The organism is Robertmurraya kyonggiensis, assembly GCF_005116465.1.
Lineage (GTDB): Bacteria > Bacillota > Bacilli > Bacillales > Cytobacillaceae > Robertmurraya > Robertmurraya kyonggiensis.
This window is the reverse complement of the sequence record NZ_SWBM01000001.1, coordinates 1,268,298-1,324,581: the sequence shown is the minus strand read 5'-3', so window position 1 is coordinate 1,324,581 and position 56,284 is coordinate 1,268,298. Positions and strand designations below refer to the sequence as shown.

Genomic DNA, 56,284 nt, shown 5'->3' with positions numbered 1-56,284 from the left:
TATTCTACTAAGATAATATTCTGTCAAAACGTTATTCCAATGGACTCATCCGTTTTATATAATTAGCAATAATTGGAGTAGGAAATTTTCTCTAAAAATACATATTAAAGGGGTTTGGAATATGGCTAAAGAAGGATCTTTCTCTATTAATGTGAATCGTGTAGAAAAAACAGTTGATCTTGTAATAGTGGGTACATTTACTCCTGAGCAAGTACAAGAATTTGTTTCTGATTATACTACAAAAGCAAAAAGTATCAATGCAAGTGAATTTACTTTGAATGCTGATTCAACGGACATGGATGTTCTTACACAGGAAATGGTGCCAGCTTTAGAAAATACCATTCGGATGTATCAACAAACTGGATTTGAAAAACTGGTTGTTTCGATTAAGAAAAACCCAATTCTTAAAATGCAGTTAAATAGAATCTTTAAGAACACTGGCTTCACAAATGCAGAAGTAAAAGAAATCTAAACTTAAACTTGCTCTCTTTAGCGCTTTGCTAAAGCTGAGACACTATTAATATTGGAAACAAGGCTCAAGCAGTCTTGTTTTTTTTCAATAGAAAAGGAGTTAGTCATCATGGTAAATATTAAAATTAAAGAAATCGCGATCTATCATCCAGAACATGTCATCCATAATGAGTTCTTTATCGACCACTTCAAAAATAAAGGGCGCGATTCTACGAATTTCATACAAAATATTTTAGGGCGAGAAAATCGCTATGTGATTAATGATAACAATGAATCAAGTCTCACGATGGCTTATGAAGCTTCGAAACTTGTTTTAGAAAAAGCAAGTCTATCAGGTCAAGAATTAGATATCATCATGTTCTCCTCGCAAACACCTGAATACTTAGCGACATCGAATGCTATTCAACTACACGCTATGCTCCAAGCGGGTCATCAAACGCAAGTGTTGGATACGAATGCGAACTGTGCAGGAATGCTCGTAGCAATCGATTATGCATCCCGCTATATGATGTCAAACCCTCATGTCCAAACTGCACTTGTGGTTGGTTCTGATTACAATACACTTATGAGCAATCCGGAAGAAGAAATTACATATGCGAACTTTGGTGATGCTGCGTGTGCTGTTATTTTAGAAAAGACAGAAGAAGATACAGGTTTTATGGATTCCATTTACTTTACTGATTCTGTTACGAGCACGAATACAAACTTCCCTCGTCATGGGTTATCAGGTGCAATTAAGGAAAAACAAGATCAATCGATGCAATGGATTCCGTTTGATGGAAGTATCGCAATGCCTCCTACCTACGAAATGTTTGAAACGATTTTATCAAGAAATAATTATACGATGCGAGATTTAAATGCTTATTGCTTCTCTCAGTTTTCGATCGCTAATATTAAAACTATTCAAGAACACTATGGTTTAGATGAAAATAAGATTATGTATGTAGGTGACCGCTATGGTTACACAGGAACAACGAGTCCATTAATGGCTTTTTATGACGGGATTGAAACAGGTAGAATTAAACGCGGCGATACGGTTCTCTTCTGGACCATTGGTGGCGGTTATCAGCTTGTTGCGATGTTATTAAAATACTAAGCACATCCTTTAAAAGTGCTTTTCCCTTTCGATAACTGTATACTGATTATTGGAGGTGGACAACATGCGAGAAGAAGAAAAAATTCGTCTTACTTCATTTTCAACGAAAGCTGGTTGAGGCTGTAAAATTGGTCCTGAGGACCTGGCGCAGGTTCTGCGTCTTTTACCAAAGCACGACCCTACCCCTGAGTTACTTGTCGGTCACGAAACGAGTGACGATGCTGGGGTTTATAAATTAACTGAAGACATTGCCCTTGTACAAACCCTTGATTACTTCACTCCGATTGTGGATGATCCATATATGTTTGGACAGATTGCTGCGGCGAACGCTTTAAGTGATGTCTATGCAATGGGTGGAACACCAAAAACAGTCCTGAATATTGTTGGCTACCCTGTGAAAAAACTTGGTCCAGATATTCTTTCTGAGATTTTACGTGGAGCAAGTGACAAAGTTGTCGAATCTGGAGCGGTAACCATCGGTGGTCATTCTATCGATGACCAGGAACCGAAGTTCGGGCTTTCCGTGACAGGTATTGTACATCCTGAACGTATTTGGAAAAATGTTGGCGCCCAGCCTGGTGACTTGCTGGTCTTAACGAAACCAATTGGTGTCGGCATTATGACAACTGGTATTAAGCGTGAAGCTGTTACCGTGGAACAAGAGAAAATCGTGACAGATGTGATGGTGAGCTTGAATAAGATGGCTGCTGAACCTCTACATCAATTTTCTCCACATGCTGTAACAGATGTAACTGGCTTTGGCCTTTTAGGTCACGGGAGTGAAATGGCAACTGGAAGTAATGTGACTTTAGAAATTTCATTATCTGCTGTTCCGATTTTAGAAGGTACACTAGAGCTAGCGAAGCAAGGTGTCGTCCCTGGTGGCTCAAAATCTAATCATAAATGGTTAGAAAATGATGTTCATTATGAGGATATTTCATTAGAAGAACAGCTCATTTTGTGTGATTCGATTACTTCTGGTGGACTTTTAGTAGCATTACCTGAAGAGGAAGCCCGTCAATATGTAACGGCTCTACATGAAGCGGGTCTCGAAGTGGCTACGATTATTGGAAGAGTAACCGAGAAAAAAGAAAAGCTTATCTATGTGAATCGATAAAGAAATGAAAGGACATTACGTGTTAAATGTAATGTCCTTTTTACTCTTCTGCATCGACTTTGTCAAACATGGCCTAAAAATAAAAAGTACTCTTTTAACTCCGCTTCTGAGATACTGAATCGCTCAGTTAAATCGTTCGTTCGTAAAACAAACTCTTTTACACCAATAAACTCTGACTCAGCAACTAGGTAAAAGCGAGTTCCCTTCTTTTTCCCTTTAAAAGCTTTTTTCAATTTGTATTTCTTCATGGTTAAACCTCAGCTGTCTATTTAATACCAAATTCTAACCGATACAGAAAATATTGCAACTCTTTAAGGCAGAAATTAACGCTTACCCCTTATAGGAATAAGTCACTGATCCCTTTATATCCAATCGGATTCTAAAAAGCCCACCTGAATATGGATACTTTTGAAGTTGTTCCTTTCTAAGATATCAACCCAGTATAATGATTGGTTCTTGTGATTCCAAGCAGGGCTCTCGCCTAAGGTCGCTCGTATATTTAGAACTAATTCTATCGATTTAGCCAAGCTAACCACCTCTTGAAAGCTTTCGTTAAATCCCTTTTCTACCTCTCGCTCACGCGTCCTTCATTTAATATATAGGCGCTTGTTTTAATGGTTTTACATTGCTTTTTTACTTTTGCGGCAATGGTACTTAGTTCATTGACTGAAGAGATAGTCATGTTCTTATTCTGTACCACGGCAATCGACAAACTGACCAATGGGATATTTTCTATTATTCCATTTCGATTTAATCCTCGTATATATCCATCACTAAGCTCTTCAATGGAATAATATTTTTTCACATATGTATCAAATTGCTGGAGGATATCTATGCAAAGTCTATCAACATCATAATCTTGAATACTAGCAATAAGATCATCTCCGCCGATATGTCCAACAAACGATGGGCTTGTGGTTGATATAAATGTATTCGATATTATTCTTGCTGTTTCTTTAATTAACTCATCCCCTAGTTTGAAACCGAATGTATCATTGAAAAACTTAAAGAAATTAATATCAAAATAGAAAACACTAAATTGTTGTGTAGCTAATAGATTATTTAGTTCCTCTTCAATAGCATAATTACCAGGTAAACCAGTCAAAGGATTCGAATACTTTGCAATATGTATTTGAATTTCCGATAGTTTCAAAAGCAGATCTCTAATACTGACGACCCCAATGTAACGACCATTCTTCGTTACGACAACAAAATCATACATGCTTTCTGCTGCTCTATTCATGGCTAGGTGACTTACTTCGGTTACGTTCAAATAAGATTCTACTACTAAGAAATCGACGTCCATTACTAAGTCAATCGTCCGTTTCATAAATAGATCGAAACCATATTTGGTTGAAAGCTTTTGAAAGAACTTGGTTTTCATGACAAGCCCAACCGCTCTCTCATCTTCGCATACTATCACTCCATCTAAAGTAGCGTTTAGTGAAAAAATATTATGTATTTCTTCACAACGTCTCGATTGAGCTATAATGGGTATTTCTTCGACTATTTCTCCTATAGCCAAATACATATAGAAATCATCCCTTTCTACCTATATTTTTGACAATATATAGAAAGTAAAGTAATTTTAGGAACATTATACTATATAAATGAACTGTTGTTTGTAAATTTTCCGAAAGGAAGATAGATTTACAATTAAAAAAACCAGCAAATTGTTTGCTGGTAGGGTACATTCAAGTTCATTCTTTTAGGAATAATTATTTTAAAATAAATAAAAGTGTGTCATAATCAGTAAAAAGTTAATGCTTACTTTCGTAACCATATCTTTAACACATCCTATTCTAACTAGAATATTCTGTCTTCTGTAATTCAACTATAACACCCGATTATTTAGATAATGTTAATTGAATATAAATTATTCATTAACTCGAGATTCTACAAAAAAACAGAGGCCTATGACGAACATAGTCCTCTGAATCGACTTACTTTTTGTAAAAACTTAATGCAATCTCTGCTCCTAAGCGTGCATTGTTCTTCACTAGTTCAATATTCGACTCAAGACTCTTACCACCAGTTAGCTCCTTTACCTTTGCAAGTAAGAATGGTGTAGTATCTTTCCCGGAAATATGATTTTCGTCAGCTTCCTGCAATGCTGATTCAATTACTCTTGTAATCTCAACTTCATCCATTGCATGCTCTTCAGGAATTGGGTTAGCAATAACCGCCCCACCCTTCAAATTCAGTTCCCATTTTGTTTTTAGAGTTGCTGCAATTTCTTCTGCTGAGTTAGCTTTAAAATTGACTGCATAATCACTCGTTCTTGTATAAAACGATGGTAATACATCCGTTTTGTAGCCGATTACCGGAACACCTTTTGTTTCTAAGTATTCCATTGTTAGACCTAAATCAAGAATGGACTTGGCTCCTGCACAAATCACTGCAACATTTGTATTTGCTAATTCTTCAAGGTCAGCAGAAATGTCCATGGTCGTTTCTGCTCCTCTATGAACACCACCGATTCCGCCGGTTACGAAAATGCGAATATCAGCTAAATCAGCACAAATCATGGTTGCCGCTACAGTAGTTGCCCCCATTTTATTCGTTGCCAGTAAGTATGGTAAGTCACGACGAGATGCTTTTGCTACATCAGTGCTTTTTCCAAACATTTCAAGCTCTTCGTCAGAAAGACCAATTTTGATTTTACCATCGACTAAAGCGATGGTTGCTGGAACTGCCCCTTTTTTGCGAATGATTTGCTCTACCTCACGAGCGGTTTTTACGTTTTGTGGATATGGCATCCCATGAGATATAATCGTTGATTCTAGTGCAACAATAGGTTTTCCTTGCTCCTTGGCAGCCTTTACTTCTTCAGATAACACGATATATTGTTCCATTAGTTAATTTCCTCCAAATCTTGTTGTAATTGAATTGCGGAAAGCTCTTGTCGTACTGTATACGGGGATTGGGATGTTTTAGAAGCATTTACAGTTGCGGTTTGTCCAATTTCTTTTAAATCTTTACCTGCTAGCCATGCATAAATGGCTGCTGAGCTAAACGCATCTCCGGCTCCTGTTACGTCGACTATTTTTTCTGATACGATTGCTGGGATATGAATGATTTCATCGAGATTTCCGATCATTGCCCCTTCTTTTCCCTTTGTAATCACGACATTCTTGATACCTAAGGATAGCCACTTTTGGACAGCTTGTTTCCAAGTCTCGTGATTTCGGATATCTTTATTAAGATACGCTTCTGTTTCATCTCGGTTGGCAATTAACCATGTCACACAGCTTAAATCACTCGGTAATCTTTTCATTTTTGGTGAGGATACTGGAATCAGGATAAGTGGCTTTTCCTCTCTTTTTGCAAAGTCGCACAAGTATTCCAGTGTACTTTTAGGAACATTCAAATCAGCTATGATACATTTTGCTCGCCTTAGTAAAGCGTCTTGCTTTTCCAATAGTTCTGGTGTAATTGTTTCATAGACTTCCATATCTGCTAATGCAATGACCATTTCTCCAGTGGAATCTAGCACACCGGTATAGGAACCAGTAGATTCGTCAGTAATCTGTGTCACTTGGTCTAGATTCATAAAAGGAGATGAAACTTCTTTAATATAATTCCAGTCCGCATCTTCCCCACTGCAAGTGATTAAGGAAACGTCCATTCCTAACCGACCCAGGTTCTCAGCTATATTTCTTGCTACGCCTCCAGCACTTTGAGTCGTTCTTGTAGGATTGGAGGTCCCTATTCGAACCATTTCCTTTAAATAGGATTTTCGGTCGATATTAGCTCCGCCAATACAAACAATCGGTTCGTTTTCTGCGATTACATATGCGCGGCCAATTATTTTGCCTTTCTTGATTAATCCGGAAATCATATTCGCCACTGTCGGTCGTGAAATATTTAAGGAATTAGCTAACTCTTGCTGTGTGATATAGGGATTCCTTCGAATTTCATTCAGCAAAAATTGTTCCTTTTCTGATAATTGTTCTGACATTTTTTCACCTCGCCTTTAAACATTTGTTTGCGATTATAAACTTATGTTTATATAATAGTTCTTTTTTTTATAAAAATCTATCTTTTTCTAAAATATGAATTAATTATTGAATTCTAAATGAAATAAAAATTTAGGAGAAGAGCCATAAAAAAACAAGCCTACACGAGGTAGACTTGTTTTCATGCTAGATTAAACTAGTTTTAATTTTAATTTTTCGAGCATATCGACTGTCATATCTTTTAGATCATATTTTGCTTTAAAGCCCCATTCTTCTTGAGCAGATGTTGCATCGATGGAATTTGGCCAGCTGTTGGCAATACCTTGACGAATAGGATCAACAGCATAAGACATTTCAAATGTTGGGATATGCTTTTTAATCTCAGCTGCAATTTCTTCTGGCTCGAAGCTCATCGCAGTCACATTAAAGGCGTTGCGATGTTTAAGCTTAGCTGGATCTGCTTCCATTAAATCTACGATAGCGTTCAAAGCATCTGGCATGTACATCATATCCATGTATGTACCTTTGTCGATATAAGAAGTGTATTTGCCGTTTTTAATTGCTTCATAATAAATTTCAACAGCATAATCTGTAGTTCCTCCGCCTGGAGGCGTTACATAAGAGATTAATCCTGGGAATCGAACCCCTCTCGTGTCGACACCAAACTTATGATAATAGTAATCTGCTAGTAGTTCTCCAGCGACCTTATTAACTCCATACATCGTTGTTGGTCGTTGAATCGTGTCTTGTGGCGTATTATCCTTTGGTGTTGTTGGTCCAAAAGCGCCAATGGAGCTTGGCGTGAAAAATTGTAAATTTAACTCACGAGCCGTTTCCAAGGCATTCATCAGACCACCCATGTTTAAGTTCCAAGCGAATACTGGTCTTGCTTCCGCTGTTGCTGATAAAAGAGCCGCCATATGCATGATTGTATCAACTTCATATTTCTTCGCGATTTCATACATTTTGTAGTTATCAGACACATCAAGTCTTTCGAAAGGCCCTGTTTCTTGCCCTTCTGCAGGACGAATATCTGTAGCAATAACATTGTCTGTTCCATAAATATCTCTTAGTTTAACAGTCAGCTCTGAACCGATTTGTCCGAGCGCCCCAGTAATTAGAATTCGTTTCATCTAGCTAGTCCTCCAAACCTTGCTTTCCTCTTTATAAAAGATTAAATAATTCCTAATTCTTTTCCAACTTTTTCGTAGATGGCAATTGCTTTGTCGAGCATTTCCTTCGTATGTGCAGCAGATGGCATATTACGCACACGGCCAGTTCCTCTTGGTACAGTTGGGAATACGATCGATTTCGCATATACTCCCTCTTCATTCAATCGTTTACTGAACTCCTGTGTTTTTAATTCATCTCCAATGATACAAGGAGTGATTGGTGTTTCACTTGCGCCAATATCAAAACCAAGCTCTACTAAACCTTTTTTCAAGTAATTAGCATTATCCCATAAACGTTCGTTTAGCTCTGTACTTTCCATTAAGATTTCGATAGCTTTCTTACTTGCAGCAACATCCGCTGGAGTTAGGGATGTTGAGAAAAGGAATGGACGGCTACGTACTTTTAGCCAATCGATTAAGTCCTTCTTCCCTGCGACATATCCTCCAACAACACCGATCGCCTTAGATAACGTTCCGATTTGGAAGTCAACTTTATCAGATAAACCGAAATGCTTAACCGTTCCTGCACCCTCTCCTAATACACCTGAACCGTGAGCATCATCGACATATGTTATTAAGTCAAATTCCTCTGCGATTTCTACAATTTCAGGAAGCTTCGCAATATCTCCATCCATCGAGAATACCCCATCCGTGATCACCATGACTTTGTTGTAAAGGCCAGATTCAGTCGCTTCTTTTGCTTTTGCACGTAAATCATCCATATCCGAATGATTAACACGAATGATCTTTGCTTTTGACAAACGGCATCCGTCAATAATGGATGCATGATTTAACTCATCGGATAAAATGGCGTCATTTTTATCCATAACCGCACTAATAGCAGCCATATTACAATTGAAACCTGATTGATAAGCAATCGCCGCTTCTGTATGTTTAAATTCAGCTAGTTTTTCTTCTAATTGAACATGTAGGTCTAGTGTTCCATTGATTGTACGAACAGCTCCTGCTCCTACACCGTACTTTTCAATTGCTTGGTTTGCTACATCCTTTAATCGTTGATCAGTAGCAAGTCCTAAGTAGTTATTTGAAGACAGATTGATTAATTCTCTTCCGCCGATTGTGATCATTGGTCCATTTGGACTTTCTAGAGGATCGATGACATTATAAAGCCCCTTATCCTTTAAATCATCCAAGTTTTGTTGTAAAAATGAATCTAAGCTTTTACTAGACATACATAACTCCTCCTATTTGTTCATATGTAGACAACTGTCCACGCTATGTAGACATCTCCTAATTCTTGTAACCCTTGATATGATAATGTTTATGATAATATACTTTATCATAAATTTTTCATAAGTACACTTATAAAAGACAGAAATTAGACCGCTTTTTAATTGCATCTTTTTGTAAGCTGGTTAAAAAGTCTAGTCTTCCCCTACGGTAACTAGTATGGTATATGAAGGTTTTTCTTGAAATAATTATCTAGAGTCTGTCCAAATGTCGGTATTAAACTGATTATTTGGACAGAACTTTTTCTATGGAACTAAGATTCATTTGGCTCAGGAGGATATAACATGGCTTTTAGTTGTCGATTCCAAACGATATTTCCTGTTACCTTGAAACTTGGTTCTTGAGCGGATACTAGTATTCGGTAAAGATAAGTTCCTGTTGTGCCAGGTCTATCAATAAAAGTGAAGTGTGGTTTCCATTCATAATAGAACAAAGGATAAATAGTCTTTTCGAAGTTTCCAAGGATACATATCTTTGATAGTTCTACTTCATTCCTTTGTAATGTAACATTCATGCCTAATGATGCTAGCATGGATATAGTAATGATATCTAAATTCAAAGATCCATCGATTCTCACCCGTTGGTCGTCCATTTTTGTTATTATTTCTACTTCCAACATTGTAATAGTATTTTCTGAGACGGGGATGATGATACCTGGATGATATTCATGTGCATCGAAGTAGCAAAGTATGGATTCTGGTCTTTCTTTTAATGGAAGACAGTTACAATGAGGATTGGTACATATATGACTGAGCAATAGACCCATAAAATATAACCTGCCTTTTAGAAATTTTGTAACAGATTATGTTGATTCTTTCATACTGCTTGGACAAGGGATGATTTTGCAGGCATGAAGTTGCATTTATACCATTCCATCCTACTATATTTAGTTGATATCGATAAAAACTGTACGTGACTTTTTGACCTATCGATAATTACTATGGGTAAAGATAGAAAAGTTCTATTCACTTAAACTCTATTCTTCTATAATGACAAAGGAGATGAATTTATACATTAGTGGAGGATTATATGAAGAAATTATTATCTATAAGTCTTATTCTTCTTGTTATGTTCGGGCTAGTTGCTTGTTCTGGGGAAGATGAGAAAGCAACAGAAGAATCAAAACCAAAAGAAGTATTTAAAATTGGTGCTATTCCTGATCAGAACGCTGCGGATTTAAATAGAAGCATGGATCAAATTGCGGATTATTTAGCAGAAAAAACGGATTTAGAGGTTGAGTATGTTCCCTCTGTTGATTACGCGGCTCTAGTAACAGCTTTTGAGCGTGGTGAAATTCATTTAGCGTGGTTTGGTGGATTAACAAGTGTACAAGCAATGAGTTTAGTGGATGGTTCTGAAGCTATTGCTCAAAGACCTCGTGATGAAGAGTTCCATTCTGTATTTATTGCGCAAAAAGGTCTTAACCTAAAAGGGATTGAAGATATTAAAGGTTTAAGCTTTACATTTGGTAGTGAAAGTTCAACTTCTGGACATTTAATGCCTAGATATTATTTAATGGAAAATGGAATTGATCCTGAAAAGGATTTTGATGGTGAGCCTAACTACTCTGGTTCTCATGATAAAACATACAAGCTTGTAGAAGCAGGCACATTCCAAACAGGTGCGTTAAATGAAGCTGTTTGGGAAGGTGCGGTTGAAGAGGGCCTTGTAGACTTAAATAAGGTTGATGTTTTCTATACAACTCCTTCTTACTATGATTACAACTGGACTATTAATACAGTTGATGATGTATTCGGCAAAGGCACGAAGGATAAAGTAAAGGAAGCCCTCCTTTCTATGGGTGCTGACCAGCAGGAAATGCTTGATATTTTTGAAACGGATAAATTTATTGAAACAAAGAACGAAAACTATGCTGCGATTGAAAAGGTTGCAAAGCAGTTAGGAATTATAAAGTAGTTTAGAGGTGAGGATGCTATGGCATCTGAAAATATTATTGAAGTACAAAATGTCACAATCAATTTTGAGGGGAAGATAGCCTTATCTTCCCTTTCTTTTTCTGTAAAAAAAGGTGAGCGTATTGCCTTAATTGGTCCTAGTGGCGCTGGTAAAACGACACTGTTAAATACAATTGCTACTTTTATCAAGCCGGATGAAGGTCAGATTTTGATCGACGAATTAGGTTCTAGTGAGTTAGATGATCGTAAAAAGCTATCTAGGAAAATTGGAATGATTAGACAGCAATTTGACCTAGTTCACCAGCTTCCTGTAGTACATAATGTGTTAGCAGGAAAATTAGGTCAGTGGGGATTTTTCAAATCATTATGGTCATTAATTTTTCCACAAGAGAAATCATTAGCGCTGCGTGCTTTAGAGCGTGTTGGATTAAAGGACAAGCTGTATGAAAAAACAGCTAATCTTTCAGGTGGTGAGCAACAACGTGTGGCATTAGCTCGCCTGCTTGTGCAATCTCCTGAAATCATACTCGCAGATGAACCAGTCGCCTCTCTTGACCCGGCGCGAGCTGAAGATGTCTTATCGATGTTGACGAAGCTTGTTATTGAAGAAAATCAAACATTAATCACAAGTCTCCATTCTGTAGAATACGCAAAGAAATATTTCACGAGAATAATTGCCCTGCGTGATGGAGCGGTTTTCTTTGACTTACCTGTTGATGAAATACAAGCTGAAAACTTAGCTTCTTTATATCAATTAAAGGAGCATATGTAATGGGAAAATCGATTTTTCAGCTACACAAGAAATCTTTTTTAACGTTGGTATTAGCTGGTGTGTTTGTCTGGAGTTTGTTTGCCGTCAATTGGAATGGTGACCTCCTCCACTCTGGTGGCTTTGTCACATTAGGTCAAATGCTAGGTGCGTTGTTTACTCCTGATTTATCAAGTGAAATTTTATTAATAGCGTTAGAATCGACGTGGATTACTGTTTCCTATGCAGTTGCTGGGATGATGTTAGCAATTATTATCGCTTTTTTTCTAGGTATTCTGGCATCTGGAATCTTTTTTCAAAATCGATTTTTAAAGGCCATTTTTCGTGGAATACTCGGTTTTTTACGAGCGATTCATGAGTTAGTTTGGGCTTGGTTGTTTGTTGCCTCCTTTGGACTGTCTCCTTATGCGGCCGTTTTTGCGCTCGCTCTCCCTTTTGGTGGCATTCTTGGTCGGATTTTTGCCGATATGCTCGCTGATGTGCCTAAAGAACCGATACAAGCTCTTAAATCAACGGGAGCTTCTAGATGGCAATTATTCTTTTATGGTTATTTTCCAATTGTACGAACAGGTATACTTAGTTATACAATGTATCGTTTTGAATGTGGAATCCGCTCCTCAGCGATAATGAGCTTCGTTGGTCTAGGTGGACTAGGTTACCAAATTCAATTATCTTTAGATGATTTACATTATCATGAAGTTTGGACCTTTATCTTCTTCTTGATTGCAGTCGTTGTATTGATAGATGGCTGGAGCAGTCATTTACGAAATAAAATGAACCATACAACAAAGCATTGGTTTATCCCATTCTCTTCTCTTTTGACACTGGTCTTACTAGTTGGGGCATGGAGCTATATTTATATAGTGGATAGAGCAAGTTTTTTGGAGCTTTTTTCAGATAAAAATTTAACGTATGCGAAGAAATTCTTCTCCGGGATGTTTGGGGTTGGTGAAGAAAATCCGGCATTTTTCAATTGGGAAAGCTGGAAGACTGCGCTGTCGTTAACTTACGATACGTTACGAATGAGTGTCATTGCAATTGGCTTTGCTACGATAGTCATGTTCTTGACTGTATTGCCTGCTGCTCGAAATGTAGCGAATGGAAAGTTAACCTTAACGAGCCGTTGGTATCAATGGATTTCTTTTGGAATCATCCGTTTAAGCTATATTTTTAGTAGAGCGATTCCTGAACTTGTTTGGGCGATGGCGATTATTTTCATTCTAAAACCAGGAATATTACCAGGGGCTCTCGCTCTTGCCCTTCATAATTTCGGGATTCTCGGAAAGCTTTGCGCGGAGGTTGTTGAAGATTTGGACAATCGTCCGATTCGTCATTTAGCATCTGCTGGAGCAAGTAAAGCGCAGATTCTTATTTATGGTGTCCTCCCTTCTGTCTTACCTCAGTTTCTGACGTATATTTTGTACCGATGGGAAGTCATTATGAGAACGACGATTATTGTAGGTTTTGTCGGTGCTGGTGGGCTTGGCCAACAATTTAAGCTGAGTATGAGCTTCTTCCACTATACGGATATTACATTGCTGTTATTGTGCTATTTAATTCTCGTGTGGATTTCGGATTATATTTCCGAATGGGCTAGGAAAACAGCGAGGTATTAATGTTTTACTGTTAACAAAAAACGAGAGAGCAAATCCGCTCTCTCGTTTTTTGTTATTATTTAGGGAATTATAGATTTCGCTGTTGTGGATAACTATGTTATAAAGTGTATCTACGTTTAGCTCCAGCGCCTAGCCCCTCTTTTGAAAAATAAAATTCAATTTTTCATTGGTCGCTTCAGAACAGGTGATGAAGTTGAAGAACAAACTTCATCACCTGTTCTTCCAGCGCTTGTCGGGGCTGAGCAAGGCGCTTGCGCTTTTGTTCTTATGCGTCGAGTACTTCGACCTTTTCCATTACATCTCCAGCTTTGTGTTTAAGTACTGTGTCCATTCCGGAAGTTACTTTACCAAACACAGTGTGAACCCCATTTAAATGTGGTTGTGGCTCATGAACGATGAAGAATTGGCTTCCACCTGTATCTTTACCAGCGTGTGCCATAGATAGAGAACCTACTTCATGTGTATGAGGGTTTCCAGCAGTTTCACATTTGATTGTGTAGCCAGGACCGCCTGTACCAGTTCCGTGTGGGCATCCACCTTGGCTTACGAAACGAGGAATGACACGGTGGAATGTTAATCCATTATAAAATCCTTCGTTTGCTAACTTTTCAAAGTTTGCAACAGTTCCTGGTGCTTCATTTGGGAACAAATCAAACTCGATTTTTTCCCCGCTTTGCATTTGTATGTATCCTTTTTTCGCCATAATGACAACTCCTTTATACTAATGAATCAGTCTTTATCATACATGATGTTGACAAGAAAGAAAAGTTAGCAGACTTTGGAGTACTCAAACAATTTTCATGCATTCCTTTTTTATCATCTTGCCATACTAAAGAATAAAAAGCGGTGGAGGAAACAATGGAATTCGTCGTCTATTTCTTTCTCGTCTGGTTATTTGTTGCTATATTTGCAGTAATCCATAAGCGCTTAAATATTGTCGAAAATACATTTGTTTATCTCGTAATCCTTATTATTAGTATTAATTACTCCTGGTTCGTGATAGATGAATTTAATCTTATCAGCCTTAGTGAAAAGAAAGCGCCGTATCTCGCATATCTATTAAATCGAAGTGTGGGAATTCCTATTCTCTCTCTTATATTTGTCAATGTCTATACAAGGACACCGACGCTTATTCAAAAAGCGATGTTGTTTGTCTCGAGTGTCATCATTCTTGTTGGGATAGCGAGTTTATCGACGGCTCTAAAAATTATTACATTTTTGCAGTGGAATTATTGGTTCGATTTCATCTATTATTTCTTACTCATGATTTGTGCTATTGGAGCTTATAAAATCATACATCGAGTGATGAGAGGTGTGGTGGAAGAAATATGATGCTATGGGAAACGTATGATAAAAATGAAATATACATTATTATGATGCTGTTGGGTGCTTATTTAGCTGTCTATATTTTTCCGAAAAAGCTTCCACGACCACTTATGCTCTTGTTCTTAGTGTGGGGCTTTGCAACTTCAACTGTGTTTGATTTTACCCTCGGAGGAGGATTGTTTGATTATTATAAAGTAAATGATTCAAATAAATATGAGCTCTCAGATTTATTAACATACTTTCTATTCGCTACCTTTAGTTACTTTTTTGTTTATTTTTATAAGGTGCTGCGTATTCGAAACGTATGGATTATATTCTACATACTAGGATGGACTTGTATCGGGTTAGCGATGGAAAAAGTCTCTTCCTTGATGGGAGTTACTCACTATCAAAGTGGCTATCACATCTACTACTCGATCGTTGTTTTCCTAATTGTTCAAACGACAACTGCTCTCTATTATGAATTAATTAAGAAGAAATGGACTGAGCCCAATCATGCTAGTCACATGGATTAATACATTTTACGCTTAGCTTTCATGCGTATTAACAAAAGTCCAGTTAAACTCCCTATCAACGACATACACATCTTCTTCATTCAACAAATCGGAGGCTCTTAAAAATCTAGCATCTTCAACTAGTAATGCATATTCTGAATGTTGATAAAAAATATAACATGCTCCCTTTGGTTCCAGATCAAAACTTTGTTCGGCAGATGCTCCCTCAAGGCATTTCCTTCTCTTATAACTGAACACATGCCATAGGTACCCGCAAGACCATCGATCATCGTATAAAAAAATCTTATACCTCTCTTCGTTGCTTAAATGACCAACGAATTGATTCTCCCATTGGTTTCTTAAGTAAGCCCCCCATTTATCAAGTTCTCTTACTCTCATATTTTTGTTCTTAAGAATCGTGAATAGTTCCTCCATTTGGTCCCCCGATTATTCCCTTACTAGTAGTAACAATAATTTTCTGGCTTCCTCATAGTTTTGATATGCTTCAGAGTATTCTTTATAGCGTGTATATTTGTTTTCAATGAATTTATACTGGTTAAATACATCAAAGAATGACATTTGTAAAATTTGAATTTGTCGGTCGGGAATTGTATCTATTTTCCCTTTCAGAACATAACTCAACGTACCCGCAATATTCATACAATACGTATTGAAATCTGCATTTAGACAATTCTTTTCTGCGGATAAATTTAAAAACTCATTTCGAAAATCGTATTGTATTTTATAGCTATCTGTATATGGAAAGGGTTTTTCAAGATTAGGTTTTATTGAATTTAGTTTTTGTAGGATAGGGTTCATTTTTAATCTTCTCTCCTCTTTGCTGTATTGTTTCATTTTACAATACAAAATGATTATGGAGTTAAAAAATGTAAAAAGATATCAATGAATACAAAAAATGACGTACATTGAATACGTCATTTTTGTTGGATATATTTAATTGATCTCTACAGGCTTCAGGTTTTGAATGCGAGCAGCGACACCGAAGATAACAACTGCAATTAAAACTGGTAATAACCATCCCAATCCTTGATTGTACAATGGTAGAACATCTGAGTAAAAATCAATGATGTTCTGCAGCCATTTGAAGTAAGCAATCTCAAGCGAATCACATAATGTTTTTAATCCATCAATAATACTAATCAATAGAGCGACAACTGTTGCTGCTATATAAACGATTCTAGCGTGATTGAATAATGGTGATAGAAAGGCTAAAAGCATCAATGTAACTGCCAGTGGATATAAGAACATCAAGACAGGAATAGAGAATGTAATGATGTTGGCTAATCCGAAATTCGCAATGACAAATGAGAATACAGAAAAGAACCAGACAAATGATTTATAGCTAACCTTTGGAAAAAGTGTGTGAAAATACTCGCCACAAGCTGTGATAAGTCCAATGCTGGTTGTGAGACAAGCTAAGATGATGATAACAGCTAGCATGATAGAACCGAATGTTCCAAAGTAATAGGAAGATGCTTCGCTAAGTACTGGTCCGCCAGTCTCGAATAAACCAATTTTTTCTACGCTTGTTGCACCTAAGTAAGCAACACCCACGTATATGATAGCAAGTAAAGAAACTGCGATAATGCCCGTTTTAATTGTAGCTGATAGAATCTCTCTTTTTGACGTTATGCCCATCCCGCGAATCGCATTAATGACGATGATTCCAAATACAAGGGATGCTAAAGCGTCCATTGTGTTGTAGCCTTCGATAAACCCTTTCACAAATGCTCCGTTCGCATAAGCTGCTTGCGGTGCTTCAATTGAACCCATTGGGTTTATAAGTACCATGACGAGTAGGACAAACAAAAGAATAATAATCCCTGGTGATAAAATTTTACCTACGTTGTCTACGATCTTGGCTGGATTTAAAGATAACCAAAGTGTAATGCCGAAAAAGAGTATTGTAAAAATGATTAAACCAAGTTGTGTGTAGCTTTCGCTAACGAATGGTGAAATCCCGATATCGTAAGCAACTGTTCCTGTACGTGGTGTTGCAAAAAACGGTCCAATCGTTAAATATAGTAACGCTGTAAAAAACACAGCGTATTTCGGGTGAATTCGACTTGCTAGTTCCTGTAGATTGGAACTTCCAGAATAACCAATCGCTAAAAGACCAAATAGCGGTAGTCCTACCCCTGTGACTAAAAATCCAATCACTGCTGGCCAAAGATTCTCTCCAGCATTTTGACCTAACTGTGCAGGAAAGATTAGGTTTCCTGCGCCAAAAAATAGTGCAAATAGCATTACTCCGATAACCGTATAGGATGAAAACGATAGTTTGTTTTTCATAAGCTTTGACTCCCCTGTTGTTGATTCTTTTTTGAATAATGTAATAATACATTTATTTTTCAGAAAAAACAATATATTATTCTAAAATATTTTGATTATTTATTAAAATTACATAATTTTACTGTATTTTTATCAATTTACATGGAGATTATTACTATACTATAAATAGTAAAAATATTATATCAGTTCTTGATGAAACTATTATGAGCCTTAGAACGTCTTATTATTGGAGGTGATTTTTTGTCAATTAAATCCAAAATTTTAGCATATATGCTCATTCTATTAATAGGAATCATCGTTTTCTTTCGTAAAGGAATGATACTTGACTATGTTGGAATTCATTTAGAAAATCCATTTGCTAAAGAGGTCCAGGTCCCTTCTGTTTATGCTGAAGCTGACAAGAACCATAACGATATCCCTGACCCTCTTGATATTGTTTACGCAGCGCGTAAAGAGGTAAAGGAACGGACTAAATATGAGAGCAATTATTATGAAGGTGGTTACCCTCCTGATAGTGAAGGTGTTTGTACAGATGTGATTTGGCGAGGATTGATGGGAGCAAACATTCTATTAAAAGATTTGATGGATGAAGACATTGCTGAAAATCTCGCATTATATCCACGAGTGGATGGGATTCCTGATTCGAATATCGATTTTCGTAGAGTGCCGAATCAATCCGTTTATTTTGAAAGATTTGCAGAATCGTTAACAACCGAGCTTATAGCTGGTGATGTAGAAAATTTGCAACAATGGCAGCCTGGAGATATTGTTGTATTTCTTGACGGCTATCATCATGTTGGAATTGTATCTGATAAGCGAGCAAAAGATGGCACTCCATACTTCATACATAATAATCCCCCGTTTGCTTCTGAAGTCAAACTCAGTTCATTTAAGACCCCAATAGCTGGCCATTACCGTTGGAAGTATTAAAAAAATCCTTAGTACGCACTAAGGATTTTTCGTCTCTAATTCTTCTGTTTTTGACGCATAATAGTCAACTGCCTGAGGGAATTCTTTTAACTCTTTTTTTCCTTGGTCACTGAGTGTATAGATTCCCCTATCGACTTTCTTAAACCAACCGTAGTAATTTTGGTGAAGAATAGAAAGGGTCTTCTCCCCTGTTCCCATTTGTCTTAGCGTTTTCGGAGCTAACGGCCCATATTTTTGTAAGCAATAAGCGATATGTATACAGCTTTCCTTGTACGCTGTCATGAGCTTCGTTTTATTACTCCCACCAACATTGTTATTAAGATTACGGCCCTGAATTTCCGCGATCAGCTTTTGGCGTTTCCTTTTATAGCTTTGAACGCTGTATCTGCTGTTAAAAGGTCCAGGTGGAAAAATCACTTCTAGCTTTGCACTACTTTTTAAAAAAGTAACCATAATAAGTCCAAGCTCAAGCTTTTTAATAAGATGGCACATATCATGCCACTTCTTAGAATTTCGTTTATATTTCGGTTTTGGGATGGCGATATAGACTTGATCGGTCAACCGTTGTCTGTTTGCTGCTTGAATGAGTAAATCCACGTTTAAATTCAGCTTTAATTCGATAATGATGAGCTCTTCTTCCTTTATGGCAACAACATCACAATCATTTACTTCCCCATATACCTCATATCCGAGACTAGTAAAATGCTTTTGTACGGGTTTAAATAGATCGACTTCGTATAATTTATTTTTTCTATCCATAAAAATTCTCCTCATGCTTCCTGAAAGTTAGTATAACATGATGATGAAAGAAATTTGTCTTTAAGATGCAAAATATAAATGGAGGTGAACAATATGGGCAAGGATAATGAAAAAAATGAGCAGGAGTTAATGGATAAAGTCAATCAAGCCTTCGATGAAATCGTAGAAGATGTGAAAAGTATGGTACAAGAGGGTGAAAAAGAAGAATCCAAATGAAAGAAAACGAGTCAAAGTCAATCGACCTTGGCTCGTTTTATCTTTATAAACCTGCAAATTCTTCTACTAGTTCGGCAAACTTCGATAATGTATTTTTGATTGGCTCTGGACTTGTTAAATCAACCCCGGTCTTTTTCAATAACTCTAGTGGATAATCCGAGCTTCCACTTTTTAAAAACTCAAGATACGACTCTAAGGTTTGCGCATCGCCTTCAAGTAGTTTTGTAGCAATATGAATGGCTGAAGCAAATCCTGTTGCGTACTTGTATACGTAGAATGGTCGGTAGAAATGTGGAATTCTGGACCAGCCATACTTTACTTCCTCATCAAATACTAAGGCATCTCCATTGTATTCTTTGAATAAGCTTTCGTAAATTTGATTGAATACTTCTACATTCAACGGTTGACCTTGTTCAGCTTTTTCATGTGTCAACATTTCAAATTCTGCAAACATAACCTGAGTAAAGAAGGTTCCTCTGAATTTATCAATAAAGTGATTTAATAGATAGCGCTTAAGCTTTTCATCCTTCTCTTGATCGAGCAAGTAGTGAATCAATAACACTTCATTCACGGTAGAAGCGACTTCAGCTACAAAAATGCTATAGCGTGCTGAAATTTGTGGCTGGTATTGGGAGCTCAGCTTACTGTGAACACCATGCCCACATTCATGCACAAGTGTAAATAAGCTATCTAGATCATCCTGGTGGTTTAAAAGAATATATGGATGAACTCCATATACACCTAAATTGTAGGCACCAGAACGTTTACCTGGCGTTTCCCTTACATCAAAATAACGAGAGCTCTTAAATTGATTGAGAGTCTCGACATAATCTTCTCCAAGTGGCGCCAATGCCTTAAGCATCGTTTCATAAGCTTCGTCAAAAGAAATATCCTGCTTTACTCCACTTACGAGTGGAACGCTCATATCGTATTGTCTTAGCTCATTAAGCTCAAGTATCTCTTTTCGAAGTTCAGTATAACGATGGAGCGGTGCAATATTTTCTTTTGTCGCTTTAATAAGATTTTCGTATACTTCTTTTGGAACCATATCCCCAAAGAGTGATTTCTCAAGAGCAGACGGATAACGGCGAATCTTAGATGTTGTGACATTATTTTTAACCGCTGCTGAGAGCGTTGAAGCAATCGAATTCTTCATTTGTAGATAAGGCTGATAGTAAGCTTTGTATGCTTCCTTCCGTTTTTCACGGTCCTCATCTTCAATTAACTTCGAATACATCCCTCTTGTTAGTTCAACTTTCTCTCCCTCTTTATTCGTCACTTCACCGAACTTAATATCAGCATTGTTAATCATCCCGAAAGTGGTTGAAGGGGCTGAAAGTGCTTCACCTAGCTGGGAGAGAATCTCTTCTTGTTCCTTTGTTAAAACATGCTCTTTATAACGAAATGATTCGAATAAATCCTTTTCGAAATATTCAAGTCCCTTTTCTTCAGCAATATAACCTTTTAAAGTCTCTTCATCTAATCCAAGTAAAAACGGCATGAAAAAGGATGTGTTTGAACTGACTTTCACGCTAAGGTTTCGAGCTCGGTCCAATAAGGTTTGAGATTCTGTTTTTCTTGTATCCTCATCAACTTTTAACATGGCATAAGGAAAGACGTGATTAAATTTATACGATAGCTCTTCTTGCTTTCGTAAAAATTGAAACAGTTCCTGCCCTGATTGGATAGCTCCATCAAATTTCTTTAGTTCATTTGAAAGCTGCTCAATTGTGTTTAAATCTTCTTCCCACTTATGTATTTCAGAATAAATGTCGTCTAGGTTCCATTTTTCTTGTACGGGTACTTCTTCTCTTGTTTTGTATGTTTGCATAGGTTTGCTCCTTTTTTATAAAATGTATGTCCCAATGATGCGATCTAACTTACGAACATCCACTTTTTTATTTAGATTCAACTTGAATTTTCCTGCCTTTGTCCATAATTCGAGCTCTGCATTTAAGTCAAGCATTCCGCCATTTTCAGAAGAATACATGATGATAGATTTGAATGGAATGGTATATACTTCGACTTTTTTTCCTGTGATTCCTTGTCGGTCTGCGATAATGATTCTTTTATTGGTGACCACAGCTACATCTCGCACTGTCTTGTAGGCTACCTCTGGCTTTTCTCCATCAACTAAGACGTTATAGATATCTGTTGGTACTTGTGTTTCTTCATAAAAAGTCCATGTCATCAACGTACTTAAATCTGCCATGTTCTTCCCTCCAATGTTTTCCTATAATATATTAGGACCATATTCGTCTATTGATGTCAAATGGTTTGAAATGAAAAAACTTGATGATCTGAATCACCAAGTTTGACCTCAACCAATCTTTCATCTTTCTAATTCAATATATTCTCTAAGTAATTTCCAGTTTTCTTGCTCTTTTCTCCAAATGAACATACATTGTGCTGGAAAGGGTTCTCCGTTAATCCGATTGATTTCTCTTCCTAAAATTAAATACTCCTCACCATTTTTTCGTTCTGTAATGGAATATGGTTCAAAGCTCTTCTCAGCATTCTCATATTGCTGTAAAACTCCATTAACATCATAATGGTAATCATATTCGTCGGGCTTATTTAAATTACCGTGACACCAGTAGCCGATAAAATTTTTGGACATGAATTCTCGAATCATATCTCCGTCCTTACTCACAAAGCCGTCGTTCCATGCTTGCATGTAATCGACAAGCACATCTTTAATATCCTTCATTCCATCCTCCTATTAATTAAATATTCTCTTTTAATTAAATATTCTAGAAAATGGATGGTTTTTCCTGTAAGATAAATGAAAAATGTTATGGAGGTTCTTAGATGAATGATAGACACGAAATCTTATTTAAACAATTGGAAACATACCGAAGTGAGTTAATCGATGTGGCACAAACGGTTACTGCTGAAGAAGCGGAGATTATTCCGAATGGCTTTAATAACAACATACGTTGGAATTTAGGTCATATCTATTTGGATCAATACCTATGGATCCAAGCTGTCACAAAAGAAAAAGTAAATGTACCTGCCGAGTTTCAGAGTTGGTTTGGTTATGGCACTTCTCCTTCCGACTTTACTAAGGAAACCCCTGTATTAGAAGAATTAATAGTTTTACTTGAGCAGCAACCAGATGATATTAAATCTGTTTATGGGGATCGTCTAGAAGAAAAGCTTGTGCCAACTGAAATGGGGATGCATACGATTGAACAAGTTTTAATCCGTACGATTTTTCATGAGGGCATGCATTTGCAAGCGATACTCGATATTAAGAAATGTCTTTACTTATAAAATGGAGGAAAACAGAAATGACTACTTTCGTGATTAGACAAGCTTCAACAGCAGACGTTCCTCAATTAAAGGACTTAATGCTCTCGTACATTGTTGATTTTTATCAGCAACCAAGACCAAATGAAGCTGAGTTAGTTGGATTAATCCAGCATTTAATAGAGAATCCATCCTCGGGATTACAGTTTGTGGCGGAAGAGAATGGTGAGTTACTTGGTTTTTCTACATTGTATTTCACTTTTAGCACATTGAAGGTCAAGAAAGCGGCAATCTTAAATGACTTGTTCGTCTCTCCTTGTGCAAGAGGTAAAAAGATAGGAGAAGCTCTTTTTCAAAGAAACTTAAACTATATTCGTGAAAATGATTTTGCATCGATGACTTGGGAAACGGCGAAAGATAATGTCGTTGCACAGGCATTATATAATAAAATGGGCGGTCAACTATCGGAATGGCTCGTTTATGAGATTCATTAAGTTTACAGAGGTGAAAACATGCGAGAACTACAGAAATTTACTGCAAGCTATCAGCGTGAATTAGATTGGCAGATTAGTGATGAAGATTATCAGCAAACGAAGGAATCGCTTTTACACAATTATATGCTTTTAACAACCGAGGTCGCAGAAGTTGCGGAGGAATTCAGAAAGGCATTCAATATGGTTTATAAGGAATCGGTAAATGGTGCGGATCCAGATGTGGCATTTGCAGAAGCGAAATCGCTTATTCAAAAAGATGTTGGCAAGGAATTAGCTGATTGTATAGCCTATATTTGCAAATTCGCTAATTTCTTTGAAATTGATTTGGAAGAAACGTTTTACGAAAAAATGGATGAAGTTAAAAATCGTTCCAATAAGAATCGGAAGCTTCCGACTTACTAAAAATTAAGGGGATAAGCCATTAGTGGCCAATCCCCTCTTCTATTATCCTAATGATTTTTCTTTACCCCCACCATCTTTATGAACAAACACTTGGTGTGGTAACGGAATTTCAATCCCATGTTGTTCGAATGCTTCTTTAAACTCCTTACGCAATTGACGCTCAACTTCAAATTGCTCGCCATTTACGGTCTTCGCAATGACTCGGATCACAACATCGGACGCGCCAAAGGCTTGTACACCAAGCACATTTGGACCCTCAACAATTTTATCATTGGCTGAGGCCATACGATCGCATACTTCTTTCATCACATCGGTGACTTTGTCTAAATCGTCATTATAAGAGACGCTAATATCGACCAGTGCTCTCATATTTCCGCGTGAATGGTTACTTACAGTTAAGATTTCACGGTTAGGAATATAGTGTAATGTTCCGTCAAGACCACGTAGCTGTGTTGTTCTTAATCCAACTGCCTCGACGACACCATCAAAATTGCCAATTGTGACATAGTCGCTTACATCAATTTGTCTTTCGAGTAACAAGAAAAATCCAGTAACGACATCACTGACAAGACCTTGGGCACCAAAACCAATAGCAAGACCGACGATTCCGGCTCCAGCAATTAGACTAGCTACTGGAATACCAAGAATACTAAATAATGTGGCAGCAACAATAAAAATTAAAGCATATGAAAAAATATTTTCCGTCAGCTTATGTAAGGTTAATGTTCTACCTTCAGTAATCTCTTTTCGACTCAAGATTCTGTCATACGTGCGGTCGATGATTTTATAACCAATCTTTCTTATTAAAATAAACGCAACGATGACCCCGACGATTTTTAGAGCAATCAATCCTGCATCTATGGAAAGACCTTCCCAGTCTATCTTTTCTAGGTTGAACATAACATCATCCTCTCTATTTCAACATTTCAGTCATTAGTGTACAAAAATAAACATAAAAGGTCTAGTTATTTTAGATCTAAATGATTCTTACACTCCATGAATTTTCGAAAAGGAAAGGAATATGATGTTGTTATAAGAGAATGATTTTGAAAGGAGTCCAGTATGGCAAATTTCATGTATCCGTATATAAGTTGGCAACAGCAATGTACTACGGTTCCAATTGTCTTTCCGCCTCAGCATCAAAATAGACATCCAGGATTGGAATATGTAATGAATCCTCGCCCTTTATCGCATAATCCAGCCTATAAAGGAAGCGGGAAGTTGAAAAATAAAGTAGCGATTGTAACAGGTGGTGATAGTGGGATCGGGCGGGCTGTAGCTATTGCTTTTGCGAAGGAAGGAGCAAATCTTGTCATTCCATATCTGAACGAACATCAGGATGCGAATGATACGAAGCAATTCATTAATCAATTAGGACGTCAATGTGTAACATTAGCTGTCGACTTAAGATATGAGGAAAACTGTCATTATGTTGTGGATACGGCTTTGAGGAATTTTGGTCAATTGGATGTACTCGTCAATAATCATGGTGTTCAATTTCATCAAAAAAGCATTCTGGAAATCACAAAAGAGCAACTGATGAACACATTCCAAACAAATATCATTTCTTTTTTTGATATGACGAAAGCTGCACTCCCCTATCTTCGTCCAGGAAGCTCTATTATTAATACAACTTCAGACACGGCCTTTTCAGGAATGAGTTTTATGATAGATTATACAGCTTCCAAAGGTGCGATCGTTTCCTTTACTCGCTCTTTAGCCCTCTCTCTTGCTGATCAAGGTATTCGAGTGAACGCAGTCGCGCCAGGACCTATTTGGACCCCGTTAATTCCTTCTGCCTTCACAGCTGAAGAAGTTACCACATTTGGTACGGAGGTGCCACTAGGTAGACCGGGTCAGCCTTTTGAGCTTGCTCCTGCCTATGTCCTGCTTGCTTCGGACGATGCTTCCTACATATCTGGACAAATCCTATTTGTAAATGGAGGCTCTATCGTTACATAGTCATTCAGTATGAATTTTTAGGAATGTGATCCCATTTTTCCAAACGCGGTTTTCATTGTTTTTTCTTAAATGTTCGAATCGACTATTTATCAAAAGAATCAATGTTGCGGAAAAAGCCTCTCCAAAAATAAAAAAAGGATAAAACGATAAGTTTCATCCAGTTATTGTTTCTCATGTTCTGGGAATAAGAAATAAGAAATGATTCCTGATAAAAGAACAGATCCTAGGGTAATTAATAGTCGAATCGATGAACTGATTTCTGAATATCCAGTGTCTAGCATCCAAAAAGCCGCGATTCCGACAATGATCATAATTGGTATCATCAATGTAATTCTTTTAGATTTCAAGTTGAACTCCCCTTCTCGTTTTGTATCCGTATCTATTATACAGAAACAATCAAATAGGAAGCTAGAATTATTCATTAATGGATTGGTAAATTGAATTTAATGTGTAAAGTCTTGCTGTGAAAATAAATAAACCGTCATTATTATTTTCCACAAACTCATCGATACTAGTGATCCCCTTTTTTATCCGATCAATTAAAATCTCAGAATCTCTTTTTTCCCAAACAAAACGATTCACTCTCAGAAGCTCACTTGCTAATAATTGCAAACGGTATTCTTCAACAAGATTTTTTAAGCGAAATAACATATTTGGATCAGAAAGAACGGAATTTACCTCATATTGTCGATTTACAAATGTGACAAAGGAAGCTACATTTTCCGCTAAAAACTGTGTTTTCTCTCGAGCGATCTCCAATGTTAACACCTCATTTCTTGACGTAGATCACGGTAATATATTCGTGAATAGGCACATTCATACATACTTCCAATTCAAATTGGCATTCTAAAAATGTGGAGGTGAACATGGATTGCCAAAAGAAAACAAATCTTCGGTTGGACAAAAAGCAAATGCCATGGACCAAGGGACCAATCTCGTATCACAAGTGATTAACAATGCGTCTGGATTGGATAAAGGAAACGATGGGAAAGTAGGAAATAAAGAATGATTTTTTTACATAATGAAAAAGGAGACGATTTTTATGGAGCAACAACAAGCACCAATGTCTAGCCCGCCTCGAGCCATTACTACGAAGGATTTGACGTATTTAAAGGATGCGATGTCTTGGGAACTTCTTGCCTTCAAGAAATTCAATTTCTATGCGCAGCATGTGACGAATGAAGGAATCAAGCAAGCCTTGGATCAGGCTGGGCAAATGCATCAAAATCATTATCAAAAATTGTTGTCACATCTTCAGGTAAATAATAATGCGATAATGTCCACAGTCCCGCAACCCAATCAGACACAACAACAGCAACATTAAAACGGAGGGATACATAAATGCAGAACCAACAACAGCAACAAAATAAACAGATTGCGAATCCGTCCACTGGGCAACTTCCAAAAGTAAAAACTCCGGAAATGAATGATCGAGATTTTATTAATGATGGGCTTGCAACTTGCAAATATTTAACGGATAGTCTTAACATCGCCGTACGTGAGGCGAGTCATGAACAGTTATATAAGGACCTTTTACAAATGCTTGAAGAAACCCATGATAGTGCCAGACATTTGTTCGATGTCATGTTCCAAAATGGATGGTATAAGTTAGAAGCGGCCGAGCAACAAAAGATCGACCAGGCCTACCAACAATTTAGTAACTACTCCACTCAGTTTCCGTATCAATAATGGATGAGACCTTGCTCATTATGCAGGGTCTCTTTTCATTTTATTAATTTGAATTAATATCCTATGTGACGAAATCAGCATGTTTTTTTCTAGTCTATGACAACCTTTGTCGTTAATAAAATATAAAGTGAACTAGATATGGTGATTTGAGAAAGGAGAAAGAACATTGCCTTATTATTGGGGAGTGGATTCTGCGACAAGAGCAACGAAGGACGTATATGATTGCGTCTTAAAGAACTATGGAAAACCGAATTATTGGGGAAGATATTTGGCTCCTATCCCAGGAAAGGTAGATGTTTTAACGCGTGACGAAGTGCAGTTTCTTCACAATAGCGGGACAAAGGTGTTACCGATTTACAGCAACTTTGATCGAGCTGTTGGGTATCGTGAAGGAACGGTGATAGCACAGAATACGATTTTTCAAGCTAGAAGACTTGGATTACCAACTGGAAAGGTTGTGTTTGCGAATATCGAAAAATATTTTGATATAGATGAAGCCTGGATTCGTGGCTTCGTTGATGGGATATTCCCGAGTGGTTTTAAGCCAGGCATATACCATGATCCAGTAGTCGGTGAATTTAGTGGAGCCTATTGTGAAGCTGTATCGAAAAATTCTGAAGTTGCGAATCAGGTCATTCTTTGGAGTGCTGAGCCTGAGCCTGGTGTCTCAAAGGCCCGTAATGCACCTAATTTTCGGCCGTCGAAGCCGCGTTGCAAAGGAAATGTTTGGGGATGGCAATACGGAAGAGATTCAACGGTTTGTCCTATCGACACGAATTTAGTTAATAGTCAATCATACGAATTGCTATGGTAGCTTGTAGCTGACATCCTCATGTAGGATGTTTTTTTCATGGTTTTCACGTAGTATTGTTGGGAATTTCGACTTTTATAAACAAAATGTTATAATTTTACAAAAATTCTGATATAATTGAAATATAGCCGTCCCTTCCCTATTCCCTTTCCCTATTTTTAGTAAACCTATTTTACAAAGAAGGAGGTTCAACCATGTATCAGATCAAGGAAAAAGAAAAGCTTTTTATTTATACCGGACCGGATGGTTCTGGTAGGAAAACCGTTGCCAAAATGGTAGCCACTGCATTTGATATGGAACCCGTCATTTCATACACCACTCGTGCTCCCCGCCATTATGAAAAAAATGGAGAAGACTATCATTTTGTTGACCTCATCACGTTTAAAACAATGGAAGAAAATCAGGAATTTATTGAATCTATCGAAATCGACGGAAATCATTACGGGATTCGCGAAGAAGATATTGTAAATGCATTTGCGTCCCATAATCTTGTGTATTTAACGTTGAATCCACAAGGAACGGAAAAGTTGAAAAATATGTACAGCGATAAAGTTATGCGCTTCTTCCTCTATGCGAGTCGTGATACGGTCATTAGCCGGCAAAACGAGCGTGGAGATAGCGAAGAAGATATTCAACGTCATTTGGCTCATTATGATGAAATTATGAGCTATAAAAATGAATGTGAATATGTTTTTGAAAATTATGATTCGCCTCAGATATCTTACCAAATTAGCGAGGTTATTGAGAAATTTTTAGATCGGGATATTATCGTGACGGATTACTAAGGGCTCTTTTCTCAACTCTTTGATCAATTGTAGTTAAAATTTAACGAATCAAACAATTGTTTCCAATCTCAATAGGTTTCGAATTAGAGAGAAAAGAGCTAGTGACAAAATTTAAAGCACAAAATATTTATTTCTACTTTAAAATGGGTACTAAGATTTTAAAAACAATGTTTAAAAAATTGTTATAATAACGAAAGGAGTATTTGATCTGGGGATCAAATACTCCTTTTTAAATGGATGTGAGATGAATTAGAGCTGGGATAAGTGATTTCGCCCATATCATCGTGATAAAGGCAGCGAAAATCATCGCTAAAGTTGAGAATGTTGCTTCTTGCTCCCCGTACTCTCTCGCTTTGTTGGTACCAACACCGTGCGCGCTCATGCCTAAAGCAAGTCCTTTCGCTAATGGCGATTTAATGGACAACACTTTAATCACATGCGGTCCGATGATACCACCAATAATACCTGTGAAGATAACAAAAATGGTTGTTAATGTTGGTAGTCCGCCGATGTCTTTTGATACCTCAATTGCGATCGGAGTGGTGATCGACCTTGGCAATACACTGATTAAGAAATTCGAATTTAATTGAAAGGCGATGGATAATGCAAATGAACTCATAATGGCAACTAACGTACCTGTCGTCACACTGATTAAGATAATTGACATATTTTTCTTAATAACTGGCAAATGCTTATAAATTGGAATCGCAAAGGCCACCGTTGCTGGTCCCAATAAGTGCGTTAGAAAGGCTGCGCCACTCATATATTGATTGGCTGATACATGAAACGGTAGAATCACGGCAATGATTAAAATAGGACATAGCAAAAGTGGATGTAAAAGAAAAATTGGGTATTTTTTATATAACTTTTTCGATACGAAGTAGAGTATACAAGTCATACATATCATAGCTGCATATATCATGCTGTCTCACGATCTTTCCTTTTGAAAATTTTATCGGCAACAAAGGCTGTTGTCCCCATCACAATAAATGTACTTACGCCGATCAGAAGAATGGTTTCAAGTCCTTGTAAGCTAAAAATATCATCATAATTAATAATTCCTACTGCAGATGGAACGAAAAATAGTAGAAGCTCTGCAATTAACCAGCCTGCTCCCTTTTCGACCCATTCGATCTTTACGATTTTTAAACAAAGTGCGATAAAAAGAAGGAACAGTCCAATCATGGAAGCAGGAATTGAAATCCCAAGCAGTGCTTTGACACCAGCACCTAAATATAAAAATACATGGATAAATAGAATTTGTAAGGCAATCATTAGGATTTTCATGAACATGTTCCCTCCCTTTTTGAATCAATATGAACATATTACAACGGGAATGAACATGCGTAAAATACATATTTATTATAGCTTTCATAACTTTAGGTTATATTGAGATTTAGACAAAGAGTGTTCAGAGATGAATTCGACAAAAGTTCTCCCTGCGTAAGACAAGTATTTATCCTTTTTCGTAATAACAGCCAGGTTCCATGGTGTCACAGGTACCAAATCAATAATTCGGACGCGATTGTTCATAATTCGATTACAGATTGATTCTGGAAGTATCGTTATACCGAGATTCGCTGCGACCATTTCAGACATTAAATCCCACTGAGAGCTCTTAAAGAGGATCTTCGGTTCGAAGCCGAGCTTGATGAAGTTTTTCCACATAATATCGTGTAAAGCAAAGCTCTCATGGTAAAAGATCAGCTCTTCGTCCTTAAGTTCTTTTAAATGCACCTTTGTGGCGTTCGCGAGGCGATGTTCGTGATGTACCACCAGCTTCATCTTCTCTTCAACGATCGGATAAATATGAAACATCGTACCATCAATCGGAAGTACAGCAACCCCTAAATCAAGCTCCCCATCTTCTACGGACCTGACAACCTTCGCTGCACCGTATTCAGTTACATTAATTTTGATGTTCGGGTACAATTTATGAAAATCCGCCATAATATTAGGGAAAAATAGACTTCCAATAATCGGTGGTAACCCGATGTGGACCTCTCCCCTTTTTAAATTCGTTAAATCATCAAGGGTGGTGGTCATGTTCTCAAGCTCTGAGAAAATCTTTTGTGCATATTCCGAGACAATATGACCTGCATCGGTCAGTTCGTTTGTTTTATTGGAACGAATCAACAAGGTCATCCCGAGCTCCTCTTCTAGCCCTTTCATCATCTTACTTAAGGCTGGTTGTGAAATATGTAAACTTTCAGCCGCCTTCGTTATACTCTTTAATTTTGCGATTGTAAGAAAATATTTTAATTGACGTAATTCCAACGAGATACACCTCCAATTCTTAATTATAGGCATAAGAGCAAAATCACTACAACTTTTTATATTCCAACGATAACCATTTACAAAATCATATTTACCACCTATAATACATTCGTACATACTGAATAATCGCATTCACTCATATAATCGCGGGGATATGGCCTGCAAGTTTCTACCGGTGTACCGTAAATACACTGACTATGAGTGAGCAATGGGAATGCCCCTTCTCGGAATCATATTGGCTTCGTCCAAGGGTGCTTATTCCATTTCCTTCTAGCATAACCTGAAGGTCATTGACTCACTCATTTATTGGGGAGTGCAATGATTTTCAGGTTTTTTTTGTAGTTTGTACGCAACTACATCTAGGAGGAAAAATATGAAACTTTTAAAAGAAAAGATTCAATCAGAAGGAAAAGTGCTATCGGACCAAGTATTGAAAGTCGATTCCTTTCTCAACCATCAAATTGACCCACAACTAATGGTTGAAATCGGCAAAGAATTTGCGAACCGATTTGAGGCCGAGCAAATAACAAAGGTTTTAACGATTGAATCATCTGGGATTGCTCCTGGGTTAATGGCCGCTCTTGAATTGAACGTTCCGGTTGTGTTCGCTCGAAAAAGAAGGTCCCTTACCTTGATTGACGATTTATTAACAGCAGAAGTCCATTCTTTTACGAAAAATGAAACGAACCAAATCTCTGTTTCTCGTAAATATTTACGTGAGACTGATCGAGTTTTAATCATTGATGATTTTCTGGCAAATGGTCAGGCTGCCCTTGCGTTAGCTGAAATTGTGAAAGAAGCTGGTGCAACGGTTTCTGGAATAGGAATCGTGATTGAAAAATCATTCCAACCAGGTGGAGATTTACTTCGAGAAAAAGGATTTAAAGTTGAATCCCTTGCAAGAATTGCTTCTCTTGCTGGTGGCGTGTCGTTCGTAGAAGAATTGGAGGTCGTAAGATAATGGAAAAGAACTTTTTTAAAACTGCTTCACTAGGTATTCAGCATGTGCTTGCTATGTATGCGGGGGCTGTCATCGTTCCGATTATTGTTGGCGGAGCACTAGGATTAACAGGTGAACAATTAACCTACCTCGTTTCGATTGATATTTTAATGTGCGGGATTGCTACATTGCTTCAGGTTTGGAAAAATAAGTTTTTCGGCATCGGATTACCGGTTGTCCTTGGTTGTACGTTTACGGCTGTTGCTCCAATGATTGCCATCGGTGGGGAGCACGGTATTTCTGGGATCTATGGTTCGATTTTAGTTTCTGGACTCATAGTTGTTTTAATCTCTTCTTTCTTTGCGAAGCTTGTAAAATACTTCCCTCCTGTCGTGACAGGTTCTGTTGTGACAATTATTGGGATCACTCTAATTCCAGTTGCAATGAATAATGCAGCTGGTGGTGAAGGTAGCGCTGATTTCGCTTCTCCAACGAATATTGCTCTTGCTTTTGGTACGTTGCTCTTTATTTTAGTTTTATATCGTTTTGCGAGAGGATTTCTTCGTTCGATTGCAATCTTAATTGGTTTATTAGTAGGTACAGCTATTGCTGCTTTCATGGGAATGGTTGATTTCACTGCTGTAACAGAAGCATCTTGGTTCCATATGCCAAAGCCTTTCTATTTTGGACCACCAACCTTTGAAATTACAGCGATTATCACGATGACACTTGTGGCTATCATTAGCTTAGTAGAATCTTCTGGTGTATACTTTGCCCTTTCCGATATTACAAAGCGCGATATCTCTGAAAAAGATTTAGCTCGTGGTTATCGTGCTGAAGGTCTTGCGATTATTTTAGGTGGATTATTTAATTCGTTTCCCTATACGACTTTTTCACAAAACGTTGGTCTGATTCAAATGTCTGGTGTGAAGAAAAACAGCGTGATTTTTACGGCTGGAGGCATGCTTGTCTTTATCGGTTTAGTTCCAAAAATCGGTGCATTTACTACTGTGATTCCAACAGCGGTTCTTGGTGGTGCGATGATCGCGATGTTTGGAATGGTCATTGCTTCAGGAATTAAGATGTTGAGTAAGATTGATTTCGGTTCCCAAGAAAATTTACTTATTGTGGCTTGTTCCGTTGGAATGGGACTTGGTGTAACAACAGTACCTTCTATTTTTGCGAACTTGCCAGAAAGCATTCACATTTTAACAAGCAACGGAATTGTTATTGGTAGTGTAACAGCGATTGTGTTGAATATTATTTTTCATATTGTTCCAAAACGAAAAACAGTTGCAGCAGTTGTTGAAGGACAGCAGGCTTCATAAGAAAAGGCTCTTTTCGCAAAGATTGTTGCTTTTAGATAAAAATTGATATATATCCATAGTAATTCTTTTAAAAACAGTAAATGGGCAGCGAAAAGTGCCGTGCAAAAATAATCTGTTGCATTAAACCACCTGAAGGTGGCAGCGCCTCGTAGGAGGTGTAAATGTCGGCTTTTGGACATTTACGAAAATAACAACAATCAATAAGAAAACAGTGTAAGAAGAAGAGCTAAGGATTTCCTTAGCTCTTCTTCTTATACAGACTGTATCATTTCAACCCTGTTTCCAAACGGGTCTCTGAATTCAAAACGCTCAAATCCAGGGATTGGGACGGCTTCAATAATCTCAATTTCGTTTTGTACTAAAACTTTTCTCCAGTGAGCTAAATCCTCTACTTGATAAGCTAAGTGTGCTTTTGTCGTTAAACGGTCGAAACGGTCTTCTGTACCGACATGAACCTCTCTATCCCCTACTTGTAACCAAAAACCACCGCGACCCTTCAATGTTTCGGGCTTTTCTTTTTCTGGGAGACCGAGAATTTGGCAATAGAACTCTTTTGCCTTATCTTCTGAACCTTTTGGAATCGTAATCTGTGCGTGATGCAAACCGAGTATCATGAAATCCCTCCTTATTAACTTTCTAAACATTTCTCCATTTACACATAGTCATCTACGATCATAAATCTAAAAGTATCATAATTAAATTATTAATAATTTATATTCTTTGATAAGAAGTGCTTATGTGCAGGAAATGAATCCAATTATTTCTTGGGTTTTTCAACCATCTGTTTATTCCTGAATACAATAATTAAAAACAAAGGATGAATACAAATGCCCTTCTCACCTCCTGTTTGGGTTCGCACCCTTCATATCGCGAGTGGAACGGATATGCAGGTCTATTATCCGCAAGTACAACAGATGAAAAATCAACGATTAGAAAGGTTCATCAATCAGCAAATGGTGGCTAAAACACAGGATTTAATCGACCTACAGGTTGGGACGACGCCGTCCACTCCGATTGTGGAAATGCTCGGAACTTTTGAGATCAAAAATAATCAGCGCGATGTCCTAAGTGTGTCCTTTTCGAATTATGCCTATCATGCAATGGCTGCTCACGGAATGACGTATATTAAATCGTTAACCTTTGATTTGCAGAAAGGTACAGATGTTCAGTTGAAGGATCTATTTAAACCTGGAAGTGATTATATATCGAGGATATCGGAACGGATTAAGCATCAGATTGAAGAAAGAGAAATCTCTCTCATTGAACCATTCACGACGATTAAACCAGACCAAGATTTTTACATTGCAGATAAATCACTCGTTATCTATTTTCAGCTATATGACCTGACGACTTATGCTTTCGGATTTCCGATGTTTCCAATCTCTGTTTACGACTTACAAGATATTATTGACGAAAATGGTACTTTGGGGCGGATGGCGGAGAATAATTGAAGAACCCTATAAAGGTTCTTCTTTTCTATGAATCTCCTAAAATTGACAATTCTTATATGAATTATTATAATTTTAAGAACAATGAATCAATCATCTTTTGAAAGTGAGTGATACAAGTGGAAAACCGACAAATAAGTTTTGGTAAACAAGATGCTCCAGTAAAAGTAGAAGTATTCTTAAATTTAGCCTGCCCATATTGTGCTTCCTATTTTGGAATTGCAGAGGATGTGTTGCCTGAGTATATTGCAAATGGACAAGTGGAATACATAATCAAGCATTATGATAAACCTAGAGAGATGTTGTTGATTGGAACTCTCGTAAATACATTCCTAGATTATAAGAATCCTGAGCGAGTGCGTGAAATTATGAAAGAGCTATTTGAGACTCAGAACCAATGGGATGTTCTCAATAATCATGAGATCAAGAACCTATTAACAGAAAAATATCAATTAAAAGAAGAACCGGATAATATTGAGGAAAGTTTAAAAATTACTGCAGAGGCGATTCGTAGAAATGTAAAAATGGTTCCTACTGTATTCATCAACGAAAAGGAATTCCAATATCCTCGAGAAATAGGTGGAGCCGAATTAAGAAGTGAAATTGAGGCTGCCCTAGCTTATTGAGAAAAAGCGACAGCCAATTGACTGTCGCTTTTCTTGTCTAAAAGTTCATTACTCGATTGAGAACTTTTTTCTCTAGTTCAGTTACTTGCGTATTATCTCTCTCCCGTGGTCTCTCGATCGAAACATTCAAATCCATCGCAATGTTCCCATTCTCAAGCAACAGTACTCGATCGGCCAGAGAGATCGCTTCGCCCACATCATGCGTGACAAGAAATGCGGTGAATTGATGTTCTTTCCACAGATTCAATATTAATTGATGCATTTCAAGTCGAGTAAAAGCATCTAGTGCGCCTAATGGTTCATCTAAAAGTAAAAGCTTGGGCTTACTGATCAATGCTCGTGCCAAGGAAACCCGCTGTTTTTGTCCACCTGATAAGACGTGTGGCCATTCATCTTCTCTTCCTGCCAGACCTACCTTTTCAAGCATTTCGGTCGCAAGTGCTCTGATTTCACTCTTACTTTTCGAGTTATCTGAGTGACTCAAGCCGATCTCGACATTTTCCACCACAGTAAGCCAAGGCAATAGTCTAGATTCCTGAAACATAACACGAACTTCAGGATTGATGCCCTTAATAGCTTTTCCGCCTAACATAATTTCCCCTGTTGTCGATTCATCGAGACCTGCAAGTAATCTTAAGAATGTGCTTTTTCCACAACCACTACGACCAACGATAGAAAGAAATTCTCCCTTTTGTACTATTAAATCAAGTTGTTTAAGGACATGAACATGTCCAAATGATTTTGATATTTTTGAAACATGGAGACCAGCCCCTTCTTGTACCATGTGTTTCACCTCATAAAAGATCCCTTATTTCTGTTTCGCGTAGCTTGGATGCCATTTTAATGTCTTTTCTTCTATTAGCTTTGCTAATGTATCAGCTAATTTTCCTAATAAAGCATAAATAATAATACAAAGGATTATGACATCCGTCTTCATAAATTCACGTGCATTCATGGCCATATAGCCAATTCCAGAATCAGTGGCAATGGTCTCGGCGACGATTAAAGTTAACCACATTAGACCTAATGAATACCTTAAGCCAACAAAAATAGAAGGAAGGGCGCCAGGAAGAATCACCTTCTTAAAAAGTTCCCAGCCACTTAATCCATATACTCTTCCCATTTCGATTAAGCCTCGATCCACAGTCCGAATTCCATGATAGGTATTAACATAAATCGGGAAAAAGACTCCAAGTGCTACAAGGAAAATCTTCGCAGTTTCCCCTATCCCTAACCAAATAATTACTAATGGAATAAGTGCTAAATGTGGAACATTACGAACCATTTGAATAGTAGTGTCAAAAAACTTTCCTGCAAATGGGAATAGTCCATTGACGAGACCGAAAATAAATCCGATTCCTCCACCGATTAAAATGCCCACAATGGCTCGATAAGCACTAATGCCTAAATGATAGTACAATTCGCCAGATTGGAAGAGTTTGACACCTGTGTCAAGGATAGTGCTTGGCGGTGGAAATAAACGTGAATTAATAATTTCATTAGAAGAACAAATTTGCCAAATGATGATTAGGAATACTGGTAAAACCCATTGTTGTATTCCCTCAAAACGAAATCGTTTGTTCATAGTTGCATCACCTATTCTAAGCTCTCTGGGAACCACTCTGGATTAAGAGTAACCATATCAGAAACCGAGATTTTGTCCTCAATTAATTTTTCTTGTAGAAATATATCAGCAATGTCTTGTTGTTCCACTACAACGGATTCAGTTATTTCTTCAACTCCGTATGTTTTCCGTTCAACTGTCGTTTTTAACGCATTTTCATCAATTCCTAGTGCGTCTGCCAACATTTTTGCTAACTCTTCTTTATTTTCATTGGCCCATTTATCCGACTTATTCAATTCTTCTAAAATAGTTTTAATAACATCAGTATGTTTCTTTGAAAAATCATCTGATGCAAAGTAGTAAGTGCGATTATTTGTAAATCCTTCTCCGTTAAAGAGAATCTTTGGATTAATATCCTGTTGTAGAACTGCTAAGAATGGATCCCAGAAACCTAATGCGTCTACACGTTTGGATTCAAAGGCTGCTCTACCTTCAGAAGCATCCTTTACGTATGCGAAATTAACATCTGCTGAAGTTAGTCCTTCTTTTTGTAAGGCTTTCATTAGTAGATAATGCGAGTTCCAACCTTTTCCGATCGAAATTGTTTTTCCTTTAAGATCAGCGGCTGTTTTGATATCTGAATCTCCATGAACAAGAATCGCTAATCCTTCTGGATTTGGTGCTTCAGAAGCAACGTATACTAAAGGCATGCCTGCTGCTTGAGCGAATACAGCATTTGCATCAGCAGCATGTCCAAAATCAATATTGTTTGTATTTAGTGCCTCTAATAATGCTCCTCCTGTTGGGAATTCAACCCACTCTACCTTGATATTTTCTTCTTTTAACTCGTCTTCTAAGTAACCTAATGATTTTAGAATATGTAACGTGTTTCCTTTTTGGTAACCTATTTTCACGGTTTCAGTTTTTTCTCCTGAGCTAGATGAATTACTAGTTTCAGAGTTGCAAGCTGTAAGAATGATAGCAAAGGTAACGATGATCATACTAAGCAACCACTTTTTCATTGACTTTCCTCCATATAGTTAGAATTTTTTGCATATACTGATTATATCCAATTGGCATATAAAGTCAATCAGTTTACTCGGTTTTGATTTTTAAAGCAACATAGAAAGGGTGGAAATAAAGAAAGTTACTTTTTGCGAATATAACATAGCAGTTTTGCTATTGAGAAATTAAATCGTCCTATTCTGTCTTATCTCAAACTGAGGATGTGTTAAGTAATCCATATATCTGATATCCCCAGTGTGTTCTAATTAGCCTTATAGCGCGTTTGATAAGCAGGTGCTTTTATCAGATTCAAAACTTCATCCTTTGCGATCTATCTACTATCTGTTGTTTCATCTGAGACTGATAATTCCCCACCTAGTGGCTGACAGACAAAATCTAGCATTACCTTTGTTGGGACATCGGTTACGCCGTCATACCACTTATGGATACCGGTATTCGAATATATCCCAATTAGATGTGAAACCTTTACTTCAATCCCGCTTTCCTCTTCTATTTCTCTAAAAAGAGCATCTGTCAGATTTTCACCAACTTCTACTTGCCCTCCTGGAAATACCCATCCTCCATCTTTTGTTTTCACTAAAAGAATATTCCCTTGATGATCTTCTACAATTCCTCCAACGGCCACGATATGTGTTGGCATTATCATTCCGATTTCCCCCATTTAATTGATAATATCTCTTAATCTTTTCATGACTGAATGAATGGTTAATCTATGAAAGGAGATTAGTTGTCCCTTATAAATAACTGAAAATATTCCATAAGGAGTTGGAGATAATTCCATCAATTCATCTCGATTTCTAAAATCAATGATTTTGGCATCAATCCCCAATGTTTTTGCTGCAGCCATTACATTTTCTGTCGCGATATCTACATAGGGACATTGAAAGGTACGAAGAATGGTTAGAACTTGAAATCTCTCAATTCTTTCCTCCCAGTTACATGGAAAAGTTGGTAGATTACTTTTTTTCAATGGATAGGCAAATAATTCAAAATGAAAAGGTGCCGTATCCACTAACTCAAATTGATTTTTAAAGAAAATATCTTTGCTTGGGGTCCATGAAGTTTCTGAATTTGTTACAACTGCTATGCCAGCTTTACCTCTATTTATTGCGTCCTCTAGGCATTTGTTTATCAGCTTCGTTCCATAACCCTTTCCAGTTTCACTCACCCACAAACAATGAATGACCAAATAATTTTCAGCATAAACGACTCGAGAAGAAAATTCGGATTCCGTATATTCTATAAAGCCTACTTGTTTTTCCTTCTCAAACAGTTGAATATACTTCAAACCTTCTTCAAACCTATTATTAAGCCAGTTGTTTTTGCTTATGTAACCATTTGATGATTTCTTACTTCTGAGACAAAAACTTCCGATTCCGTCAATGGTTGTTGTATTCAACTCATGCATATGAACTTCTGCCAAAATAACTTCCCCTCCAAATCATCCACTTTTGTCTATTTTAACAGAAAATTACAATTATTGATAAACTAAAAATAGCAAACCAATTCCTAAAAGAATTTAGTCTGCTATTTGAATAAATTTAATGAATCACGACTTCATTCTTCAAATTTTTCACCGATTTACGACCAATCGAATGATACTCCACTCGATGCTGCTTCACTGCCTCAATTGAATAGCAATTTCGTCCATCATAAATGACAGGTGTTCTCATCATATTTTCATAGACGGAAAGTGGTAGCCTCTTAATCTCATCCCAGTCGGTGATGATAAACGCCATATCAGCTAAGTACAGGGCTTCCACGATATCTTTAGTAAAATGAACTTCACTTGGTAAAACCGATTTCGCTTTTTCAATGGCTACAGGGTCATATGCTGTTATACTCACTCCTTCTTCAAGTAAGCGGTTGGTCATCACAATCGAAGCAGACTCCCGTACATCATCCGTGTTTGGTTTAAAGGAGAGGCCGAGTAAAGCGACATTCAATCCTTGTAAATTTCCGAAGCGAGCCATAGCTTGTTCGACTAGTTTTACTTGTTGCTTATTGTTCACGTTGATGACAGCTTCTAAAAGGTCAAATTTATGCTTCACATTCCCTGCTATCTGAACCAATGATTTTGTGTCCTTTGGAAAGCATGAGCCACCATAGCCAATACCGGCTTTTAGAAATTGAGTGCCAATCCGTGAGTCCAGCCCCATTCCATAGGCTACATCCTCTATATTGGCACCCAATTTTTCACAGATGGTCGAGATTTCATTGATGAAGCTTATCTTTGTTGCTAAGAATGCGTTGGAAGCATATTTAATCATTTCAGCACTTTTTATATCCGTATGAATCACTTTTACATGAAAATGTTGATTTATTTCTTCTATAACAGTTGCAGCTGTGTCGTTATCTGAGCCGATGATGATTCGATCACCACGGAAAGTATCGTTAATCGCTTGCCCTTCTCGTAAAAACTCCGGATTGGAAACGACTTCGACCTTCAACCCATTCATCGTAATAAGCTCTTTAATCCTTTCGTTCGTTCCGACTGGTACGGTGCTCTTTGTGACGACTATCACATTTTTTGTTGCATATTTAGCTATATTATTAGCGGCCCGAAAAATATATTCCAAGTTTGATGAGCCGTCTTCTTTTGCTGGTGTCCCAACAGCTATATAAATCACTTCCGCATCATGAAAGGCAAATGAAGAATTTGTTGTAAAAAATAGACGGTTATTTTCTAGATTTTCTTTTACTAAATCCTCAAGCCCTGGCTCATAAAAAGGGATGATCCCTTTGCTTAAGTCGTAAATTTTCTTTTCATCGATATCCAAACATTTCACTTGATGACCAATTTCGGCAAAGCATGCACCAGTTACGAGTCCAACGTATCCAGTTCCGATTACAGCAATTTTTCTCATGCCTATCCCTCCTACATGTTCGCGACGAAATCCTGTGGTTTGTCTAGCTCAATAACTTCCTCATAATGAGTCAATAAGTCATGGAAAATAGCGTTCCACGAACGACTTAAAGCATATTTTCGTCCTTCATAGCCCATCTGTTTTCGTTTCGATGGATTTTGTAAAAGTTCAACGATACGAGATATAAAGTCTTCTACATTTCCAGGTTCACATAAGTGACCTGTATGATCGTGACGAATAATTTCCTGAACCCCACCAGCTCTTGCTCCAATCGCTGGCGTACCACAGGCGAGTGCTTCTAAGACGACATTTCCAAATGTTTCAGTTTTTGATGGAAAAATAAATAGATCGCTCGCAGCATATAGTTCAGCTAATTCTTGCCCTTTGATATAACCGGTAAAAGTCATATTTTCGTTATTTTGCTCTTGAAGTTCATGATAAAGTGGTCCGTCACCTGCAATGAGCCAATGAACGTTCTCTTTGATTTCAGATGGTAGCTGCTGTGCAATTTTTATGAGTACATTAATGTCTTTTTCAGGTGCAAGACGACCAACAAAGGATAATATATAAGGTGCGGTAATACGATATTCTTCACGAAGACGGCTAGATGAAAAGTTTGGATGAAAGATTTGGCAATTGACCCCTCTGCTCCAAATTTCTAGATCAGAAAATCCTCGCCGGATAAGCTCGTGTTTTGTTTCATAGGAAGGTACGAATGTTTTTTGAAAGGAGCTATGAAACCAATTCATATATTTCCATAGCCATTTTGAAAGAAATTGTAGGTCGTAGTATTGGAGATAATGGTCAAAATGAGTGTGATAAGAACCAACGATGGGAATATTCAATTTTTTTCCATAATAAAGGCCTGTTAATCCCATATTAAAAGGGGTTGCGATGTGGATAATGTCTGGTTGAAATTGCTCTAGCTCTTTTTTGATATGAAAGACATTCGGAAGAGCTAGGCGGCATTCTGGATAGAGGAAAAATGGTAAGCTCGCAAAGCGAAAGATTTGTTTGGTAAAAGGATCCTCGTCTTTTGTATCAGGTACAAATAGACGATACTGAATTTCATTTTGGTCCAAGTATTCTACAAATCTTTGAAATGTACGAGCTACTCCATTCACTTGCGGAGTAAATGTATCTGTAAAGATAGCAATCTTCATGCTTCTCCCTCCCCCTAAATGAGTGAAACCATTAATAGCCCGAATATCGTACCAACAATCGAACCAGCTAGTACATCGGATGGATAATGTAGACCCAGGAATACGCGGGACATTCCTACACTAATACCAACTGGATAGAGAATGACGCCCAAAATCGGCATTTGGATTATAAACGGTGTAATAATCGAGAAGATTGCTGTCGTATGCCCCGATGGGAACGAATGATCCGATAGAGGATTGGCTGGTACTCTTGCATCCTGTAAAGCAAGATATGGTCTGCTTCTAGGATAAAGTTTTTTAATAATAGAGACTAAGATGTGACTGGATGTGAGAGCTGCTGCACTTTGAATTCCCCACATTTTCACAGGAATTTCGGCAAATACAATAATGAACAGGGTCACAGCAATCGTGAACCACGCGCCGCCTAAATGAGTGATTTGACGAAAAAACGCATTCAAGCTTTTTCGCTCAAATTGACGGTTTAACGTACGAAATAAATGACATTCAAACTTATAAAGACTCTCAACCCATTTTACTAGCATTGTCCCTCTCCTTTATCCCTTTCTTGATGTTAATTATAAAGGTCGATTGTAATGTGGATATTAAAAAAATGTAAATATATAGCCATGAAAAAAAGCTCATTTTCATGAGCTCATGGAATATTGTTACTAAGCTTTTTTTACAAAAACAGACTGATTAAGACCACGCTTAACGGCACCGACATATTCATTTACGCTCATTAATCGGAGATTATTCAAAGTTAAGAACAACGTTGCCCCCATGTCTGCAAATATATAAATATAAAAAAGAACTAGGCTCTCCCCAGTTCTTCAGCATCTATTTGATTTACTTTATTTTTCCCATTTGATTTGGATTGATACAAGGCTACGTCTGCTCGTTTAAACAAGCTTTCCTTTGTATCTCCTGCTTTGTAGCTCGAGACTCCGAAGCTGGCAGTGACATGTCCAACTTTCGTGAAACTATAATAATCGACAATTCTTCTGAGTCGTTCCGCTAACGCCATTGCATCAGAGCTGGTAGCAGGAGAAAAAATGATGAATTCTTCCCCGCCCCATCTTCCAAACATTTCTTCTTCTGAAAGATGTTGACTAATCAGTTTTGTGAATTCTTGTAGGACGTCATCTCCCACATCATGGCCATAGTGGTCATTAACAGACTTGAAATTATCAATATCCATTAGAATAACGGATAACTCATTATTTGTTTTTAAATGGTTGTCTAAAAATAAATACATCTTACGACGATTTGCAATTTCTGTTAGAGGATCAATATAAGCATTTGTTTTAATCGACTTTAATTCTGTGAAAATGCCAAAAGCAAACTGCGAATAATAAAATGCGAGTATATATACAATATTTGATAAATAATATTGAATCAATGAATCCATTGCGAGATTCCCAAATTTCTTTAAATGAACCAATCCTATGCCCAAAGTAATGATAAAGATTCCAAGCGAATATATAACTCCTTTTTTTCTACCTAATGTTAAATAGAAAAAAATCACAATTATTGGCATCCACATTGTAAAATCACCAAGGTTTGTGTTCTGCTTAAGCAGAATTGTATTAACAGCTTGGTTAAATTGATGGAGCAGATAAATGCTTATCAGAAATAAATTCGAAAGCTCAAGAAATCGAAACATAAATCTTTTGTAAACTAATACCAAACTAATGGATAAATAAATTAACACAACAATATTCGCATAGACACTAATACCTACGGATTCATCTAAAATAGTATTTAGTAACAGTGCAAAAATGATAAAGGGTGACGCATAGATGTAAATTTTTCTTTTTAGTTCTTCAAGGTTCTCAACTTGATTTGCCATACGTGTCCCCTTTTTCATGAAAAAAAGCTAATCGAGTCGATTAACTTTTACAAATATTAACGAGATGAACAAATACTTGTCACTTCATTCATTGATCCAATTATATTACAGAATAGGAGCATACGGCTAGTTAAATGATTATTTTTTCAAGTGAGTTTATTTCCATTTTTTGCTCTTCTTCATTGAAACGATATCGTTCATCTAAAAGTAGGCAAAGTCTATCATTTTTTTCTTGTTCTGAAAGTGGAAGATTCTTAATAATCTCGCGACATTTCGCTAAAAAATCCAAATAGCTTGTCCAGCTTTCATCAAATTGAGACTCTAGCTCTTTCTTTAATTTACGCGTAAGCTTTGGGCTTGCTCCTCCAGTAGAAATCGCTAATTGGAGATGACCCCGACGAACAGTAGCAGGAAATTGCACATTCCCCTCTTCGGCCCTGTCGACAACACAAACAAGTTGGTTAGAGGATAAGGATTCGGCTAAAGCCTGATTTGCTTCCCGATCATTTGTTGCAAGAATAACTAGAAAAGCATCCACAAGGTCATTTGGCGTAGCTTCCTTGACGATTAGCTCGTAGCCATGTTGCTCCGATAATACTTTCACTTCTTCTCTAAAATGGAGAGCAATAAACGTAATGGAAGCTTTTTCCTTCGCTAATGTCTTCGCCTTTCGAGCAGCAATTCGTCCGCCGCCAACGATGATGACCTTCTTACCTGTCAATTCAATCATTAAGGACTGCATCACACTTCATCCCTTCAGTAGCAATTTGGACAACGACGTCTTCCATCGCTTTATGTCGGCTTAACGGTTCAATTTGAATCACCTTTGGACCACGTTTTTTGCACGCCAACATGACTTCTGATAAAAGCAATCCAGAGAAGAGCAAATAAGGAATGACAATGACACGCTGTGGTGATTGTTCAAGCATTGTCTCTAATCCATCATGGAATTTTGGTTCAGTTGCAGCTAAATAACAACTAGAAATTTTCGAAATTCCAAGACGTTCCTGAATGCCTTTTTCAATTTCAGAGAAAGCTGTGTGAATCCCGAGGTCACTACTGCCTCTTCCAACGATTAAGAGCGAGTCCTCGCTTGTTAAGTCCGGAACACTATCATGAACAAGCTCAGCAATCGCATCAAGAATATTTCCTTGAACACCGAATGCTTGTTTTAACGTTATCGGTATTTTAGGAAAACTCAATTGGATAGTTGCAAGCTCTGCGGGAATGTCATGCTTCATATGCCCTGCGGTTAAAAGCAGGATCGGAACGACGGTCACTTCTTTTGCTCCTCTATCTACACAGCGTTGAAACCCCTCTTCTATAGAAGGACTAGAGAGTTCGAGAAAGCTGATTTCTTGAATTGGGATATCAACTTTTTCCATGACATTTTGCAAAAACGCCTTAGCTTCGTTTTCGCCTTTCTTTAAACGTGTACCATGACCGACAAAAAGGATCGCTTTCATCTACGAATCTCCTATTCTCCTAAGCTTGCGTAGCTGGGATGATTTCATTGAACCAGCGCAATTCTTCTTTTAGACGCACAACCTCACCGATTACCGTCATACTTGGATTGGTAATTCCTGCTTTTTTGACTTCATCAACAATCGTTTCAAGCGTGCCAACGACAGTCCTTTGCGTGGATAACGTACCCCAGTGGATGAGTGCAACGGGTGTATTTGGTGATTTTCCGTGTTTGATGAGATTATTTGCAATCGAGGCTAGATGGGTTACGCCCATATAAATACAGATCGTATCTACCCCTTTTGCTAAATGAGACCACTGTTGTTCTGCTGCTTCATCTCCAGCTTGATGGCCAGTAATGAAGGCGAAGCTTTTACTAATATGGCGATGGGTGACTGGAATACCTGCGTATGCTGCAGCTCCAATTCCAGCAGTGATCCCTGGGACGACCTCAAATGGAATTTGATTTCTTACGCAGACCTCTGCTTCTTCCCCACCTCGACCAAAAACAAAAGGATCGCCGCCTTTTAAGCGGACGACCTGATGTCCATTCTTCGCATATTTAACTAGATTTTCATTGATCACTTCTTGTTGGATCACATGGGCTTTCGGATCTTTTCCGCAAAAGATCAACTCTGCCCCTTCCTTTGCGTAAGTAAGTAGTTCTGGATTGACTAATCGATCATATAAAACGACGTCTGCTTGCTGGAGGTATCTTAAACCTTTTACTGTGATTAATTCTGGATCGCCTGGTCCTGCACCAACTAAATAGACTTTGCCAACCATAGAACGTTCTTCCCTTCGATTACTAAATGATATGTTTTTCTTGTAAAAAAGTAAGTATCTTCTCGACTGCTTCTGGCACGGATAATTGGTGCGAAGCTATAGATAACTCTGGTTTTTCAGGAGCTTCATAAGGAGAATGAATGCCAGTGAAGTCTTTGATCTCCCCTTTGCGCGCTTTCTGATAGAGATTCTTTGGGTCTCTTCGTTCGCATTCCTCTAATGGACAAGCAATATAGATTTCAATAAATTCTCCTTCTTCAAAAAGTGCTCTCACCTGATCTCTGTCAGAGCGAAATGGAGAAATAAATGCTGTTGTTACAATTTTACCACTATCAACGAAAAGTTTGGCAACTTCTCCAATTCTTCTAATATTTTCTGTGCGATCTGCATCAGAGAAACCAAGGTCACGATTTAGTCCATGACGGATATTATCACCATCAAGGACATACTCATCAATACCTTGACGAAATAGCTCGTTTGAAACCGCATTGGCAATTGTGGATTTTCCTGAGCCAGATAGACCAGTGAACCATAGGACACAACTTCCATGTCCATTTTGGTTCCGACGGTCTTGTTTTATCACTGTCGCTTCATGCCATGTTAGATTCGTAGATTTCACCGGTCATCGTCCTCCTGTTACAACAGTTGTTTCCTTCATGCCTTCGATTAGCACTTCAACAACCTCTTTGCGACTAAAAGTTGATGGAGGTAAAACGCCATCTCGTAGCATTTCACGAACCTTTGTACCAGATAAAATCACACGGTCTTCCTTACTATGTGGGCAGGTCTTATCTGAAGCCATTCCCTCACACTTTGTGCAGTAAAAGCTATGTTCAAAAAAGAGTGGCTTAATTCCAAGCTCTTCTTCTGTAAATTCACTAAAAATATATTGAGCATCATATGTGCCATAGTAGTTTCCAACACCAGCATGATCTCTTCCGACAATGAAATGCGTGCATCCAAAATTTTTACGAGCAATTGCATGGAAAATTGCTTCTCTTGGTCCAGCATAGCGCATAGCTGCTGGATAGACACCAAGATGCACTCTTTCCGCAGGGTAATAGTTTTCAAGTAAAACGCGATAGCTTTTTAGACGAACATCAGCTGGAATATCATCAGACTTCGTTTCGCCAACAAGTGGATTCACAAACAGTCCATCAACCGTTTCTAATGCCGCCTTTTGAATATATTCATGGGCACGGTGAATTGGATTTCTCGTTTGGAACCCAACGATCGTTTTCCAACCTTTTTCATCGAACATAGCACGAGTTTCTTTCGGTTCATACCATACATCAGAAAATAAACCTTTTTCAGATTTCTTAACTAAGACGATGTCACCCGCTACATAAACGTCCCCTCGTTCAAACAAACGTTTCACACCTGGATGAGCCAATTCTTCTGTTTTATAAACATTAAGGGCTTCTTTTTGTAGATTTGGTTCATACCATTCAGAAACGGTAATTACCCCATATACTTCACCACTGTACTCGAGCTTATAGGATTCACCTGCAACTAAAGTGTCCGCCACTTCATGACTCACTGGAAGTGTTACTGGAATTGACCAGATAGTTCCGTCGGCAAGACGCATATTTTCTACAACAGATTCATAATCCTTTTGTCCTAAAAATCCTGTTAATGGACTAAATAGCCCGATTCCAATTAATTCTAGATCACTTAAAGCAATTGTATCAATAGTGATTGTATTTTTTACGGCTGTTAGGTCATATTCTGGGTGAAATAATTGAACAAGAGTTCCTCCGTGAGGTTTCGGTAAAAATGACAACACAATCAATCCTTTCAGCTAATTATATTGAAGAGAGCTTATGAATCCTCTCTTGCTTTAGTAGTTAAAATAATTTCGTGGTCTCTTCTTTTCATTAAGGAAACAATTCCAAGAGCGGCAATAAGTACGCCGACCACGACAATAACTGGGTAGAAATTCTTTTCAATAATGATTTGAATGAGCGAATAAGAAAGTACCATTGAAATCACGGGTGATACGATCCACACTGTAAGTAATTGCACGACAATTTTCTTTTTTAAAACAGCGATTCCGTCTTTGGCAAAACCGATGCCAATAATGGAGCTCGTCGTAATTTGTGTTAATGGGACGGGAATTCCAAAGACTGATGCAATTGTGACGATGGTTGCACCTGTACCAGAAATGATACAACCCTCTTCTAGTCGAATCGTGGTAATTTTCTTCCCGTTCGTTTCTAACACTTTTTTTCCTAAAATAAGGGCACCTAGTGCAACAAATAGTCCACCCCAAAACACGCCTGAGTGGGTCGACATAATGCCTGCTGCAACGAGTGGGCCAACGGCATTAGCCACATTATTCATCCCGGCTGAAAATGCCTCAAACATTCCCATGAACACCACTAAAAGTGGCAGAATCTTAAGGACTAAGGATGTTTTCAAAACCTTTTTCATAAAAGGTATTTTTAATAAAAATGTAGCTGCAAGTGCTAATAAAAAGGCAATGAATGGCGTTAGGAGCCAAAACAACATAATCCATAACAGATTTTGTAGAAAAAGAGTTTGATAGACGATTCCTACCCCAACAATGGAACCAACAACTACTTCGCTTGTAGAAAGTGGAATTCCCAAAATATTGGCTAAGAATAACGATAGTGAAGCTGATAATAATACAATAATCGTAATCGATATTGTAAAAGAATCGCTCGGGACAATGTCGTTTCCTAATGTTTTGACAACTTCCCCACCACCAAAATAGGCTCCGAGAAAGACTGCAATCGCACATAGTACCAATGCCATTCTCTTCTTTACAACTCCTGAACCATAAGAAATACCCATTGAGGCTGCTGCACCACTTGCGCCTATGTTAATGGCAAAAAACAGTCCTATGAGGATGGCAATAACAATCAATTGGAAAACCTCCTCTAGCTAGTGTGCAAGCCGCACTCTGTCTTTGTACTTCCGGTCCAACGACCAGCTCTTGAGTCACCATTAGCTAAGACAGCTTGCGTACATGGGAAGCAGCCAATACTCGGATAATTGTGGTCATGCAACTCATTATATGGGAGGTCACGTTCTCGGATATATGCCCATACCTCATCCCAAGTCCAATGAATGAGTGGACAAATCTTGATATTTTTAAACTTCTCATCTTTATTGATGAATTCGGTGTTTGCTCTTGTTGGCGATTGCTCTCTTCTGAGACCGGAGATCCATGCTTCTTTTGTACTCAAAGTTTCACGTAAAGGAACGACCTTTCGGATATGACAGCATTGGTTCGGGTCTCTTTTCCAAAGCGCTGTTCCAAATTCAGCTGCTTGTTCATCTAGAGTTAGCGCTGGTTTCTTCTTCTCGATTTGAAGTAATGGAAACCGCTCTTCCATTTTTTTAATAACATCATAGGTTTCAGGGAAATGTAAATCTGTATCTAAAAATACGATTCTTGCATCATGTTTCACCTGTGCGATGATATCGATTAATACGATTGCCTCTGCTCCAAAGCTTGAAGCATAGACAATTTTCTCATCGTTATAAACGTTATAGGCCCATTCTAAAACAGAGCGTGCACCCTTTGTTTCATCCTCTATTGGAAATGAATCGGAAATAGATTGCCAATTTTCGTAGGTTACAATCCCTTTCATTGGTAAAACCTCCTTTTATTAAAGGCTGTTTCATAAATATTGATGTTAAAATCTTAGTACCGATTTTAACGTAGAAAAAGCCATATTGTGCTTCTTAACTTAGTTGTATAGCTTTTTACTCTTTCCTTTAGAGCTAGAAAGCAGTGAAATCATTACTGATTTCTATAAGTATTGGTCCCATAGATAACTAAGTTTGAGAAAAAAGCCTTAATAAAAAAAGACAGTCTTCACCAATAACGTGAAAGACTGCCTCTAGTTGTCTAGTCAGCAATAATTTATTTATGAGTTGTTGTTTAATCTTAACCGTATGTGTTCGTGCTGCTGTTATTGGAGACGAATCTTTTCGTTTTTTTCAATTTGTACGATTTTCCCATCCTGAACGATTAAGGTTATCGAACCAAATTTCATCGTCTCCAGCATGTCTTCTAGGTGTTTGATCGTATTTTGCCAATCTGCTGGTTTCAGGTCGATTCGCCCTCCTTTCATGATATTTAAAAATCCCTTTTTGGTGTATTAGGACTTAAACAGAAATTAGTTAAATTAATCCTACCATTTCAATGTGATTTGTCAACATTTATATTCTAAAAATTCTAATACATCGTTCAGCACAGGGCTAGTGCTGAACGATGTAAGCGTTAGGCTAATATTGCAGAAAAGAAGCTTTCTTAATCATGGAAATTGGTTCCGTCAGTCGTTGCTTTTACAATACCCGCACGAATAACGAAATCACCAAAATGTTCTCCAAGCTCTCGTTCTTTTGCGTAACGTGGGAGTAGTATTCGGAGCTCGTTTAGAATCTCTTCTTCCCCAATATTTTCGCGGTACAATTTGCTTAAGCGACTTCCGTCAAAAGCAGCACCTAAATACATATTGTATTTACCAACCGATTTTCCGATAAAACCAATCTCTCCAAGGGCATGACGTGCACAGCCATTTGGACAGCCAGTCATACGGATTGTGATTTCTTCATCACGTAATCCACTTTCATCGATAATCGTTTCAATTTTATCGATAAGTGTCGGTAAATAGCGTTCTGCCTCAGCCATTGCTAACCCACAAGTTGGCAACGATACACAGGCCATTGAATTGCGACGAAGAGCAGAGAAGTGACTACCATCTGTTAACCCATAGTGCTCAAGCAAATCGTTAATCTTTTTCTTACTGCGTGTAGAAACATTCGCAATGATTAAGTTTTGATTGGCTGTCAGGCGGAAATCGCCTTTATGTACCTTGGCAATTTCACGAAGTCCAGTCTTAATCTTCAGATTCTCGAAATCTTTTACTCTTCCACCTTCGATAAAAAGAGTATAATGCCATTTTCCTTTTGTACCTTCTACCCAACCATAACGGTCGCCATTATGGTCAAAATGGAATGGCTTTGCTTCCTCTAAACGCCATCCAAGTCGATTATGCAGTTCTTCGATTACAGTTTCTAAGCCAAGACGATCCACTGTATATTTGAAACGTGCATTTTTTCGGCTAGAACGATTGCCATAATCACGTTGTATCGTAATGATCTTTTCTGCCACTTGATAAATTTGCTCTGGCTTACAGAACCCGATCACCTTCGCAAGCTGCGGGTAAGTCTCTTTATCCCCGTGCGTCATGCCCATGCCGCCACCGATAGCGACATTGAAACCGAGGAGACTTCTATCTTCAACAATCGCAATGAACCCGATATCCTGTGAAAATACGTCTACATCATTAGACGGAGGAATTGCTACTCCGATTTTGAATTTTCGCGGTAAGTATACAGGTCCGTACATCGGCTCTACTTCTTCTACCTCTGGTGTGCTGAAAACCTTCTCCTCATCGAGCCAAATCTCGTGGTAAGCTCTTGTACGCGGCAGAAGGTCATCACTTAGCTTTTTCGCCCATTCATACACTTCAGCATGAAGCTCTGATTGGAATGGATTCGAATTGCTCATGACATTACGATTGACGTCACCACAAGCTGCGATTGTATCCATCAGAGCCTGATTGATGCCCTGCATCGTTTTCTTCATATTCCATTTTAGTATTCCGTGCATTTGAAACGTTTGGCGGGTTGTGATTTTTAATGTACCGTTTCCGTATTTTTCGGATAAATCATCCATGACAAGCCATTGTTCTGGTGTTGAGACTCCTCCAGGCAAGCGGACGCGAATCATGAATTGATATGCCGGCTCGAGCTTTTGCTTCTGGCGCTCATTACGAAGGTCACGGTCATCCTGTTGGTAGCTTCCGTGAAACTTAATCAATTGGTTTGCGTCCTCGGATACACCACCATTTAGGCGGTCCTCAAATTCTTCTTTTAAAGTACCTCGTAAAAAATTACTTTCTTTCTTTAAATGTTCGTTCCTGCTAGGCGCTCCCTCAGGTGCCTTTAATATATCAGTTCCCATTTCGAAAACAACTCCTTCCATGCAGGTTCTATTAATATACGTCTCTTTGATAACGTTTCTGTTGTTGAAGGTTGGTTAAATACTCTTCAGCTTGTTCGTGACTTAAGCCACCCTCTGTTTCGATGATTTGTAAAAGTGTGTTGTGTACGTCCTTTGCCATATTTTTTTCATCGCCGCATATATACACTGTCGCACCTTCCTCTAACCACGCGAACAATTCCTTGCTTTGCGCAAGCATACGATGCTGTACATATACTTTTTCTTCGGTATCTCTTGAAAAAGCGACATCTAATTTGGTAAGTGTACCGTTTTGTAACCATTGCTTCCATTCCGTTTGGTAAAGGAAATCCGTCATGAAATGTTGGTCTCCGAAGAATAACCATGACTTCCCTTCTGCCCCAATTTCTTCTCTCTCTTGAATAAAGGCGCGGAATGGAGCAACTCCTGTTCCAGGTCCAATCATGATAATCGGTGTCTCTGGATTTTCTGGTAATTTAAAGTTGTCATTTTCCTGAACAAAGACCGGAATTTTGTCGCCGATATTTAATCGTTCTGCTGCAAAAGTAGAGCAGACGCCTTTTCTTTGCCTGTCATGAGTTGTATAGCGGACTGCACCAATCGTAAGGTGAACTTCATCAGGATTGGCTTGGATACTGCTTGAAATCGAGTATAGTCGAGCTGGGATTTTTCGTAGTATCGAAACGAATTCTTGAGCTGAACTTCCCCATACCCCATAATCACGGACTAGATCAATGACATCTCGTCCATCGATATAGGTTTTCAGCTTTTCTTCATTGCCAGCGGATAAAAGTTCCTGTAACTTTTCATTGGTTGTATGGTCCGCGATTTTTTGTAAAAGTGGCTTTGATAAAACCGTGATTTCATAGTAAGTAGTAAGGGCTTCTTTTAGTGATAAAATATCCCCATGCTTATTAATCGTGACGGAATCACTTGTACTCCAAGGTAATTCCTGAAGGAGGAACTCCACTAATTCAGGATCATTTTCTGGATACACACCAAGACTGTCGCCTGGTTTGTAAGTGAGATTTGACCCTTCTAAAGAAATTTCCAGATGACGTGTTTCTTTATTCGAGCCACGACCATTCAAATTGATATTTTCAATGACCTCGGCTTTAAACGGATTACTTCTTGTATAAGTAGAGGTTGGGGCAGTCATTGTCGTTGCAGCAACTTCTTGATGTACGCCTCCCTCTTGTTCGTTTAGACTACGCAGAACGCCGTCAAGCCATTCGGCTGCTGGTTCTTCAAAATCAAGATCACAATCAAAGCGTGGGTATACTCTTGATGCCCCAAGCTCTTCTAATCGTTTGTCAAACTGCTTTCCAGTCTCACAGAAAAACTCATAAGAACTGTCTCCAAGTGATAGGACAGAGAAATTTACATGGTCAAGCTTTGGCGCTCTTTTTCCATGAAGAAATTCGTGGAAAATAATCGCGTTATCAGGTGGCTCCCCTTCTCCGTGTGTACTAACAATGATTAGTAGGTTGCTAACCTTTTTTAATTGATTCGGTTTGAAATCATTCATCGCAGAAACGGTCACATCAAATCCATTTTCCTTGAATGTAGCTCCAGCTTTTTTCGAAAGCCCATGGGCATTTCCGGTTTGGGAACCGAAAAGAATTGTAATGTCTTTCATTGGTTTCGATGTCGTTTCAGTCGACCGTGGAGCGTTGGTTGCACTATTTGTAATTGAAGCTGCAAAATAGCCGCTCAACCAAATTTTTTGGGAATCGGTTAATGTTGTTAGAAGTTGGTTGAGTAGCTCTACCTGATTCTGATTAAACGGGCTATTACCTACCTGGAATTGCAAAACAATCCACCTCACAATAAATTCTCAAAAACTATATATTATGTTTATATCATAATATCTTCACTTTTCCTATCAAATAAGTTGGGATTAGTATCAAAAAAATTTAGAAACTTCGGTTATTATTTGACTTTACTGAATTCGATTCAATAAGTAAAATAATTTTTATTAATATAAGCTATTAGGATTTCTAATGATAAGGTGGGATAAAAATGCAATTAGATGAATTTAAAACCTTTGTTACGTTAGCAGATGTGAAGAATTTTACAAAAACAGCAGAGATGCTCTCGATGTCCCAGCCTACTGTTAGTCTACATATTAAAAATCTTGAAAAAGAATTCGGAACTGAATTGTTTCGACGCTCACCAAAGTTTTTGCACATCACCACTTCAGGTGAATTACTTCTAGAACGCGCAAAAGAAATCATTGGGATTGTGGAACGAACGAAGCAGGAAATTTTGGAACAGTCTCAGACTATTAAAGGTGTACTGAAAATAGGTGCGAGTTATACGATTGGCGAATACCTTTTACCGCTTTTGCTCAGAGAACTAAAGGATCAATATACTGAACTTGAGTTTGATGTTTTGATCGGAAATACATATGAGATTGTTAAGGCAATCCAAGCGTCTTCTATCGATATTGGTCTTATTGTTGGAGAATATGAGGATAAGGAGATACGCTCTGTTCCTTTTATGGAGGAACATTTATGTATAGTAAGTACAACTAATCACACCCTTACAGCAAATGGCATGACGATCAATGAGTTACAGGAACAATCTTGGATAATGAGAGAAGAAGGTTCTGGTACAAGAGCCATTTTGATGGAATTCTTCCAATCACACGGGTTGAGGGCCCGTTCTACACTGACGATTGGGAGTAACCAAGGGATAAAAGAAGCAGTTAAGAATGGTTTGGGTCTATCTCTCTTGCCACAACAATTAGTCAATAATGATGAAAATCTTCAGGAGTTAAAGATTAATGAATCCTTAATAAGTGTGTTTTCTTATATATATAATCCAATTAATGCTGAACAGAAGAATGTGAAGGCGTTTATTAAAATATTGGAGGAAGTTTGAAAAATAGGTGTTTATCTTAAAAAGGATGTTCCGGGCTTTCGGAGCATCCTTTCTAGATATAACTATCGATGGATTAAAATTCCATGTGATATATTTTGTACGAATCTCTCCTGCGCTTTATAATTTTGTACGTTCTTCTTCAATGATTTTCTTTAACTCTGTGTTTCCAGTCACCCCAATATGAAACACATTAGAATCAGCCCAATATAAGAGTCGAAAACTAACACCATTATTCAGCTCAATCTCTAAAAATACACGTTCTCCTTGCTGGTGTTTTTCTTCCATTTCCGCTAATGTTAGTTTTTTCCAAGCTTCTATGAACTGGTTCTTTGAAGTATCGGAAAACGTGTGAAGTCGACTGCCGTCTTCTGTGCTTTCAATATAAATATTTTTCACAAGCGATTGCAAAGGGAGTAGTTCTTTAGCTGTTTTGGCATTTTGATTTTGAACAGCAACGAACACACGGTCATCTGCCACAACGGCTAAAGCTGATGGATAACCTTTCATTTCATAAATGTTTGTTCCTTTTTCTAAGTAAGCTGCATCGCCATTTTTAGTTTTGTGATTTGTACAAGCGTCATCTGCCATTTTATATTGTACCTCACCAATCTTTTTGCCTTTTTCAACAATTATCTCTTCTTCACCAGCATCAGGAACTGGAGATTCGTACTTAATATCATTAATCATAACCATGTCGACCCATTCAATTATGGCTTTAGGAGGGCATTCGTCGCTGAATGAGTATGAACTACATGAAGTTAAAAATATTGTTGAAATCAGTACAAATATTAATTTTTTGATCATTGGGAATCCCACCCTACCAAACTGATTTTTCTGAATTATAACACAAAATTACAATGTTTAATTCAGTGAAATTAACACATATTATATGTAGTATTTTTTTATGAAGGAGAATGTAAATGGAACACCTAACAAGAAAGCAAATAATACAAGATTTAAAGGAACCGTTTCAATCCTACATTGAGAAGTTTGGTATTGATGATATAGGGATATTTGAGGAACAAGGACAAGATGATCTTTATTATATGGGTTATACGGTGAATAAAGATGGTAAAACCTATCATATTCATACTCCGTTTCGGAAAAATGAACAGAATGAATTCACGCCAGTAAAATCTGAATGGACATTGGAAACAGACGAGCCTGATTCTCGGGATAAGAGTGGTTATCATGATGTAGAAAGTGTGTTTAAAGAGCTACATTAAAGAAGCTGTTGC

Annotated in this window: 67 protein-coding genes, 1 pseudogene and 1 riboswitch; of the genes and pseudogenes, 25 read left to right on the top strand and 43 right to left on the bottom strand. The window is 37.8% G+C overall.

Going from position 1 to position 56,284, the window contains the following annotated elements; genetic code table 11:
* The first annotated feature begins 121 nt into the window (after positions 1–121).
* From FA727_RS06770 to selD, 3 genes are all read left to right on the top strand, one after another.
* Entirely contained in the window at positions 122–472 is a 351-nt protein-coding gene (locus FA727_RS06770; protein WP_136830151.1) for a hypothetical protein, read from the top strand.
* 108 nt (positions 473–580) lie between these two features.
* A complete protein-coding gene (locus FA727_RS06765; protein WP_136830150.1) occupies positions 581–1,567 on the top strand; it encodes a ketoacyl-ACP synthase III in 987 nt (328 codons plus the stop codon).
* 64 nt (positions 1,568–1,631) lie between these two features.
* Complete coding sequence (selD, locus tag FA727_RS06760; protein WP_136830149.1) at positions 1,632–2,684, top strand: selenide, water dikinase SelD; 1,053 nt, start codon at positions 1,632–1,634, stop codon at positions 2,682–2,684.
* A gap of 62 nt (positions 2,685–2,746) precedes the next feature.
* On the opposite strand, the gene FA727_RS06755 is transcribed toward selD, so the two are convergent.
* From FA727_RS06755 to FA727_RS06725, 8 genes and pseudogenes are all read right to left on the bottom strand, one after another.
* Positions 2,747–2,932 carry a hypothetical protein gene (locus tag FA727_RS06755; RefSeq protein WP_136830148.1) on the bottom strand — a complete coding sequence of 62 codons (186 nt, stop codon included), beginning with the start codon at positions 2,930–2,932 and terminating at the stop codon, positions 2,747–2,749.
* A 171-nt stretch (positions 2,933–3,103) separates the two neighbouring features.
* Positions 3,104–3,211: pseudogene (locus FA727_RS25425) on the bottom strand (SMP-30/gluconolactonase/LRE family protein); the annotation flags it as partial.
* A gap of 38 nt (positions 3,212–3,249) precedes the next feature.
* On the bottom strand, positions 3,250–4,215 hold the full coding sequence (locus FA727_RS06750) for a diguanylate cyclase domain-containing protein (protein WP_136830147.1): 966 nt from the start codon (positions 4,213–4,215) through the stop codon (positions 3,250–3,252).
* Positions 4,216–4,627: 412 nt separating this feature from the next.
* Positions 4,628–5,539, bottom strand: coding sequence for a pseudouridine-5'-phosphate glycosidase (locus FA727_RS06745; RefSeq protein WP_136830146.1), 912 nt, complete (start codon positions 5,537–5,539; stop codon positions 4,628–4,630).
* Positions 5,539–6,645 carry a carbohydrate kinase gene (locus FA727_RS06740; protein ID WP_136830145.1) on the bottom strand — a complete coding sequence of 369 codons (1,107 nt, stop codon included), beginning with the start codon at positions 6,643–6,645 and terminating at the stop codon, positions 5,539–5,541. The genes FA727_RS06745 and FA727_RS06740 overlap by 1 nt, the downstream gene beginning before the upstream one ends.
* A gap of 189 nt (positions 6,646–6,834) precedes the next feature.
* Positions 6,835–7,776, bottom strand: a complete 942-nt coding sequence (locus FA727_RS06735; protein WP_136830144.1) for an L-threonine 3-dehydrogenase — start codon at positions 7,774–7,776, stop codon at positions 6,835–6,837.
* Positions 7,777–7,817: 41 nt separating this feature from the next.
* On the bottom strand, positions 7,818–9,008 hold the full coding sequence (locus FA727_RS06730; protein ID WP_136830143.1) for a glycine C-acetyltransferase: 1,191 nt from the start codon (positions 9,006–9,008) through the stop codon (positions 7,818–7,820).
* 311 nt (positions 9,009–9,319) lie between these two features.
* Positions 9,320–9,832 (bottom strand): hypothetical protein, encoded by a 513-nt coding sequence (locus tag FA727_RS06725; protein ID WP_136830142.1) that lies wholly within the window; start codon positions 9,830–9,832, stop codon positions 9,320–9,322.
* A gap of 263 nt (positions 9,833–10,095) precedes the next feature.
* Between FA727_RS06725 and FA727_RS06720 the strand changes: the two genes are divergently transcribed.
* The 3 genes from FA727_RS06720 to FA727_RS06710 are packed head-to-tail and all read left to right on the top strand — an operon-like array spanning position 10,096 to position 13,367.
* Positions 10,096–10,983, top strand: coding sequence for a putative selenate ABC transporter substrate-binding protein (locus tag FA727_RS06720; protein ID WP_136830141.1), 888 nt, complete (start codon positions 10,096–10,098; stop codon positions 10,981–10,983).
* Positions 10,984–11,001: 18 nt separating this feature from the next.
* Positions 11,002–11,754, top strand: a complete 753-nt coding sequence (locus FA727_RS06715; RefSeq protein ID WP_136830140.1) for a phosphonate ABC transporter ATP-binding protein — start codon at positions 11,002–11,004, stop codon at positions 11,752–11,754.
* A complete protein-coding gene (locus FA727_RS06710) occupies positions 11,754–13,367 on the top strand; it encodes a PhnE/PtxC family ABC transporter permease (protein WP_136830139.1) in 1,614 nt (537 codons plus the stop codon). Before FA727_RS06715 ends, FA727_RS06710 begins: the two co-directional genes overlap by 1 nt.
* A gap of 265 nt (positions 13,368–13,632) precedes the next feature.
* Here the strand turns inward: FA727_RS06710 and FA727_RS06705 are convergent, their stop codons facing one another.
* Positions 13,633–14,070, bottom strand: a complete 438-nt coding sequence (locus FA727_RS06705) for a peptidylprolyl isomerase (protein ID WP_136830138.1) — start codon at positions 14,068–14,070, stop codon at positions 13,633–13,635.
* 155 nt (positions 14,071–14,225) lie between these two features.
* Here FA727_RS06705 and FA727_RS06700 point away from each other — a divergent pair, with 155 nt between their 5' ends.
* Both FA727_RS06700 and FA727_RS06695 read left to right on the top strand, forming a co-directional pair.
* A complete protein-coding gene (locus FA727_RS06700; protein ID WP_136830137.1) occupies positions 14,226–14,699 on the top strand; it encodes a hypothetical protein in 474 nt (157 codons plus the stop codon).
* Positions 14,696–15,208 carry a hypothetical protein gene (locus FA727_RS06695; RefSeq protein ID WP_136830136.1) on the top strand — a complete coding sequence of 171 codons (513 nt, stop codon included), beginning with the start codon at positions 14,696–14,698 and terminating at the stop codon, positions 15,206–15,208. Before FA727_RS06700 ends, FA727_RS06695 begins: the two co-directional genes overlap by 4 nt.
* A 12-nt stretch (positions 15,209–15,220) precedes the next feature.
* Here FA727_RS06695 and FA727_RS06690 read toward each other — a convergent pair whose 3' ends face one another.
* From FA727_RS06690 to brnQ, 3 genes are all read right to left on the bottom strand, one after another.
* Positions 15,221–15,622 (bottom strand): DUF4275 family protein, encoded by a 402-nt coding sequence (locus FA727_RS06690; RefSeq protein ID WP_136830135.1) that lies wholly within the window; start codon positions 15,620–15,622, stop codon positions 15,221–15,223.
* A gap of 12 nt (positions 15,623–15,634) precedes the next feature.
* Positions 15,635–16,042 carry a YxiJ family protein gene (locus tag FA727_RS06685; protein ID WP_136830134.1) on the bottom strand — a complete coding sequence of 136 codons (408 nt, stop codon included), beginning with the start codon at positions 16,040–16,042 and terminating at the stop codon, positions 15,635–15,637.
* Between the two features lie 99 nt (positions 16,043–16,141).
* Positions 16,142–17,500 carry a branched-chain amino acid transport system II carrier protein gene (gene brnQ / locus FA727_RS06680; protein ID WP_136830133.1) on the bottom strand — a complete coding sequence of 453 codons (1,359 nt, stop codon included), beginning with the start codon at positions 17,498–17,500 and terminating at the stop codon, positions 16,142–16,144.
* A 240-nt stretch (positions 17,501–17,740) separates the two neighbouring features.
* Between brnQ and FA727_RS06675 the strand changes: the two genes are divergently transcribed.
* Complete coding sequence (locus FA727_RS06675) at positions 17,741–18,430, top strand: DUF1287 domain-containing protein (RefSeq protein ID WP_246041728.1); 690 nt, start codon at positions 17,741–17,743, stop codon at positions 18,428–18,430.
* A gap of 18 nt (positions 18,431–18,448) precedes the next feature.
* Here FA727_RS06675 and FA727_RS06670 read toward each other — a convergent pair whose 3' ends face one another.
* Positions 18,449–19,189, bottom strand: coding sequence for a DUF2161 family putative PD-(D/E)XK-type phosphodiesterase (locus tag FA727_RS06670; RefSeq protein WP_136830132.1), 741 nt, complete (start codon positions 19,187–19,189; stop codon positions 18,449–18,451).
* A 93-nt stretch (positions 19,190–19,282) separates the two neighbouring features.
* Between FA727_RS06670 and FA727_RS24890 the strand changes: the two genes are divergently transcribed.
* Positions 19,283–19,405, top strand: a complete 123-nt coding sequence (locus FA727_RS24890) for a hypothetical protein (RefSeq protein ID WP_281280856.1) — start codon at positions 19,283–19,285, stop codon at positions 19,403–19,405.
* Positions 19,406–19,448: 43 nt separating this feature from the next.
* Here FA727_RS24890 and pepF read toward each other — a convergent pair whose 3' ends face one another.
* From pepF to FA727_RS06655, 3 genes are all read right to left on the bottom strand, one after another.
* The gene (gene pepF / locus FA727_RS06665; protein ID WP_136830131.1) at positions 19,449–21,236 is read right to left on the bottom strand and encodes an oligoendopeptidase F; all 1,788 of its coding nucleotides are present in this window, start codon (positions 21,234–21,236) and stop codon (positions 19,449–19,451) included.
* Positions 21,237–21,251: 15 nt separating this feature from the next.
* The gene (locus tag FA727_RS06660; RefSeq protein WP_126407533.1) at positions 21,252–21,617 is read right to left on the bottom strand and encodes a PH domain-containing protein; all 366 of its coding nucleotides are present in this window, start codon (positions 21,615–21,617) and stop codon (positions 21,252–21,254) included.
* Between the two features lie 120 nt (positions 21,618–21,737).
* Positions 21,738–22,115: a nuclear transport factor 2 family protein gene (locus FA727_RS06655; RefSeq protein ID WP_136830130.1), complete on the bottom strand. Its 378-nt coding sequence runs from the start codon at positions 22,113–22,115 to the stop codon at positions 21,738–21,740.
* A 101-nt stretch (positions 22,116–22,216) separates the two neighbouring features.
* On the opposite strand from FA727_RS06655, the gene FA727_RS06650 reads away from it, so the two are divergent.
* From FA727_RS06650 to FA727_RS06640, 3 genes are read left to right on the top strand one after another with little or no spacing between them, the layout of a single operon-like run.
* Positions 22,217–22,681, top strand: a complete 465-nt coding sequence (locus tag FA727_RS06650; RefSeq protein WP_136830129.1) for a DinB family protein — start codon at positions 22,217–22,219, stop codon at positions 22,679–22,681.
* A 17-nt stretch (positions 22,682–22,698) separates the two neighbouring features.
* Positions 22,699–23,151 (top strand): GNAT family N-acetyltransferase, encoded by a 453-nt coding sequence (locus tag FA727_RS06645; protein WP_136830128.1) that lies wholly within the window; start codon positions 22,699–22,701, stop codon positions 23,149–23,151.
* 18 nt (positions 23,152–23,169) lie between these two features.
* Complete coding sequence (locus FA727_RS06640) at positions 23,170–23,553, top strand: MazG nucleotide pyrophosphohydrolase domain-containing protein (protein WP_136830127.1); 384 nt, start codon at positions 23,170–23,172, stop codon at positions 23,551–23,553.
* A gap of 42 nt (positions 23,554–23,595) precedes the next feature.
* On the opposite strand, the gene FA727_RS06635 is transcribed toward FA727_RS06640, so the two are convergent.
* A complete protein-coding gene (locus tag FA727_RS06635) occupies positions 23,596–24,453 on the bottom strand; it encodes a mechanosensitive ion channel family protein (protein WP_136830126.1) in 858 nt (285 codons plus the stop codon).
* A 162-nt stretch (positions 24,454–24,615) separates the two neighbouring features.
* Between FA727_RS06635 and FA727_RS06630 the strand changes: the two genes are divergently transcribed.
* Entirely contained in the window at positions 24,616–25,515 is a 900-nt protein-coding gene (locus tag FA727_RS06630) for an SDR family oxidoreductase (protein WP_136830125.1), read from the top strand.
* 161 nt (positions 25,516–25,676) lie between these two features.
* Here the strand turns inward: FA727_RS06630 and FA727_RS06625 are convergent, their stop codons facing one another.
* Both FA727_RS06625 and FA727_RS06620 read right to left on the bottom strand, forming a co-directional pair.
* A complete protein-coding gene (locus FA727_RS06625) occupies positions 25,677–25,862 on the bottom strand; it encodes a histidine kinase (protein ID WP_136830124.1) in 186 nt (61 codons plus the stop codon).
* Positions 25,863–25,929: 67 nt separating this feature from the next.
* A complete protein-coding gene (locus tag FA727_RS06620; RefSeq protein ID WP_136830123.1) occupies positions 25,930–26,274 on the bottom strand; it encodes a hypothetical protein in 345 nt (114 codons plus the stop codon).
* 112 nt (positions 26,275–26,386) lie between these two features.
* Between FA727_RS06620 and FA727_RS24355 the strand changes: the two genes are divergently transcribed.
* The 5 genes from FA727_RS24355 (at position 26,387) to FA727_RS06600 (ending at position 28,800) form a co-directional block, all read left to right on the top strand.
* The gene (locus tag FA727_RS24355; RefSeq protein ID WP_170209240.1) at positions 26,387–26,524 is read left to right on the top strand and encodes a hypothetical protein; all 138 of its coding nucleotides are present in this window, start codon (positions 26,387–26,389) and stop codon (positions 26,522–26,524) included.
* 33 nt (positions 26,525–26,557) lie between these two features.
* Positions 26,558–26,839: a ferritin-like domain-containing protein gene (locus tag FA727_RS06615; RefSeq protein WP_246041726.1), complete on the top strand. Its 282-nt coding sequence runs from the start codon at positions 26,558–26,560 to the stop codon at positions 26,837–26,839.
* 17 nt (positions 26,840–26,856) lie between these two features.
* Positions 26,857–27,204, top strand: a complete 348-nt coding sequence (locus tag FA727_RS06610; protein WP_136830121.1) for a spore coat protein — start codon at positions 26,857–26,859, stop codon at positions 27,202–27,204.
* Positions 27,205–27,370: 166 nt separating this feature from the next.
* The gene (locus FA727_RS06605) at positions 27,371–28,018 is read left to right on the top strand and encodes a glycoside hydrolase domain-containing protein (RefSeq protein ID WP_136830120.1); all 648 of its coding nucleotides are present in this window, start codon (positions 27,371–27,373) and stop codon (positions 28,016–28,018) included.
* A gap of 191 nt (positions 28,019–28,209) precedes the next feature.
* Entirely contained in the window at positions 28,210–28,800 is a 591-nt protein-coding gene (locus FA727_RS06600; protein WP_136830119.1) for a guanylate kinase, read from the top strand.
* 229 nt (positions 28,801–29,029) lie between these two features.
* Here FA727_RS06600 and FA727_RS06595 read toward each other — a convergent pair whose 3' ends face one another.
* The 3 genes from FA727_RS06595 to FA727_RS06585 all read right to left on the bottom strand — a co-directional run bounded on the left by FA727_RS06595 (position 29,030) and on the right by FA727_RS06585 (position 31,077).
* Positions 29,030–29,722, bottom strand: a complete 693-nt coding sequence (locus FA727_RS06595; protein WP_136830118.1) for an LrgB family protein — start codon at positions 29,720–29,722, stop codon at positions 29,030–29,032.
* Positions 29,719–30,087, bottom strand: coding sequence for a CidA/LrgA family protein (locus tag FA727_RS06590; protein ID WP_136830117.1), 369 nt, complete (start codon positions 30,085–30,087; stop codon positions 29,719–29,721). The genes FA727_RS06595 and FA727_RS06590 overlap by 4 nt, the downstream gene beginning before the upstream one ends.
* Positions 30,088–30,171: 84 nt before the next feature.
* Positions 30,172–31,077, bottom strand: coding sequence for a LysR family transcriptional regulator (locus FA727_RS06585; RefSeq protein ID WP_136830116.1), 906 nt, complete (start codon positions 31,075–31,077; stop codon positions 30,172–30,174).
* Between the two features lie 116 nt (positions 31,078–31,193).
* Positions 31,194–31,295, top strand: a riboswitch (purine riboswitch).
* 155 nt (positions 31,296–31,450) lie between these two features.
* On the opposite strand from FA727_RS06585, the gene FA727_RS06580 reads away from it, so the two are divergent.
* Both FA727_RS06580 and FA727_RS06575 read left to right on the top strand, forming a co-directional pair.
* A complete protein-coding gene (locus FA727_RS06580) occupies positions 31,451–32,038 on the top strand; it encodes a xanthine phosphoribosyltransferase (RefSeq protein WP_136830115.1) in 588 nt (195 codons plus the stop codon).
* Positions 32,038–33,345, top strand: a complete 1,308-nt coding sequence (locus tag FA727_RS06575) for a nucleobase:cation symporter-2 family protein (RefSeq protein WP_136830114.1) — start codon at positions 32,038–32,040, stop codon at positions 33,343–33,345. Before FA727_RS06580 ends, FA727_RS06575 begins: the two co-directional genes overlap by 1 nt.
* Before the next feature lie 251 nt (positions 33,346–33,596).
* On the opposite strand, the gene FA727_RS06570 is transcribed toward FA727_RS06575, so the two are convergent.
* Positions 33,597–33,959: a VOC family protein gene (locus tag FA727_RS06570; protein ID WP_136830113.1), complete on the bottom strand. Its 363-nt coding sequence runs from the start codon at positions 33,957–33,959 to the stop codon at positions 33,597–33,599.
* A 213-nt stretch (positions 33,960–34,172) separates the two neighbouring features.
* Here FA727_RS06570 and FA727_RS06565 point away from each other — a divergent pair, with 213 nt between their 5' ends.
* Positions 34,173–34,796 (top strand): DUF3298 and DUF4163 domain-containing protein, encoded by a 624-nt coding sequence (locus FA727_RS06565; protein ID WP_136830111.1) that lies wholly within the window; start codon positions 34,173–34,175, stop codon positions 34,794–34,796.
* A gap of 116 nt (positions 34,797–34,912) precedes the next feature.
* Positions 34,913–35,419, top strand: coding sequence for a thioredoxin domain-containing protein (locus FA727_RS06560; RefSeq protein WP_246041724.1), 507 nt, complete (start codon positions 34,913–34,915; stop codon positions 35,417–35,419).
* A gap of 37 nt (positions 35,420–35,456) precedes the next feature.
* Here the strand turns inward: FA727_RS06560 and FA727_RS06555 are convergent, their stop codons facing one another.
* The 19 genes from FA727_RS06555 to FA727_RS06465 all read right to left on the bottom strand — a co-directional run bounded on the left by FA727_RS06555 (position 35,457) and on the right by FA727_RS06465 (position 53,973).
* Positions 35,457–36,203, bottom strand: a complete 747-nt coding sequence (locus FA727_RS06555; RefSeq protein WP_136830107.1) for an ABC transporter ATP-binding protein — start codon at positions 36,201–36,203, stop codon at positions 35,457–35,459.
* Positions 36,204–36,227: 24 nt separating this feature from the next.
* A complete protein-coding gene (gene ssuC / locus FA727_RS06550) occupies positions 36,228–37,004 on the bottom strand; it encodes an aliphatic sulfonate ABC transporter permease SsuC (protein WP_136830105.1) in 777 nt (258 codons plus the stop codon).
* 11 nt (positions 37,005–37,015) lie between these two features.
* On the bottom strand, positions 37,016–38,005 hold the full coding sequence (locus tag FA727_RS06545; RefSeq protein WP_136830103.1) for a sulfonate ABC transporter substrate-binding protein: 990 nt from the start codon (positions 38,003–38,005) through the stop codon (positions 37,016–37,018).
* Positions 38,006–38,319: 314 nt separating this feature from the next.
* Positions 38,320–38,655: an NUDIX hydrolase gene (locus FA727_RS06540; protein WP_306461656.1), complete on the bottom strand. Its 336-nt coding sequence runs from the start codon at positions 38,653–38,655 to the stop codon at positions 38,320–38,322.
* Positions 38,656–38,670: 15 nt separating this feature from the next.
* Positions 38,671–39,432 carry a GNAT family N-acetyltransferase gene (locus tag FA727_RS06535; protein WP_246041722.1) on the bottom strand — a complete coding sequence of 254 codons (762 nt, stop codon included), beginning with the start codon at positions 39,430–39,432 and terminating at the stop codon, positions 38,671–38,673.
* A 118-nt stretch (positions 39,433–39,550) separates the two neighbouring features.
* Positions 39,551–40,876: a UDP-glucose dehydrogenase family protein gene (locus FA727_RS06530; RefSeq protein ID WP_136830099.1), complete on the bottom strand. Its 1,326-nt coding sequence runs from the start codon at positions 40,874–40,876 to the stop codon at positions 39,551–39,553.
* An 11-nt stretch (positions 40,877–40,887) separates the two neighbouring features.
* Positions 40,888–42,039, bottom strand: a complete 1,152-nt coding sequence (locus tag FA727_RS06525) for a glycosyltransferase family 4 protein (protein ID WP_136830097.1) — start codon at positions 42,037–42,039, stop codon at positions 40,888–40,890.
* A 14-nt stretch (positions 42,040–42,053) separates the two neighbouring features.
* Positions 42,054–42,581 (bottom strand): phosphatase PAP2 family protein, encoded by a 528-nt coding sequence (locus FA727_RS06520; RefSeq protein ID WP_136830095.1) that lies wholly within the window; start codon positions 42,579–42,581, stop codon positions 42,054–42,056.
* A 269-nt stretch (positions 42,582–42,850) separates the two neighbouring features.
* The gene (locus FA727_RS06515; protein ID WP_158318804.1) at positions 42,851–43,888 is read right to left on the bottom strand and encodes a GGDEF domain-containing protein; all 1,038 of its coding nucleotides are present in this window, start codon (positions 43,886–43,888) and stop codon (positions 42,851–42,853) included.
* A 130-nt stretch (positions 43,889–44,018) separates the two neighbouring features.
* Positions 44,019–44,630 (bottom strand): NAD(P)-dependent oxidoreductase, encoded by a 612-nt coding sequence (locus tag FA727_RS06510; protein WP_136830091.1) that lies wholly within the window; start codon positions 44,628–44,630, stop codon positions 44,019–44,021.
* Entirely contained in the window at positions 44,611–45,354 is a 744-nt protein-coding gene (locus FA727_RS06505) for a sirohydrochlorin chelatase (RefSeq protein ID WP_136830089.1), read from the bottom strand. Before FA727_RS06505 ends, FA727_RS06510 begins: the two co-directional genes overlap by 20 nt.
* A gap of 19 nt (positions 45,355–45,373) precedes the next feature.
* On the bottom strand, positions 45,374–46,138 hold the full coding sequence (cobA, locus tag FA727_RS06500; protein WP_136830087.1) for a uroporphyrinogen-III C-methyltransferase: 765 nt from the start codon (positions 46,136–46,138) through the stop codon (positions 45,374–45,376).
* Between the two features lie 22 nt (positions 46,139–46,160).
* On the bottom strand, positions 46,161–46,757 hold the full coding sequence (gene cysC / locus FA727_RS06495) for an adenylyl-sulfate kinase (protein WP_136830085.1): 597 nt from the start codon (positions 46,755–46,757) through the stop codon (positions 46,161–46,163).
* 3 nt (positions 46,758–46,760) lie between these two features.
* On the bottom strand, positions 46,761–47,921 hold the full coding sequence (gene sat, locus FA727_RS06490; RefSeq protein WP_136830083.1) for a sulfate adenylyltransferase: 1,161 nt from the start codon (positions 47,919–47,921) through the stop codon (positions 46,761–46,763).
* A gap of 38 nt (positions 47,922–47,959) precedes the next feature.
* Positions 47,960–49,027, bottom strand: coding sequence for a sulfate permease (gene cysP / locus FA727_RS06485; RefSeq protein WP_136830081.1), 1,068 nt, complete (start codon positions 49,025–49,027; stop codon positions 47,960–47,962).
* Positions 49,028–49,041: 14 nt separating this feature from the next.
* Positions 49,042–49,758, bottom strand: a complete 717-nt coding sequence (locus tag FA727_RS06480) for a phosphoadenylyl-sulfate reductase (protein ID WP_136830079.1) — start codon at positions 49,756–49,758, stop codon at positions 49,042–49,044.
* A gap of 324 nt (positions 49,759–50,082) precedes the next feature.
* Positions 50,083–50,196, bottom strand: a complete 114-nt coding sequence (locus tag FA727_RS06475; protein ID WP_438646624.1) for a YezD family protein — start codon at positions 50,194–50,196, stop codon at positions 50,083–50,085.
* 227 nt (positions 50,197–50,423) lie between these two features.
* Complete coding sequence (gene cysI / locus FA727_RS06470; RefSeq protein ID WP_136830075.1) at positions 50,424–52,142, bottom strand: assimilatory sulfite reductase (NADPH) hemoprotein subunit; 1,719 nt, start codon at positions 52,140–52,142, stop codon at positions 50,424–50,426.
* 31 nt (positions 52,143–52,173) lie between these two features.
* A complete protein-coding gene (locus FA727_RS06465; RefSeq protein WP_136830073.1) occupies positions 52,174–53,973 on the bottom strand; it encodes an assimilatory sulfite reductase (NADPH) flavoprotein subunit in 1,800 nt (599 codons plus the stop codon).
* 209 nt (positions 53,974–54,182) lie between these two features.
* Here FA727_RS06465 and FA727_RS06460 point away from each other — a divergent pair, with 209 nt between their 5' ends.
* Positions 54,183–55,046: a LysR substrate-binding domain-containing protein gene (locus FA727_RS06460; protein WP_136830071.1), complete on the top strand. Its 864-nt coding sequence runs from the start codon at positions 54,183–54,185 to the stop codon at positions 55,044–55,046.
* A 117-nt stretch (positions 55,047–55,163) separates the two neighbouring features.
* Here FA727_RS06460 and FA727_RS06455 read toward each other — a convergent pair whose 3' ends face one another.
* A complete protein-coding gene (locus tag FA727_RS06455) occupies positions 55,164–55,850 on the bottom strand; it encodes a hypothetical protein (RefSeq protein WP_136830069.1) in 687 nt (228 codons plus the stop codon).
* A 116-nt stretch (positions 55,851–55,966) separates the two neighbouring features.
* On the opposite strand from FA727_RS06455, the gene FA727_RS06450 reads away from it, so the two are divergent.
* Positions 55,967–56,272 (top strand): DUF5634 family protein, encoded by a 306-nt coding sequence (locus FA727_RS06450; protein WP_136830067.1) that lies wholly within the window; start codon positions 55,967–55,969, stop codon positions 56,270–56,272.
* Positions 56,273–56,284: the final 12 nt, after the last annotated feature.

Bases quoted from the DNA above. Each gene is read 5' to 3' on its own strand.
- FA727_RS06685 (WP_136830134.1), bottom strand. From the start codon at position 16,042: ATGAAACAATACAGCAAAGAGGAGAGAAGATTAAAAATGAACCCTATC.
- FA727_RS06575 (WP_136830114.1), top strand. From the start codon at position 32,038: ATGGAAAAGAACTTTTTTAAAACTGCTTCACTAGGTATTCAGCATGTG.
- FA727_RS06630 (WP_136830125.1), top strand. From the start codon at position 24,616: ATGGCAAATTTCATGTATCCGTATATAAGTTGGCAACAGCAATGTACT.
- FA727_RS06705 (WP_136830138.1), bottom strand. From the start codon at position 14,070: ATGGCGAAAAAAGGATACATACAAATGCAAAGCGGGGAAAAAATCGAG.
- FA727_RS06640 (WP_136830127.1), top strand. From the start codon at position 23,170: ATGCGAGAACTACAGAAATTTACTGCAAGCTATCAGCGTGAATTAGAT.
- FA727_RS06610 (WP_136830121.1), top strand. From the start codon at position 26,857: ATGCAGAACCAACAACAGCAACAAAATAAACAGATTGCGAATCCGTCC.
- FA727_RS06735 (WP_136830144.1), bottom strand. From the start codon at position 7,776: ATGAAACGAATTCTAATTACTGGGGCGCTCGGACAAATCGGTTCAGAG.
- pepF (WP_136830131.1), bottom strand. From the start codon at position 21,236: ATGCAAACATACAAAACAAGAGAAGAAGTACCCGTACAAGAAAAATGG.
- FA727_RS06750 (WP_136830147.1), bottom strand. From the start codon at position 4,215: ATGTATTTGGCTATAGGAGAAATAGTCGAAGAAATACCCATTATAGCT.
- FA727_RS06730 (WP_136830143.1), bottom strand. From the start codon at position 9,008: ATGTCTAGTAAAAGCTTAGATTCATTTTTACAACAAAACTTGGATGAT.
- FA727_RS06710 (WP_136830139.1), top strand. From the start codon at position 11,754: ATGGGAAAATCGATTTTTCAGCTACACAAGAAATCTTTTTTAACGTTG.
- FA727_RS06725 (WP_136830142.1), bottom strand. From the start codon at position 9,832: ATGGGTCTATTGCTCAGTCATATATGTACCAATCCTCATTGTAACTGT.
- brnQ (WP_136830133.1), bottom strand. From the start codon at position 17,500: ATGAAAAACAAACTATCGTTTTCATCCTATACGGTTATCGGAGTAATG.
- FA727_RS06480 (WP_136830079.1), bottom strand. From the start codon at position 49,758: ATGAAAGGGATTGTAACCTACGAAAATTGGCAATCTATTTCCGATTCA.
- FA727_RS06695 (WP_136830136.1), top strand. From the start codon at position 14,696: ATGATGCTATGGGAAACGTATGATAAAAATGAAATATACATTATTATG.
- FA727_RS06555 (WP_136830107.1), bottom strand. From the start codon at position 36,203: ATGGTACAAGAAGGGGCTGGTCTCCATGTTTCAAAAATATCAAAATCA.
- FA727_RS06740 (WP_136830145.1), bottom strand. From the start codon at position 6,645: ATGTCAGAACAATTATCAGAAAAGGAACAATTTTTGCTGAATGAAATT.
- FA727_RS06765 (WP_136830150.1), top strand. From the start codon at position 581: ATGGTAAATATTAAAATTAAAGAAATCGCGATCTATCATCCAGAACAT.
- FA727_RS06635 (WP_136830126.1), bottom strand. From the start codon at position 24,453: ATGTTCAACCTAGAAAAGATAGACTGGGAAGGTCTTTCCATAGATGCA.
- FA727_RS06590 (WP_136830117.1), bottom strand. From the start codon at position 30,087: ATGAAAATCCTAATGATTGCCTTACAAATTCTATTTATCCATGTATTT.
- FA727_RS06455 (WP_136830069.1), bottom strand. From the start codon at position 55,850: ATGATCAAAAAATTAATATTTGTACTGATTTCAACAATATTTTTAACT.
- FA727_RS24890 (WP_281280856.1), top strand. From the start codon at position 19,283: ATGGGCAAGGATAATGAAAAAAATGAGCAGGAGTTAATGGATAAAGTC.
- FA727_RS06510 (WP_136830091.1), bottom strand. From the start codon at position 44,630: ATGCAGTCCTTAATGATTGAATTGACAGGTAAGAAGGTCATCATCGTT.
- FA727_RS06700 (WP_136830137.1), top strand. From the start codon at position 14,226: ATGGAATTCGTCGTCTATTTCTTTCTCGTCTGGTTATTTGTTGCTATA.
- FA727_RS06580 (WP_136830115.1), top strand. From the start codon at position 31,451: ATGAAACTTTTAAAAGAAAAGATTCAATCAGAAGGAAAAGTGCTATCG.
- FA727_RS06505 (WP_136830089.1), bottom strand. From the start codon at position 45,354: ATGAAAGCGATCCTTTTTGTCGGTCATGGTACACGTTTAAAGAAAGGC.
- FA727_RS06655 (WP_136830130.1), bottom strand. From the start codon at position 22,115: ATGAAGGATATTAAAGATGTGCTTGTCGATTACATGCAAGCATGGAAC.
- cysI (WP_136830075.1), bottom strand. From the start codon at position 52,142: ATGGGAACTGATATATTAAAGGCACCTGAGGGAGCGCCTAGCAGGAAC.
- FA727_RS06525 (WP_136830097.1), bottom strand. From the start codon at position 42,039: ATGAAGATTGCTATCTTTACAGATACATTTACTCCGCAAGTGAATGGA.
- FA727_RS06530 (WP_136830099.1), bottom strand. From the start codon at position 40,876: ATGAGAAAAATTGCTGTAATCGGAACTGGATACGTTGGACTCGTAACT.
- FA727_RS06650 (WP_136830129.1), top strand. From the start codon at position 22,217: ATGAATGATAGACACGAAATCTTATTTAAACAATTGGAAACATACCGA.
- FA727_RS06715 (WP_136830140.1), top strand. From the start codon at position 11,002: ATGGCATCTGAAAATATTATTGAAGTACAAAATGTCACAATCAATTTT.
- FA727_RS06595 (WP_136830118.1), bottom strand. From the start codon at position 29,722: ATGATATATGCAGCTATGATATGTATGACTTGTATACTCTACTTCGTA.
- FA727_RS06460 (WP_136830071.1), top strand. From the start codon at position 54,183: ATGCAATTAGATGAATTTAAAACCTTTGTTACGTTAGCAGATGTGAAG.
- FA727_RS06540 (WP_306461656.1), bottom strand. From the start codon at position 38,655: ATGATAATGCCAACACATATCGTGGCCGTTGGAGGAATTGTAGAAGAT.
- FA727_RS06670 (WP_136830132.1), bottom strand. From the start codon at position 19,189: ATGGATAGAAAAAATAAATTATACGAAGTCGATCTATTTAAACCCGTA.
- cobA (WP_136830087.1), bottom strand. From the start codon at position 46,138: ATGGTTGGCAAAGTCTATTTAGTTGGTGCAGGACCAGGCGATCCAGAA.
- FA727_RS06660 (WP_126407533.1), bottom strand. From the start codon at position 21,617: ATGGCAGATTTAAGTACGTTGATGACATGGACTTTTTATGAAGAAACA.
- FA727_RS06645 (WP_136830128.1), top strand. From the start codon at position 22,699: ATGACTACTTTCGTGATTAGACAAGCTTCAACAGCAGACGTTCCTCAA.
- FA727_RS06570 (WP_136830113.1), bottom strand. From the start codon at position 33,959: ATGATACTCGGTTTGCATCACGCACAGATTACGATTCCAAAAGGTTCA.
- FA727_RS06745 (WP_136830146.1), bottom strand. From the start codon at position 5,539: ATGGAACAATATATCGTGTTATCTGAAGAAGTAAAGGCTGCCAAGGAG.
- FA727_RS06755 (WP_136830148.1), bottom strand. From the start codon at position 2,932: ATGAAGAAATACAAATTGAAAAAAGCTTTTAAAGGGAAAAAGAAGGGA.
- FA727_RS06450 (WP_136830067.1), top strand. From the start codon at position 55,967: ATGGAACACCTAACAAGAAAGCAAATAATACAAGATTTAAAGGAACCG.
- FA727_RS06600 (WP_136830119.1), top strand. From the start codon at position 28,210: ATGTATCAGATCAAGGAAAAAGAAAAGCTTTTTATTTATACCGGACCG.
- FA727_RS06520 (WP_136830095.1), bottom strand. From the start codon at position 42,581: ATGCTAGTAAAATGGGTTGAGAGTCTTTATAAGTTTGAATGTCATTTA.
- FA727_RS06690 (WP_136830135.1), bottom strand. From the start codon at position 15,622: ATGGAGGAACTATTCACGATTCTTAAGAACAAAAATATGAGAGTAAGA.
- FA727_RS06770 (WP_136830151.1), top strand. From the start codon at position 122: ATGGCTAAAGAAGGATCTTTCTCTATTAATGTGAATCGTGTAGAAAAA.
- ssuC (WP_136830105.1), bottom strand. From the start codon at position 37,004: ATGAACAAACGATTTCGTTTTGAGGGAATACAACAATGGGTTTTACCA.
- FA727_RS06615 (WP_246041726.1), top strand. From the start codon at position 26,558: ATGGAGCAACAACAAGCACCAATGTCTAGCCCGCCTCGAGCCATTACT.
- FA727_RS06720 (WP_136830141.1), top strand. From the start codon at position 10,096: ATGAAGAAATTATTATCTATAAGTCTTATTCTTCTTGTTATGTTCGGG.
- FA727_RS06545 (WP_136830103.1), bottom strand. From the start codon at position 38,005: ATGAAAAAGTGGTTGCTTAGTATGATCATCGTTACCTTTGCTATCATT.
- FA727_RS06515 (WP_158318804.1), bottom strand. From the start codon at position 43,888: ATGGCAAATCAAGTTGAGAACCTTGAAGAACTAAAAAGAAAAATTTAC.
- FA727_RS06565 (WP_136830111.1), top strand. From the start codon at position 34,173: ATGCCCTTCTCACCTCCTGTTTGGGTTCGCACCCTTCATATCGCGAGT.